This window comes from Leclercia pneumoniae, assembly GCF_017348915.1.
Lineage (GTDB): Bacteria > Pseudomonadota > Gammaproteobacteria > Enterobacterales > Enterobacteriaceae > Enterobacter > Enterobacter pneumoniae.
The window spans coordinates 3,843,515-3,900,154 of record NZ_CP071383.1; the positions used below are offsets into that span (position 1 = coordinate 3,843,515).

The window sequence follows — 56,640 nt, forward strand, 5'->3', positions numbered from 1 at the left end:
AAGTATAGCCACAAAAAAACCGACGCTTTGGGCGTCGGTTTTTGCGGGAGGATTAGCTGTCGGTAAGGGCATTTTGATACCGATGCAGCATGCTGACCAGCCGGTTTACCGGCTCGGTCACCTGCGGCGGCGCTTCCCAGATACGCAGTTTTTCCTGATAGACATCCAGCTCTTCCAGGAGTTGGCCAAAGTAGCGTCGGCGTTTGTCGTCGCTGGAGGCCGCAATCACGTGATCCGCAGTGCGACGCAGTTGGCGGTGAAACGCAGAGAGATCGTCATTCACCGGTACCGGCGCATTACGCAGTCGCTGATGGGCAATGATTAACGTCAGCGCCAGACGGAACTTGGCGATATCTCCCGGGAACTTCGTCAGCAGTAAAAAGAGCTGCTGATAGAGCGCAGGCAGATGGTTCTCTTTACGCCGGGCAGTGTTGGTGGTCATCGCCGAGACGGCGGCCGAAACAAATTGATTCAGCAAAACGCGCCCGGTGCGGGCCTGCGAGTTATCGCGCACCAGCAGAATCACCATCATCGCCAGGAAACAGCCCACAATCTGCCCCAGCGCACTATCCAGAAACTGGCTGAAGTGGAAGGTCATGGGGTTATCCAGCACGATGATGTTAATGGTACTGGCCAGCGCCCCCAGCGATCCCAGTCGACGCTTTTGCACCTCGATACCAATAAAGAAGGCCATCACTGCCAGACTGAGGCAGAGCAGGAACATGCTTTGTTGAGTCGAGGGGATCACCACCAGGAAATAGAATGCCCCCAGCGGCAGCGCCGCAATGGTGCCATACAGGAAATCCAGCGCCACCATGCGTGGATTGGGAAGTCGCATTGCCAGCGAAGTCACCACCGCAATCATTACCATCGCCCCGCTGCCGGAGGTCCAGCCGGTCCAGAGCCAGAACAAAGTACCGAGCATACAGGCAAGCGTTGTACGCCAGAAGTTGACCATGGCGTGGTGGCGTTCTGCCGATTCGGCTTTTACGACCACTTCGCCTGCCAGCACCTCTTCTTCCGTGGCGCTGATTTTGGTGTTACCGATGACGCCCCGCTTAAGAAGCAAATAGCGTGTCGCCGCGCCTACCCAGCTATAGATGGTGATGGGCGTATCACGTTCGCCAGTCCAGGCGATGACCCGACGCATGCGTTTTAACTGTCGGTGCACATCCTGCACAGTCTCTACCGGCTCTTCAAACAGTTCGCGGAAGGTGTCGGTGATGACTTCCGGGCGGCTATTTTGAATAAGATAGGTTTCGCAAGCCTGGGTGATCAGCGTTAAGGAGACGGTATTAAGCGCTTTCAGGCGTCGGTTAGCTCGCGACCAGCGAGAAGATTCCATATTGAGGTTGCTGCGCATCCCCTCCAGCGCGGTGGTACGGCGCACCAGCGCCGCCCAGGCATTATCCACCGCTTCGCTGTCGCCATGTTTGATACAGAGCTGCATCAGCTGATACTGAGCAACGATCAGCGCATCCAGCTCCCGGTCGACTTCCTGTTTGATGGATCGCGGCGAGAAGAGCAGATCCGCGACGATCGCACAGACAATACCAAGCACAATTTCACTACAGCGCTCAACCGCAAACTGCGGCGTGAGCAACGGCTCGGTCTGAATAGTGATAACAATGATTAGCGCCGTATAGCCAGAAAGCCCCCAGGCGTAGGAGTTTTCCACACGGATCAATGAGGAGACCCAGGTACAAAAACCGGCCCAGATGCAGCACACCATAATCATTAGCAGCGGGGTGCGGATCATCAGAATGATGATGGTCAGCGCGGCGATACAGCCAATGAAGGTACCGACAATACGTAACATCCCGCGATAGCGGATAGCGCCTGAATAGGGTTCGCCCCCGGCCGCGAACGCCGGGCCGGCCGCGACGATTGCCGCCGTCAATACCGCCCAGCGCGGGGTCTCCAGATTGAAGTGAAAGCCAACAAACAGCGCCAGCACAATGGCGCAGGCCAACTTAATGGCGAAGCGTAAATGCTGGTTGGCGATGGAGAAGATGCCCATAGTGATTAACCGAACTCACGCAGGCGATGCGCCATTTTACGGAACCATGAATCCTGGCTGGCATCACGATCTTTCTCGCCGGTGATCACCACCGTTGCCGTCGTGCCTGCCGGCCACAGGTTGCCTTGCTCTTCATCCAGACGGATACGTACCGGTACACGCTGGGCCAGACGCACCCACTCCAGATTAGAGTCAACGGTGGCCATCCCTTTGCTGTCACGGGTTGCGCTGGCGTTTGTCACGCCTGCCGCCACGCTATCTACCGTACCTTTCAGTACGCGGTTGCTGCCCAGAGGCGTAATCTCTGCCCGATAACCCGGGCGTACCCCATCCAGCTTGGTCTCTTCCATATAGGCCAGCACGTAGAAAGAGCGTTGCTTAACCAGCGCCACTGCGGTCGAGCCGCGGGTAATAAATTCGCCGGTATAAACGTTCAGGTTCGTCACCCAGCCATCGGCCGGGGCGCGAATCACGGTGCGTTCCAGATCCAGTTTCGCCAGATCGCGGGTCGCTTCAGCTTTTGCCTGCTGATGCAGGACGGTTTGCAGCACGTTGTTAGATTGGTCAATCTCTTCACGGGACATGGCCTGCACGCCTAACTTGTTACGGCGTCCGGCTTCACGACGTTTCTCCGCGGCCAGCGCTTTGTAGTAGGCAACATCTGCTTCAGCCTCTTCCAGCGCTTTCTGATAACGTGGCTGATCGATGGTAAACAGCACCTGGTCTTTCTTCACCAGCTGGTTGTCTTTAATATTCACTGAGGTAATCAGCCCTGCGACGTCAGGCGCAATCGCCACGATATCGGCGCTAAAACGCGCATCGCGCGTCCAGGGTGACTCGGTGTAGTAGACCCATGCACGGAAAATCGCGATGAACGCCAGTACGACCAGCGCCAGGGTGATAGCGGTACGAGAGATTTTTCTTGTTAGTGTTTTCACATCTACCTCAAACAAACAAACGCGATATCAGATAAAACAGGCAGCAGTACAGCGCGGTATTGAACAATGCAGGGTGCCAGACGAAATCATAAATGCCGGTCGGCGTCAGCACCTTACGCACCAGCCAAAAAATCGCCAGTGATAAAAGCAGTTCAAAAAATATCGGTGGGAACGACAAACCGAACACCACGATAACGGGAAACAGACTCATGTTGACCTTGGTTAGAGAGCGAGCAGGCGAAAGATTTATTGAGCTGCGCCACCGCATTAAGGTCAAGAAAAGCCGGGCGAGAGTGGCGTAGCTGCCGGGTTATTAATAGTATATTAGCGTAACTGTTATGCTGTTATCTATAATATGTGATCTAAATCACTTTTAAGCCAGAGTGAATAATGGAACGTTTAAAACGCATGTCCGTTTTTGCCAAAGTCGTTGAACTGGGCTCATTTACTTCCGCTGCCCGGCAACTACAGATGAGCGTCTCGTCGATCAGTCAGACCGTCTCTAAACTGGAAGATGACCTTCAGGTAAAACTTCTTAACCGCAGTACCCGCAGTATCGGCCTGACCGAAGCCGGTAAAATTTACTATCAGGGCTGCCGCCGTATGCTGCATGAAGCGCAGGAGGTGCACGAGCAACTCTACGCCTTTAATAACACCCCCATTGGTACCCTGCGTATCGGTTGCTCTTCCACTATGGCACAAAATGTCCTCGCCGGTATGACGGCAGAGATGTTGAAAGAGTACCCAGGCCTGTCAGTTGATCTGGTGACCGGCATTCCGGCACCGGACCTGATTGCCGACGGCCTGGACGTGGTGATCCGCGTAGGCGCGCTCCAGGATTCCAGCCTCTTCTCCCGGCGACTGGGTAGCATGCCGATGGTGGTTTGTGCCGCCAAAAAGTACCTTGTGCAGGCCGGGATACCGGATAAACCTGCCGATCTCAGTAACCACTCCTGGCTTGAGTACAGCGTGCGTCCGGACAACGCGTTTGAACTGGTGGCGCCAGAGGGGTTATCGACAAAGTTGATCCCGCAGGGACGGTTTGTGACCAACGATCCCATGACCTTAACGCGCTGGCTGGTGGCCGGCGCCGGGATCGCTTATGTACCGCTAATGTGGGTGATCAATGAGATCAACAGCGGCGAGCTGGAGATCCTCTTCCCGCGCTATCAATCCGATCCCCGTCCGGTCTATGCGCTTTATACTGAAAAGGATAAATTGCCGCTGAAGGTACAGGTCTGTATTAACTATCTGACAGATTACTTTGTGGACGTGGCGGAGCTGTATCGGGCAATGCGGGAAAAAAGGAAGGAGTAGCAGGCTCCTCTTCCCGCAGGAAGAGGAGCAGAGTTGGATCAGGCCGTGCCGCCCACCGTCAGGTTATCTACTTTCAGCGTCGGCTGGCCTACGCCAACCGGCAAGCTTTGCCCCTCTTTGCCGCACACGCCCACGCCGTTATCCAGCTTGAGATCGTTGCCGACCATAGAGATTTGCTGCATCGCTTCAATACCCGAACCAATCAGCGTCGCCCCTTTTACCGCTTTGGTGACTTTGCCTTTCTCAATCAGATAGGCTTCTGAAGTTGAGAAGACAAATTTACCGGAGGTGATGTCCACCTGGCCACCGCCAAAGTTCGGGGCATAGATACCGTAATCGACCGACTCGATGATCTCTTGCGGCGTGGATTTTCCACCCAGCATGTAGGTGTTCGTCATACGCGGCATCGGCAGATGGGCATAAGACTCACGACGACCGTTACCGGTAGGTGCCACGCCCATCAGACGCGCGTTGAGTTTGTCCTGCATGTAGCCTTTCAGCACACCATTTTCAATCAAGACGTTGTACTGGCCCGGCGTCCCTTCGTCATCGATTGAGATAGATCCACGGCGATCGGCCATGGTGCCATCATCGACAACGGTACAAAGTTCAGATGCCACCAGCTGACCCATCTGGCCGCTGAAGACTGAAGTACCGCGACGGTTGAAGTCACCTTCCAGACCGTGACCGACCGCTTCGTGCAGCAGCACGCCCGGCCAGCCAGCACCCAACACGACCGGCAGAGTGCCCGCGGGTGCTGCAACGGCGGAGAGGTTTACCAGCGCCATGCGCACAGCCTCTTTCGCCCACGCGTCGGCACGCACTTCGCCATCCGCATCGGCAAGGAACCACTCATAACCGAAACGACCGCCGCCGCCGCTTGAGCCGCGCTCTCGTTTCCCATCCTCTTCAACCTGTACGCTGACCGACAGACGCACCAGCGGACGAACATCGGCAGCCAGGGTGCCATCGGTGGCGGCCACCAGGATCAATTCATAAACACCGCTCAGGCTGGCGCTCACTTCCTGTACGCGCTTATCCGCCGCACGGGCGACTTTGTCTACGCGACGCAGGATGTCCAGTTTCTCTTCGCGGCTCATGCTCTGCAGCGGATCGATGCTGGTATAAAGCGCCGTATGCGACACTTCGCCAAGGGTTTTTGCTTGTCCGTTGCCCGTCTCACGCACGATAGTACGAGCGGCCTGTGCGCTCTGAGTCAGCGACGCCAGGCTAATCTGGTCAGCATAGGCAAAACCGGTTTTCTCACCGCTGACCGCGCGGACTCCCACACCCTGATCGATGTTCCAGGAACCATCTTTGATGATGCTGTCTTCTAACACCCAGGACTCGTGATAGCTCGACTGGAAATAGAGATCGCCGTAGTCGAGACGGCGTTCGGTCAGTTGACCAAGAATAGAGAACAGATCCTGATGATTCAGGCCGTTCGCTGCCAGCAAATGTTCACTTACCAGGTTCAGACTCATCGTTTTGCTACTCGTTGTTCGTTGCCGCCCACGAGGCGGTAATTAAGATCTTATCTATTGAGAGTGAGGCAATTAATTGCCCGCGTCAAATCATTGCTGTGCATCTTTGCGCGGCTGGCGCAGGACTTCATTGATCTGCGGTTTATCTACCGGGCCAGTGATGCGATAGCGCAGAATCGAGACCTTGTTCCACAGTGGTCCTAGCACCCTACTGGCAGCAAACACCGCAGCGCCCACAATCGGGTTAACCGCAAAGGCCGCCGCCACGCCGACGGTAGCGGAGATCTCCGGCGCGACAACCGCTTCCATATCCAGTTCGCGACGCACCAGGTTGACGGAGCCTTTCATAGCGATATCAGCTTCCAGCCCATCAACCAGGGTGTCGTCCGTATGCAGTACCCCGTCCTTGATCCAGGCGGTGCTACGAATGGCATCGTAGTAGAAGCCTTCATTAAAGGTATCGCTAAAGTCGAAGCGCAGCTTACGCAGCAGGGCATCAAAACTCAGCAGACGCAAAATTTGCCCGGCATGGCCGGTGCTTACGTCGGTAATATGGCCCTTTCCAAGCCGCGCTTTGATGATTCCGTTCAGCGAGGCCTCATCCGGCTGCCACGGCGGATTGCGCCAGTGCAGGTCATAATCGACATCAAAATTCGAATCGCGAACCGGTGTGGTGACCCCAAAGAAGCCTGCTGCGGCATCCAGCTTATTACCTTTCACCTGCCCTTTCAGCGAGGTACGTTGCTCGCTCGCACTGTTTACCCATTCACCGTTCACCGTCAAACGGCCAAAGCCAGTATCCAGCAGCCCGTCCGTCAGGGACAGGGTGTTGCCCTTAATGGCAAAATCGCCGTCGATGCGACCATATTTTTGTCCCCACAGCCAGCATTCAGCACAGCGCAGTTGAAGGTCAGGCAGGCCGGTAAAATCGATGCGTTTATTCGCCGCGAAGGGGATTGCGTTAGTGTCGTTACTGCCCGTCGGTGAGGCCGGGTTGAAATAGAGGTAGCGGATATCAGCCAGCCATGGGGCGGCATCTCGCATCGTTAGCGTCGCGTTGATTTCACGACCATGCGCCTCGACCGTCGATCCCGTCGCCGTCGGTCGGGAGACAATGCTCAGGTTGTTCCACTGCTGTCCGCCCAGCGCCAGCGAAGGGGTCCGAACGGTGATCTGCTCCGGGAATTGCGCGGCATCATCCACGTTTTTCCCTACCCCTTTTTGTAACAATCCAAGCCACTCGGCGCCATCCATCGCTGGCAAATTCAGTTCAACGCCCGGCTGATCCGGTAGCGGCGGGAGGGTGCGGCTATCGGAGGTCCAGATTGCCCGATCCAGCGTTAGCTTGCGATTCAGCAGCCAGCGGCTGTTGAAGTGGTTATTGGCACCGGCGTTGCCCGTCAGGGTAAAACTGTTAAGGTTGCCATCGACATTGATTTTAACCGGTAATGCTTCACCTGCGCTCTTGTTCAGCGGAGAAGGTAAGTGACTGCTTACATTCTTCAAATCGCTGGTGATATCTACCTTATATTTCGCGCTTCCACGGTACGGCAGATCAATTGCCACTTTCCCCTGCCACGGCAACGAGCCGTTCACCGCTTCACTAACCGGTTTTGGCAGCACATCCATACGGGCTGGCTGCCAGTTAGCATCCAGATTCACCGCGACCTGATACGCCTTTTCCCCCTCGGTGGTCGAAAAGTCGATAGTGACCGGCTGCTTAAACCAGCTTGCCGTCAGGGGTTCACTCTTTAGATTGCCATTCACAAAGCTGAACTGGCCACTCAGGTTATTGATGGTGCTATTGAGGGGTTTAATAAACAGATCGTTGTCGTGCAGATGCACGTCGCCTTCAGCGGTGGTCATTTCACCGTCGAGCGGAATATCCAGATGTAAGCGAGCATTCACATCACCATCAAGCTGGAGCTCATCCAGGGTCGTAGCCAGGGAATCCTTCAACGGAGTCTCTGCAAAATAGGGCCCAACGGCCTTACCCGGCCCGTTGATATCGGCATCAATCAGCAATTTTTCTTTTGAGTAATCGGGGATAACCGCCTTCAGGTTGCTGGCAGTCACGCCGCCCAGCGCCACGCTGTCGCTCTTCATCCACAGGCCGTCGTTGATGAAGTTGAGTTCGATATCGAGATTCTTTAGCGCCGGCCAGTCCGGCTGGAAGGCAAAGGTCGCGTTATGCAGCGGGACCAGCACCTGGAACTGGCCTTCATTATGTTTGTATGGGAACAGGTGCGGGTTACCGCCATAGACCAGGGTAGCGTTGTCCGCCTGGCCACCCTGAATCGCACCGCTCAGGTAATCCACCAGATCCTTGCCCATCAGGTTTTCAGGGAAATAGCGCCAGGCCTGCGCCCCATCATCCGTGCTAATACCCGCCAGAATGCCCAGCCAGGGTTCTTCGCCCTGAGGCTGCATATAACGGAAGTCGCCCCGGGCATGTACCGCTTTCGCTTTCACATCAATCTGGCGGCCATCCAGCTGGAACCCTTTTTCGTTCTTTAACCAGTTGAGCGTTGCGGTTCCTTTCTCAATCTCCAGCGGGGCGCGGAAGACCGTTTCATAAGGCATGACGGCATTATTCATCTGGCCGGTCAGACGGCCATCTTCAACGCTCCCTTCCAGGGTTCCGCTGAAATGTTCTGCCCCTGGCAGCAGCTTCCACTGTTTCCACGCGAGGTCGGTCCAGGCGATGTCGAAACGGGTTTTCTCGGTAGCCTGCAGAGGAATATCCAGCGCCAGCGAGTTAATGGCCCCGACCGGCTGTGTCGCCTGCCACACTTCCCCCAGAGCCGGTGAGAGTTTTGACGCCATTGAACGCAATCCTTCAAGCCCTTCCAGCTCGAGGTTACTGGCGCGAATACGCAACTCATCGCTGCGCTTGCTATTTTTGCCGCCGACTTCTTGTTCCGGGATCCACGCCAGCGCCAGCGCGCCACGCGGCCAGGGTTTATCATCCAGCGTGATGCGGGTATCAGGAATAGCAAACTGCCAGCCTTCGCCAGCGCGGGTAATATGCGCGGTGAGGTTATCCACCATAAGTCGATGCTGACGATCTTCACCCGGCCAGCTCGCGCCGCCCTGCTTCAGCCAGATGTCCCCACCGGCGATCTCGCCTTTACTGAGGGTCATCCAGCCTTCAATGCTGAACCGCGCCGTCTGCAACTGCATATCTTTCTGCAGCCATTCACCCAACCAGGGTTTAACATCTACGTCGTCAGCCTGCATCCACACTTTGCCATTGTTTAGCAGACCGCTGTCATCATCACGCAGGTCCATACGTACCTGCACGATCCCGTGCTGACCGTTCAGGCTGGAGAGGCTGACCTGTCCCTCGGCGCGATGGCGATCTTTACCGTTAAGCCAGGTCAGTTGCGGGATCGCCAGTTCGGCACGCTGGCCAGAGAGGGTAATAAAACTCACTTCACTGTCGCGCAGATCGAAATGATCGAACTGGCGTAAAAAGAGATCGCTAATACGGTTTGCTTCAAACCCACCGCTCTGTTTGTCATTACTTAACGGCGTATTGGTTACAAACTTCAGCTGATAAAAGGTGAGATCGCGAAACTGCCAGCGCAGGTGCAACAAGCTTTGCCAGACATCCAGAGCGAGGGTGACGCGGCTTATTTTCAGATAGCCGCCATCCTTCAGGCCGGCATTGATGTCATGAACGTCGAGGGTGGGGCCGAAGTTTTGCCAGCTGGCGTTGAGCTTACTGGCCTCAATCGGCATACCGGTCGCAGATCCCAGTTTAGCCAGCACCTGCGGGCGCCAGCTATCCAGATGCGGCAATACGAGACGCAGCCCGCTTACCAGCAGCGCGACAATCACAATCAGCGTTGCCCCTGTAAGCAATAAAATCCCCGGCAGTCGCCTCACGCGTCGCTCCTTGTCAGCCGTTCTCGTATCGCAGCAGCCTGCGTATTACATCATTACCACATCGAATTGCTCCGGGTTATAGAGCGGTTCGATTTGTACTTTCACCTGTTTGCCGACAAAAATTTCCACTTCTGCCAATGCGTGGGACTCTTCCCCTTTCAGGGCTTCTGCCACCGAAGGAGAAGCATAGACCAGGAAACGGTCGGAGTCGTAGGCATGATGCACGCGAACAATTTCACGCATGATTTCATAGCAGACCGTCTCGGTGGTCTTCACCGTGCCACGGCCGTGGCACGTCGGACACTCATTACAGAGCACGTGCTCCACGCTTTCGCGGGTGCGTTTGCGGGTCATCTCCACCAGCCCCAGCTGCGAGAAGCCGTTAATACTGGTTTTAACGCGATCTTTACTGAGCGCCTGCTCCAGTGAATGCAGCACGCGGCGACGGTGGTCTTCATTACTCATATCGATAAAATCGATGATGATAATGCCGCCAAGATTACGCAGACGCAGCTGACGGGCGATAGCCTGGGTTGCTTCTATATTGGTATTGAAGATGGTGTCATCAAGATTTCGGTGGCCTACAAAGGCACCGGTATTGATATCCACCGTCGTCATGGCTTCGGTCTGGTCAATAATCAAATAACCGCCGGACTTCAGTTCCACTTTACGCTCCAGCGCGCGCTGGATCTCGTTCTCCACGTCGAACAGATCGAAGATCGGCTGCTTGCCGACATAGTGTTCCAGCAGACCCGGCATTTCAGGAATGTACTCGCTGGTAAATTCCAGCAAGGCTTCATAGGTCAGACGGGAGTCGACGCGGATGCGGTCAAGCTGAGCGTCGGCGAAGTCGCGCAGAACGCGCTGAGCCAGCGCCAGCTCGCCATACAGTTGATAGCGCGTCTGGTTGCGTTTTTTACGCTCCATCACCTTGGTCCAGACGCGTTTCAGGTAGGCCGCGTCCGAGGCCAGATCGTCTTCGCTAATCCCTTCTGCGGCGGTACGAATGATAAAACCGCCCTGCTCGTCGCAATAGGCACTAACGACCTTTTTCAGGCGTTCGCGTTCGGTTTCGCTCTCAATGCGCTGGGAAACCCCAACGTGAGACGCACCGGGCATAAAGACCAGATAACGGGAAGGCAGCGTAATGTCGGTTGTTAAACGCGCACCTTTGGTACCGAGGGGATCTTTCACCACCTGCACCATCAGATCCTGCCCCTGACGAACCAGCTCCGAGATATCGCGTACGGTAAACTGTTTTTGCTCTTCACCCGCCACGCATTCGGTGTGCGGCATGATGTCAGAAGCATGAAGGAATGCGGCCTTATCCAGACCAATATCTACAAATGCCGCCTGCATACCCGGTAGCACACGACTCACACGACCTTTGTAGATATTGCCTACGATTCCGCGTCGCGCTTCACGCTCAATATGGATTTCCTGCAGAATGCCGCCATCAATATAAGCGACACGCGTTTCCGATGGCGTTACGTTTACCAACAATTCAGCCGTCATAATTATCTCTTCTCTCACGCAGTGAGTTAAAATTGCTCAGCAACTCATACGTTTCCACCAGCGGTAAGCCGACTACGGCGTGATAGCTGCCATTTATCTTCCTGACAAAACAGCTACCCAACCCTTGAATACCGTATGCACCTGCTTTATCCATAGGTTCACCGCTGTCGATGTAAGCGGTAATGTCTTCTTCGGTGAGCACTCTGAACGTAACATCGGTAACGACCAGGCAATCCAGTACGTGCTGGCTGTCAGCGATGGCAACGGCGGTCATGACCTGATGCGTATGCCCGGACAATTTGCGCAGCATGGTCGCCGCATGAGCGCCATCGCGCGGTTTCTCAAGGACTTCACCATTAAGGATAACGATGGTATCTGCGCCCAGTACGGGTAAATCATGCGGCGTTTGCGCCACGCCTGCCTGTGCCTTCTCTCGCGCCAGGCGGGAAACATACTGTTGAGCGCTTTCGCCACTGGCCCGGACTTCTTCAATGCCGGTGACGATGCGTTCAAACGTTACGCCCAACTGGGTCAGCAATTCCTGACGGCGAGGTGAGCCGGAAGCGAGATACAAAGACGTCATAGAAACCTTTTTATTGCACGGCAAACTGCTGGCGAATTTTACGCATCAGCAGGAATAACCATGGCCAGAGGACACCGTTTACTACACTACTCCAGAACACTTCAGGTCGGAAAGAGACGTTGATCACTAAAAACTCTGCCCAGAAAACAATGATATCCGCAGCAAGAGATAACAACATCACCACCAGCGCCTGTTGCCAGAGCGCCAGATTGCGAAAAAGCTGGAATTTTAGTGCGACCAGATAAGCAATGATGCTCATGGACAAAGCGCGCACGCCAAGCGTAGAGCCACTGATGAGATCCAGTATGGCACCCATCACGAATCCCGTGCCCACATTTACGCGGTGCGGGAGCGCCAGAATCCAGTACAACAGAATAAGCAGTACCCAATTTGGCCGGAAGACAAGAATGTCGTCCGGCCAGGGCATAACTTGCAGTAGCAGTGCGACTAAAAACGAGAGCCAGATAACCCAGCGTCCCTGGCTACGATAACTTGCCACTATTGCCCTCCCGGGGAGCGCTGCGGTGGCGGCGTAGCAGGCTGAGGCTGGGTTAGCCCCGTCGCTGGCGCCGGAACGGGCGCCGGTGGCCCCATCGCGTCAGGTGATGGTAACACCTGCGGCATCATCTGCATCAGACGTTCATTTGCTACACGGTGCACATCTTCCGGCGTCATTGGGTTACTGCCGTTGCGATCTGCGCCCCAGAGCAATAACAGATAACGCAGACGCTGCAGACCGGCCGTTGGACGAGCCTGAATCACGGTATAGGCGCGCTGAGTATCCAGCCTCACAGAGGAGACCACACCCACAGGATAACCTTCCGGGAAACGCCCCCCCAGACCCGATGTCACCAGTACATCACCCACCCGAATGTCGGTGTTAGCAGGCAGATGCTCCAGTTGCAGATCATCAGTACAACCGTTGCCGGCAGCAATCACGCGTATATCGTTACGTAATACCTGAATCGGCAATGCATGCGTTGCATCGCAAATCAATAAAACGCGGCTGGTCAGCTTAGCAACGGCGACCACCTGCCCTACAACGCCTTTATCGCTGATAACCGGCTGGCCTTCGTAAACACCGTTTACGCTGCCTTTGTCGATGACCACCTGATCGCTATAGGGATCGTTAACGGTCGAGATGACCTGGGTAACCATTTTCTGCTCATCCTGACGCAGCGGCGATCCTAACAGCTCACGCAGACGGGCATTTTCCTGACGATACTGGCCCAGCATCAGCAGTTCGCTGTTTTTCAGCAGCAACTCCTGGCGTAATGCACGGTTTTCAAGTTCGAGCTGGTCGCGCGATGACAACGTCTGGGAGACGCTATCCAGCAATTCACGGGGACCATTTGATATAAAGTAGAAAGGACTGACGGCGGTATCCATGTACGTTCGGATCTGGCTGAACGTACCGAGGCGGCTATCGGCGATAATGACGCCGAGCGCCACCAGCAACGCCAAAATCAGGCGAAACTGTAGCGACGGGCCACGGCTAAAAATTGGCTTCATAGGCTATGCGTACTCTCGCGTCAGAGAGAAAGGGTAGCATCCGCTACCCTTTCACTTCCGACTACTCTTCGCTGAACAAGTCGCCGCCGTGCATGTCGATCATCTCCAGCGCCTTGCCGCCGCCACGGGCTACGCAAGTCAGTGGATCTTCTGCAACTACGACAGGAATACCTGTCTCTTCCATCAACAGGCGGTCGAGGTTACGCAGCAGCGCACCACCACCAGTCAGAACCATACCGCGCTCGGAGATATCGGAAGCCAGTTCCGGCGGGCACTGTTCCAGGGCAACCATCACGGCGCTGACGATACCGGTCAATGGCTCCTGCAGCGCTTCGAGGATTTCGTTGGAGTTCAGGGTAAAGCCGCGTGGAACGCCTTCAGCCAGGTTACGTCCGCGAACTTCGATTTCACGCACTTCGTCGCCCGGATAGGCAGAACCGATTTCGTGCTTGATACGCTCTGCGGTCGCTTCACCGATCAGAGAGCCGTAGTTACGGCGCACATAATTAATGATGGCTTCGTCGAAACGGTCACCGCCGATACGTACGGAGGAGGAGTAGACCACGCCGTTCAGGGAGATAACGGCGACTTCAGTGGTACCACCACCGATATCTACAACCATGGAACCGGTGGCTTCGGAAACCGGCAGACCCGCGCCAATTGCGGCAGCCATCGGCTCTTCAATCAGGAAGACTTCACGCGCACCGGCGCCCTGAGCGGATTCACGAATAGCACGACGCTCTACCTGGGTAGCACCTACCGGCACGCACACCAGAACGCGCGGGCTTGGACGCATGAAGCTATTGCTATGCACCTGCTTAATGAAGTGCTGAAGCATTTTTTCGGTCACGAAGAAGTCAGCGATAACGCCGTCTTTCATCGGGCGAATAGCTGCGATGTTACCTGGGGTACGACCAAGCATCTGCTTAGCGTCATGACCAACGGCCGCCACGCTTTTCGGTGAACCAGCACGATCCTGACGAATGGCCACAACGGAAGGCTCATTCAGTACGATGCCTTGTCCTTTTACATAGATAAGGGTATTCGCGGTACCCAGGTCAATGGACAGGTCATTGGAAAACATGCCACGAAATTTTTTCAACATACTAAGGGATAATCCTGAAAGCTGGGGCGGAAAACAAAATCCGCTTACTTTACCAACCACGCGCAGCAGCGACAAGGCGCAAAAATCATCTGCTACGGTGAAAATTAGTGCAGTACGTTTCCTTTGTTACAAATCGACACCTGACTCCCTCAGGGCTGAATCAACAGCAGTGTTCCTCACACTTTCATTTGTAACCAGTCAAAGGTCGTTCACTGTCTTTTTTGCTCGTCATACTCAAGCTACAGGCGCGATATTCTACGTGAAAACAAATTAAACGGCAGGTTAAACAGAGTATCTTTGCGAATATTTTTTCACATTGCTGTCAAGCGGCTGAGAGGCAGCAAAAAAATCCCCCTGACCGCCTGACACGCCGCGCTCTGTCAACGTCTGCCATTCACTTCTGCTGCGCACGCCAGTGGCAAATACTTGCGTCTGTGTCCCTTTGCACGCTTCCACCAGACTCTGCACCAGCAGCTGGTTTTCCGTGCGCTTTTCAATGTTCCGAACCAGACCCGGATGGAGCTTTAACAGTGCCACTTCAAGGGTCTTGATCCAACTGGTACTGACCAACGTTAAACCCGCCTGGGTTACCGCCACGCGAGCGCCAAGCGCAGTGATCAAACGTACTATCGCTTGTAACCGGCTGATATGTTGACAGACATCTGCCTCTGCAAGTTCAAAAATAATCCGTTTTCGCTGTGATTTTTCACACTGCATCAAAACATCACGCAGCCAGCGCTGAAAACGCGGGCGAATCAGCGATTCAACGGTTATCTGGATCGCCAGATTTTCTTCCGGCCAGAAAGATAAAAAAGGCATCAGGCGCGTGATTTGCTGGCGGTCGTACTCTTCCGACAGCCCAAACTGGAGGATCATCGGCAGGTACTCCGCCGAGACCACCTCTTCGTTGCCATCAAAAATACGGCACAGCAGTTCACGATGATGGACCATGCCATCTTTTGTAACCGCCGGTTTCTGATAAATACGCGGCCCACCGCGGTTCAGAGTCTGCTCAATCAGGGTACGCCAGCGCACGTTGCCGCGCCCCTTCTCCGGCAGGGAGTCGTCGTACACGGCCCAACCGTTGGCGCCCTGCAGCACCGCGTTACGGGTAGCGGCTTCGGCGTGTTCCATTACTTGCTCCGTCGTCTGCCCGCCACGCCAGGCGCAGATGCCAATATGCACCATATCATCGCGATCGAGCATTTTCGTAGGCGGCAGGGCATCCACGGTTTTAAGCAGCAGGCTGGCAATACTTTCGGATTCTTTCAACGTGCGATGGGGAAGCAACACTGCATAATCACTGCGATGATAGCGGGCCAGTAACGCGCCCGGGTAACGCATAATAAATGTTGAGAGCAGATTAATAAGGGTAAACAGATGCTCTTCTGCGACCGTACGTCCCCAGTTATCTTTCATCAGATCAAAGTCTGGTAGGCGAACTAACATAACCACGCCGTGGGAGCCCACTTTCTCCTGGTCTTCCAGCAGCGTGGCCAACTGGTTATCAAAGAAGAGACGATTATTGAGACCGGTTTTGTTGTCCTGCGCGGCATAAGAGCGAATCAGGGTGTCCATGCGACTGCGCTGATCGCTGGCAAACTGGATTTCAGAGAGCAGGACATCGAGCGCGCTGCTGGTACGGGATGGCCATTCATAGACTGACCCGCGAACCTGTGCCCCCCGCTCTCCGTTCAGAATACGCGCCGAACGCGATTCAAGTAACTCCTGCCCGTTGAGCTGGCGGCGCAGCCAGCGCACGGCCAACAGGAGTAACAACGCGATAAAGGCAACGGCGAGGGTGAGTGGCGCGGTGGTCATCAGCGAGTGGAGGTAGTTGTTCATCGGATCCTGATATACCAGTCTGAGGGTCATACCCGGATTTTTCAGCGAATGGATATCCTGTTCGCGATACTGCATCTGTATGCCTGCAGAGTGGTATACCCCGGTGCGCTGATGGCGAAAGACCGTCTCTCTGCCCTGCTTTATCTCAATGCTGACGATGTCCGTTGGTGCCATCAGTTCGTCAAGCTGGCCGGAGAGCTGGGAAAACGACGTGCTGACAAGTCGTGTATCAATGACCGAGGCCACGGCCTGCACGCGGTTGACCAGTTTGTCCTGAACGGCGTTATAGAAGCTCAGTGAACAGCCAATCAGAATGACGAAAATGGTCATGCCGGTCAGCAAGGTGATAAAAGCGGAGAACTTCGTCGATAATCGCATCCTTGAGATTACTCCGTGAGTGAATGAGGATAGCGAGTGAGCGCTAACTCGCTTTAAACAGCGGCATACTACCAAACCTGGTGTTTCTGGCAATTTATTGCGTTAAATCGGCATCGCGTTTCACTGTGCGAGTATAGTCTTCAGAAATTATTCTCCCATCATCATGCTTAGTAAGGAACCTGTATGCAGGCTTTGATCTTAGAACAGCAGGACGGCAAAACGCTTGCCACAGTGCAAGCCATCGAAGAGAGCCGACTGCCTGAAGGCGACGTGACCGTTGATATTGACTGGTCGAGCCTGAACTACAAAGACGCGCTCGCCATTACTGGCGCGGGTAAAATTATCCGAAACTTCCCCATGGTTCCGGGTATCGACTTTGCGGGTCGCGTTCATACCAGTGAAGATCCTCGCTTCCATGCCGGGCAGCAGGTGCTGCTGACCGGCTGGGGCGTCGGCGAAAATCACTGGGGTGGCCTCGCCGCTCAGGCTCGCGTGAAGGGCGACTGGCTGGTTCCTATGCCGAAAGGCCTTGATGGCCGTAAAGCCATGATCATCGGCACCGCCGGCTTCACCGCCATGCTCTGCGTTATGGCGCTCGAAGAGGCGGGTGTTACGCCGCAATCGGGCGAAATCGTGGTGACCGGCGCCAGCGGCGGCGTAGGGAGCACCGCGGTCGCGCTGTTACATAAGCTCGGCTATCAGGTCGCGGCGGTCTCTGGTCGCGAAAGCACCCATGATTATCTGCGCAAGCTGGGGGCAAGCCGCATTCTGGGCCGCGACGAATTCGCTGAAACCCGTCCGCTGGAAAAACAGCTCTGGGCCGGTGCGGTGGATACCGTCGGCGATAAAGTGCTGGCGAAAGTGCTGGCTCAGATGAACTACGGCGGCTGCGTGGCGGCCTGCGGTCTGGCGGGCGGCTTTGCACTGCCCACCACGGTGATGCCATTTATTCTGCGCAACGTGCGTTTGCAGGGGGTAGATTCCGTTATGACGCCCGCCGCTCGCCGTACCGAAGCATGGACGCGGCTGGTTCGCGATTTGCCGGAAGCGTTCTTTGCCCAGAGTGCAACCCAGATTGGCCTCGAGCAGGCGGCAGAATATGCTGCGAAGATTATCGCCAACCAGGCCCAGGGTCGTACGCTGGTTAAAATCGCCTAATCTTCAATTTTTCGTGACATATTCGCATTAACCTCACTCCTCCGTCATGCTTACCTCATCGCATGACGGAGGATGCCATGAAAATGAAAAAACTGACGGAAGCCGATGTAACTGCTGAATCGGCTTTTATGCTCCAGCGCCGCCAGATCCTGAAAATGCTTGGCATCAGCGCCACTGCACTCACCCTTACCCCCTCGGCTCACGCCGATCTGCTCGACTGGTTCAAAGGCAATGATCGTCCGAAAGCCCCTGCCGGTAAGCCACTGACGTTCTCCAGACCCGATCAATGGCAGAGCAAACTGGCCCTGACGCCGGAAGATAAGGTCACCGGCTATAACAACTTCTATGAGTTTGGCCTGGATAAGGCCGATCCTGCGGCCAATGCCGGCAGTATGAAGACCGATCCCTGGACGTTAACTATCGACGGTGAAGTCGCGAAACCTTTAACGCTGGATCACCATGACCTCACCACCCGCTTTCCGCTGGAGGAGCGCATCTATCGTATGCGTTGCGTAGAAGCCTGGTCGATGGTGGTGCCGTGGATCGGTTTTCCGCTTCACAAACTGCTGGCGATGGTAGAGCCGACCAGCAATGCAAAATATGTCGCCTTCCAGACGCTTTACTCCCCTGAGCAGATGCCTGGCCAAAAAGATCGTTTTATCGGCGGCGGGCTGCAGTATCCCTATGTAGAGGGCCTGCGTCTTGACGAAGCGATGCATCCTCTCACGCTGTTGACCGTTGGGGTATATGGCAAAGCGCTGCCCCCGCAAAATGGTGCCCCTGTTCGCCTGACCGTGCCGTGGAAGTATGGATTTAAAGGGATTAAATCTATCGTCAGCATTAAGCTGACCCGTGAACGTCCGCCGACCACCTGGAACCTCGCCGCGTCCGATGAATATGGGTTTTATGCCAACGTGAACCCGCATGTGGACCACCCTCGCTGGTCGCAGGCTACTGAACGTTTTATCGGCTCCGGCGGTGCGCTGGATGTGAAACGCCAGCCTACGCTGCTTTTCAATGGCTATGCCGATCAGGTGGCATCGCTCTATCGCGGCCTCGATCTCCGGGAGAATTTCTAGTGCGGCTGACGGCAAAACAGATTACCTGGCTGAAGGTCGCCCTGCATCTTGCCGGAGCGCTTCCTTTTATATGGCTGTTCTGGGCAGTGAATGCTGGCGCGTTCAGCGCCGACCCGGCGAAAGATATCCAGCATTTTACGGGTAGGATGGCTCTGAAATTTTTACTGGCAACCTTGCTGGTCTCACCGCTGGCGCGTTACGCTAAACAGCCATTATTGATACGCACCCGTCGTCTGTTAGGGCTATGGTGTTTTGCCTGGGCGACAATCCATCTCACCAGCTATGCGCTGCTTGAGCTGGGGATTAACAATTTGTCGCTACTGGGCCGCGAACTGGTGACGCGCCCTTACCTGACGCTGGGCATTGTAAGCTGGCTGATTCTGCTGGCGCTGACGCTCACCTCGACGCAGTATGCCCAGCGAAAACTGGGCCGACGGTGGCAGTATCTGCACAACTTCGTCTATCTTGTTGCGATCCTCGCCCCCATTCATTACCTGTGGTCGGTGAAAATTCTCTCGCCGCAGCCAATCATCTATGCGTTGCTGGCGTTGGGCCTGCTGGCGTGGCGTTATAAGAAGTTCCGCCAGTGGTTGCGATAGTTCGCGAAACTGTGCGTTTTCCCGCAGAATACTTATCATCCGTGAATCTTTTTGGGTTTGCGGTTGATAATCTTCCCTGATAAGACCAGTATTTAGCTGCCAAATGCTACGAAATCGTTATAATGTGCGACTTTGGTTTTCCTGACAGAGGTTTTGGGCCTCTGAAAGGGTGACAATCGCGCATCGAAGGTATATTTTGTTTTTTACCCGAGATTCGCAGGAGATAGCGGCATAATGGCTGGTAAATTTCAAATCTTAGTTCTTAACGGACCGAACCTGAACATGCTCGGAACCCGTGAGCCAGAGAAGTATGGCACGCTAACATTGAGTGAAATTGTTAACCGTCTGGGTACGGAAGCAGCGTCATTAGATGTGGATTTGGACCATTTTCAGTCAAATGCGGAGTACGCAATCATCGACCGTATTCATCAGGCTAAAGACAATGTGGACTATATCCTGATCAATCCGGCCGCGTTTACGCACACCAGTGTTGCTATCCGCGACGCACTGCTTGCGGTGAGTATCCCGTTTATCGAGATCCATCTGAGTAACGTGCATGCCCGAGAACCGTTCCGCCACCATTCCTACCTGTCGGATATCGCCGCAGGCGTTATCTGTGGACTGGGTGCAGACGGTTATTCATACGCTTTACAGACAGCGGTAAAACGCCTGTCACAATCACACTAAACAAGAGTACGGAACCCACTCATGGATATTCGTAAGATTAAAAAACTGATCGAGCTGGTTGAAGAATCAGGCATCTCCGAACTGGAAATTTCTGAAGGCGAAGAGTCTGTACGCATCAGCCGTTCAGCCCCAGCCGCTAGCTTCCCGGTAATGCAGCAAGCTTATGCAGCACCAATGATGCAGCAGCAGCCTGCGCTTGCCTCAGCCGTTGCGCCAGCAGCAGAAGCTGCACCTGCCGCAGCCGCAGAAATCAGTGGTCACATCGTACGTTCCCCAATGGTTGGTACTTTCTACCGCACCCCGAGCCCGGACGCGAAAGCGTTCATCGAAGTGGGTCAGAAAGTCAATGCTGGCGATACCCTGTGCATCGTCGAAGCCATGAAAATGATGAACCAGATCGAAGCAGACAAGTCAGGTACTGTGAAAGCGATTCTGGTCGAAAGTGGTCAGCCGGTAGAATTTGACGAGCCGCTGGTCGTCATCGAGTAACGAGGCGAACATGCTGGATAAAATTGTTATCGCCAACCGTGGCGAGATTGCACTGCGTATTCTTCGTGCCTGTAAAGAACTGGGCATCAAGACCGTGGCCGTGCACTCAAGCGCGGATCGCGATTTAAAACACGTATTGCTGGCGGATGAGACGGTCTGTATTGGTCCGGCTCCGTCCGTAAAAAGCTATCTGAACATCCCGGCTATCATCAGCGCCGCTGAAATCACCGGCGCGGTGGCAATTCATCCGGGTTACGGCTTCCTCTCTGAGAACGCCAACTTTGCCGAGCAGGTTGAACGCTCTGGCTTTATCTTCATCGGCCCGAAAGCCGACACCATTCGTCTGATGGGCGACAAAGTGTCTGCGATTACCGCAATGAAGAAAGCCGGTGTTCCAACTGTACCAGGCTCCGACGGCCCTCTGGGCGACGATATGGATGTTAACCGTGCCCATGCAAAACGCATTGGCTACCCGGTAATCATCAAGGCGTCCGGCGGCGGCGGCGGTCGTGGTATGCGCGTTGTGCGCAGCGATGCAGAACTGGCCCAGTCCATTGCCATGACAAAAGCGGAAGCGAAAGCGGCTTTCAGCAATGACATGGTTTACATGGAAAAGTACCTGGAAAACCCACGCCACATCGAAATTCAGGTGTTGGCTGACGGTCAGGGTAACGCCATCTATCTGGCAGAACGCGACTGCTCCATGCAGCGTCGTCACCAGAAAGTGGTCGAAGAAGCACCAGCGCCGGGCATTACTCCGGAACTGCGTCGCTACATCGGCGAGCGTTGCTCCAAGGCCTGTGTGGATATCGGCTATCGCGGCGCGGGTACTTTCGAGTTCCTGTTCGAAAACGGCGAGTTCTACTTCATTGAGATGAACACCCGTATTCAGGTTGAACACCCGGTTACCGAAATGATCACCGGCGTTGACCTGATCAAAGAGCAGCTGCGTATCGCTGCCGGCCAGCCTCTGTCCATCAAACAGGACGAAGTTGTGGTCAAAGGCCATGCGGTAGAATGCCGTATCAACGCCGAAGACCCGAACACCTTCCTGCCAAGCCCGGGTAAAATCACGCGTTTCCACGCGCCGGGTGGCTTTGGTGTGCGCTGGGAGTCTCATATTTACGCCGGTTACACCGTACCGCCGTACTATGACTCAATGATCGGTAAACTCATCTGCTACGGCGAGAACCGTGACGTGGCGATTGCCCGCATGAAGAACGCCCTGCAGGAACTGATCATCGACGGTATCAAAACCAACGTTGATCTGCAGATGCGCATCATGAGCGACGAGCACTTCCAGAATGGTGGGACTAACATCCACTATCTGGAGAAGAAACTCGGTCTGAACGAGAAGTAAGTTTGCAGCAACGCGAAAAGGCCGGTTAATCCGGCCTTTTTTTATTTCTGGGGGGAGCCATGCCCCATCATGTACAATCCCCGCTTTCTTCATCCACAAGGGACAAAAAATGGACAAGCGCTTTGTTCAGGCCCATAAAGAAGCCCGTTGGGCATTGTGGCTAACCCTTCTCTATCTCGCCGCTTGGTTAGTAACTGCTTACCTACCTGATTCAGCCATTGGCATTACCGGCCTGCCTCACTGGTTTGAGATGGCGTGTCTTCTGGTGCCGCTGGTCTTTATCCTGCTGTGCTGGGCAATGGTGAAATTCATTTATCGCGATATTCCGCTGGAGGACGATGATGCAGCCTGAAGTCATTCTGCCGCTTATCGCTTACCTGTTAGTGGTGTTTGGTTTGTCCGTTTATGCGATGCGTAAAAGGACCACCGGCACCTTCCTGAATGAGTATTTTCTCGGTAGCCGCTCGATGGGCGGCGTTGTGCTGGCCATGACGCTTACCGCCACCTATATCAGCGCCAGCTCGTTTATCGGGGGTCCCGGTGCCGCCTATAAATACGGGTTAGGCTGGGTACTGTTGGCGATGATCCAGCTGCCTGCCGTCTGGCTCTCTTTGGGTATTCTCGGCAAAAAATTTGCCATTCTGGCTCGTCGCTATAACGCCGTGACGCTCAACGATATGCTGTTTGCGCGCTATCAGAGCCGTCTGCTGGTGTGGCTCGCAAGCCTGAGCCTGCTGGTCGCCTTTATTGGTGCGATGACGGTACAGTTTATCGGCGGCGCGCGTTTGCTGGAGACGGCAGCGGGGATCCCCTATGAGACGGGCCTTATCATCTTCGGGGTGAGTATTGCGCTGTACACCGCCTTTGGCGGGTTCCGTGCCAGCGTGCTGAACGATACGATGCAGGGGATGGTGATGCTTATTGGCACTATCGTTCTGCTGGTGGGCATTGTTCATGCGGCAGGCGGACTGAGCCATGCCGTGGAAACCCTGGAAGCGATCGACCCGAAACTGGTCTCGCCGCAGGGCGCGGACGATATCCTCTCCCCGACGTTTATGACCTCGTTCTGGGTGCTGGTGTGCTTTGGGGTGATTGGCCTGCCGCATACCGCGGTGCGATGCATCTCTTATAAAGACAGCAAAGCGGTGCACAGAGGCATCATCATCGGCACTATCGTTGTGGCGATCCTGATGTTTGGTATGCACCTGGCAGGCGCGTTAGGCCGCGCAGTGATCCCGGACCTGACGGTCCCCGATTTGGTGATCCCAACGCTGATGGTCAAAGTGCTTCCACCTTTTGCCGCCGGGATATTCCTCGCCGCGCCTATGGCCGCCATTATGTCGACGATCAATGCTCAGCTCCTGCAAAGTTCCGCTACGATCATTAAAGACCTCTATCTGAACCTGCGCCCGGAGCAGGTCGAAAACGAGCGACGCCTGAAGCGTATGTCAGCCGTGATTACGCTACTGTTAGGGGCATTGCTGCTGCTGGCCGCCTGGCGTCCGCCGGAGATGATCATCTGGCTCAACCTGCTCGCGTTCGGTGGGCTTGAGGCGGTCTTCCTGTGGCCGCTGGTGCTGGGGCTTTACTGGGAGCGGGCCAATGCCGCAGGCGCGCTGAGCGCTATGATTGTCGGCGGCGTGCTGTACGCCGTTCTTGCGACGTTTAATCTTCAGTACCTGGGCTTCCATCCGATTGTGCCTTCGTTACTGTTAAGCTTACTGGCGTTTGTGGTGGGGAACCGTTTTGGTCAACCCGTCCCGCAGCCCGCTATGATTTCTACTGATAAATAAAGAGTTTTGCCATGCCGTGGATCCAACTGAAACTGAATACAACCGGCGCGAATGCCGAAGAGCTGAGCGATGCGCTGATGGAGGCCGGCTCGGTTTCCATCACCTTCCAGGACACGCATGATACGCCGGTTTTCGAGCCGCTTCCGGGTGAAACCCGCCTGTGGGGCGACACCGACGTTATCGGCCTGTTCGATGCCGAAACCGACATGAACGAGGTTGTCGCGATTCTGGAAAACCATCCGCTTCTGGGTGCTGGTTTTGTGCATAAGATCGAGCAGATCGAAGACAAAGACTGGGAACGCGAGTGGATGGATAACTTCCATCCAATGCAGTTCGGTAAACGCCTGTGGATCTGCCCGAGCTGGCGTGACGTTCCCGATGAAAACGCGGTAAACGTGATGCTTGATCCGGGTCTGGCATTTGGTACAGGCACGCACCCTACCACGTCGCTGTGCCTGCAGTGGCTGGACGGGCTGGATCTGGAAGGCAAGACCGTGATCGACTTTGGCTGCGGCTCGGGGATCCTCGCGATTGCCGCGCTGAAGCTGGGTGCAGCCAAAGCGATCGGGATCGACATCGATCCCCAGGCTATCCAGGCCAGCCGCGATAACGCTGAACGTAACGGCGTCTCCGATCGCCTTGAGCTCTATCTGCCGCAAGACCAGCCAGCTTCCATGAAAGCCGATGTCGTGGTGGCTAACATCCTGGCGGGCCCGTTACGCGAGCTGGCTCCGTTAATCAGCGTGCTGCCGGTTGAGGGCGGTCTGCTGGGACTTTCAGGTATCCTTGCCAGCCAGGCGGAGAGTGTTTGCGAAGCCTACACCGAGCTGTTCGCGCTTGATCCTGTGGTCGAGAAAGAAGAGTGGTGTCGTATCACGGGTCGCAAAAAGTAAAAACGATGCGAGCGCCTGTTTTTCAAACTGTTAGGTCGGTCAAAAAACAGGCAACCCCCCCGACTGCGATCATGTTCTAAAATGCGACTCAGATCGCAAAGAACTGGAAAAATCTGCTGCTAAAAACAGCAGATTATTCGGTTTTCGGTTTCATTGATTAAGAAAAAACGAGAAGTTTTGGGAAATTGTAAGCGGCTATAAAATCACCTTATTCTGTTAAGCTAATGATTTATATCGCATATAATTCTCTTCGTTATGCTTCGCTCCGGATTCCATGATCTGCAACAGGTGATTGTTCAAAGTTTGGCCTTTCATCTCGTGCAAAAAATGCGTAATATACGCCGCCTTGCAGTCACAGTATGGTCATTTCTTAACTCATGCGCATCGGACACCACCAGCTCAGAAATCGCCTGATTGCAGCCCCTATGGCAGGTATTACCGACCGGCCGTTCAGGACGCTGTGTTACGAGATGGGAGCCGGTTTAACCGTATCCGAGATGATGTCGTCTAACCCGCAGGTTTGGGAAAGCGATAAGTCTCGTCTTCGGATGGTGCACATTGATGAACCAGGTATCCGCACCGTGCAAATTGCCGGAAGCGTGCCTGAAGAGATGGCAGATGCCGCGCGTATCAACGTGGAAAGTGGCGCCCAGATTATTGATATCAATATGGGTTGCCCGGCCAAGAAAGTGAATCGCAAGCTTGCAGGTTCAGCCCTTCTGCAATACCCCGACCAGGTGAAGTCCATCCTGACGGCGGTTGTCAGCGCGGTGGACGTTCCTGTTACGTTGAAGATTCGCACGGGTTGGTCGCCGGAACACCGTAACTGTGTAGAGATTGCCCAACTGGCCGAAGACTGTGGCATTCAGGCCCTGACAATTCATGGACGCACACGCGCCTGTTTGTTCAATGGTGAAGCTGAATACAGCAGTATTCGGGCAGTCAAGCAGAAGGTTTCCATTCCGATTATCGCGAATGGCGACATTACTGACCCGCTTAAAGCCAGAGCTGTGCTCGACTATACGGGAGCTGATGCTCTGATGATAGGACGTGCCGCTCAGGGAAGACCCTGGATCTTTCGGGAAATCCAGCATTATCTGGACACTGGGGAGCTGCTTGCCCCGCTGCCTCTGGCAGAGGTTAAGCGCTTGCTTTGTTCGCACATTCGGGAACTGCACGACCATTATGGTCAGGCAAAAGGGTACCGAATTGCGCGTAAACACGTCTCCTGGTATCTCCAGGAGCACGCTCCAGATGACCAGTTTCGGCGCACATTCAACGCCATAGAGGATGCCAGCGAACAGCTGGAGGCGTTGGAGGCATACTTCGAAAATCTTGCGTAATGAAATAAAGAGCTGACAGAACTATGTTCGAACAACGCGTAAATTCTGACGTACTGACCGTTTCTACCGTTAACTCTCAGGACCAGGTAACCCAAAAGCCCCTGCGTGACTCGGTTAAACAGGCACTGAAGAACTATTTTGCTCAACTGAACGGTCAGGATGTTAATGACCTGTATGAGCTGGTACTGGCTGAAGTTGAACAGCCACTGTTGGACATGGTGATGCAATACACCCGCGGTAACCAAACCCGCGCTGCGCTGATGATGGGTATCAACCGTGGTACTCTGCGTAAGAAACTGAAAAAATACGGCATGAACTAATTTCGATTAGCTAAATGCTTGTTTAAAAAGGCGCTACTCGGCATGGGGAAGCGCCTTTTTTATGCCTCGCGCAGGCAAAATGTGATGGACAATCCCCCTCTTCTCTGCAGAAACGTAAAGCCTGACTTCCCCTCTTCTCAGCCGCTATTTTTCGTGTATATTTCCTGCACTCTTGTCAATTATTCCCGGAAAAATCCGCATGATCCGTAAGTATGGGTGGCTCGTTGTCTTCGCAATCACCATTTTTCTTTTTGATGCACTTTTAATGCAGTGGATCGAGATGATGTCTACGGAAACTGACAAGTGCCGCAATATGGATTCCGTTAATCCACTTAAATTGATTAACTGTTCAGATTTGGAATAATCATCCAAATGCAGTGAAAAGAGACGAACTAACGGCATTCCCGCTAAAAAAGTACGGACTTAAAACCCTTTCAGGCGTATCCATTGGATGATAATGTCTCCCCCCTTCTTACCCGGTATAACCGAATACCTCACTATGTATGAGTAGAAGTGATCATGCTGGTTAGTCATTACGACCAAGTCCTTGTGGTTATGTCTTTTGTTGTTGCCATCCTCGCATCTTACACTGCGCTGAACATGGCCGGCCGGGTGGCTGGCAGTACCGGAACCGCAGCCCGCGTCTGGCTGACCGGTGGCGGCGTTGCTATGGGCATTGGGATCTGGGCCATGCACTTTATCGGCATGCTGGCGATGGATGTCTCGATGCGCATGAACTATGACCTGCTCGTGACGCTGGTTTCAATGCTGATTGCTATCGGCGCATCGATCTTTGCCCTTTGGTTCGTCAGCCAACAGCAACTGCGCTTACGTCGACTGTTCCTGGGGGCGCTCATTCTGGGTACCGGGATTGTGGCAATGCACTATACCGGTATGGCGGCGCTTCAGGTCGAACCGGCAATCGTCTGGAATGTACGCTGGGTGGTGCTCTCAGTCGCGATTGCAATGCTCGCTTCGCTGGCGGCGTTGTGGCTCACTTTCCGTTTACGTCATGATGCCGCACAGGTTGCGCTCATGCGCGCTGGCGCGGCGATCCTGATGGGACTCGCCATCGCCGGCATGCACTTTACTGGCATGATGGCCGCGCAGTTCCCTGTTCAGATGCATATGCAGCACCAGGGGGTGAACGGCAGCTGGCTGGCCGTGCTGGTGAGCGTCGTGGCGCTTTCTATTCTCGGTATTACTCTGCTGGTATCGATGTTCGATGCCAGATTACAGGCTCGCACCGCTCTGTTGGCGTCATCGCTGGCGGAGGCTAACCGTGAGCTGGCCCAGCTGGCGTTACACGATACCCTGACCCGTTTACCTAATCGCGTATTACTTGAAGACCGTCTCGATCAGGCAATCAGCAAAGCCGATCGCGAAGGGCGGACATTTGCCCTGCTGTTTATGGATCTGGATGGCTTTAAAGCCGTCAACGATGCCTGGGGACATGATGCCGGGGATAAACTGCTGATCGCGGCCACTGAGCGGATGAAGCAACCGCTGAAAGGGCAATATACTCTGGCGCGTATTGGTGGCGATGAGTTTGTCCTGCTCGCGGAGATCGAAGCCCCGGACGATGCCGCGACGCTGGCCAGCTCGCTGGTTCATGTTATCGATAAACCCTTTAGCCTGGATCTTCATGAGCTGAATGTGACCCTCAGTATCGGGATTGCCCTTTACCCTCACGATGGTAAAAACCCCCGTGAATTGATGTTCAATGCCGATGCCGCGATGTATCACACCAAGCATATGGGTCGTAACGGCTATCACTTCTTCCAGCCATCGATGAATACCCTGGCGCAAAAACAGCTCCAGCTGATGAACGATCTCTGGATGGCGCTGGAACGTGACGAGTTAAAACTGGTATATCAGCCTAAGTTCAAGGCTCCAGTGGGGCCCGTGGTCGGCTTTGAAGCCCTGCTGCGCTGGCATCATCCTGTAGACGGGCTGCTCTCACCTGACCTGTTCCTGCCGCTCGCCGAAAAGAGCGGGCTTATCATTCCTATCGGCAACTGGGTTATCGATGAGGCCTGCCGCCAGCTCCGTGAGTGGCATTTGCAAGGCCACGAGACGTGGTCGGTGGCCGTTAATCTTTCTACGCTGCAATTTGAACAACCACAACTGGTAGAGACGGTGATGAACAGCCTTGCGCGCCATCATATTCCACCGCATACCCTGATTCTGGAAGTGACAGAAACCACGGCGATGAATAATCCGGAGGAGAGCGTAAGGGTACTCACCGAGCTGACGCAGGCGGGGGTAAAAGCCTCGATTGACGATTTTGGCACCGGCTACTCCAGCCTGCTTTATTTAAAACGGTTGCCCGCCTGTGAACTCAAAATCGACCGCGCCTTTGTAAAAGAGCTCAGCGGTGAGAGTAATGATGCAACTATCGTTTCGGCCATCGTTGCGTTGGCCAAAACGCTTAATCTGAAGGTGGTGGCAGAAGGCGTAGAGACTCCGCAGCAGCAAGAGTTCTTAACCGAACTGGGGTGCAATACATTGCAGGGTTATCTGCTTGGACGGCCTGTCTCGCCGCAGACCATTGCCTCGCTATGCCACGATCCCCAAGCCCTGCTTTCTAGGTAGCATTAAACGACAGGCGCCACGCTAAGGCGCCTTAATGCGACCCGTATTTAACGCAGCCCCGGTGATAGTGTGCTTTGCGACAGATTACTGACACGTCAAAATTTACCTTTGCCAGCATGTCGCGGACCTCGTTAATGTCACAGAACATTGTTTAGATTAATTAATAGATTAGCCAGTTAATAAATCAGGCTCGCCCCGAGCAGATATTGTGTCTCCCTAATCTCTCCATTATTAAGCCCCCGCGGTCCCTTTTTCTCCACTAAGTTTACAATCCAAATAATTTGAGATTAATCATCCTGTATAACCCCTTTAAACCGATGGTAAAATGGCCTCCTGCTTTGCGGAATACTTGCTGATGGCATCGTAAAGCAAGAATTAATTTTGAGGTAAGATCATGAAAAGATTCATTTCAGTTGCCCTGCTTACTGCACTCCTCGCGGGTTGTGCACATGATTCACCCTGCGTTCCGGTCTATGACGACCAGGGCAGATTGGTTCACACCAACACCTGCATGAAAGGAACCACTCAGGATAACTGGGAAACGGCTGGCGCGATCGCAGGTGGTGCCGCGGCTCTCGCCGGGCTGACGCTGGGTATCGTTGCTCTGACGAAATAATCCTGAAGCGCGGACAGCTGTCCGCGCTTTAGCTTTTTCCGTCTAATTTCCGCTACGCATTTGCGTTAATTAATATTTAGTTCTTGCTCACATCTTTTTTGCCTTATTTATCTTTTATCAGAATAACCGCGTGATGCTATTCACAAGTTATTTAAATTAACTCGCCTGCCAATATTCACCTTAGAAATCACTTTATTTCCTCATCACGTTTTATTCAAACTTTTGCTCTAAATTGTGGCGCAGGTTGTCATTTCGCACCATTTCAGGGCGCTCGAAATATTTATTGCTGTCTACACTCAGCATTACGCATCGCGTATTCGTTAATTGCGTTGAATGCGAAAACTGGCATTGCGTTTGCTTAGAAAACGTTGGCCATAGCCACAGACAGGTTAAAGCGTATATAAGCGCTTCACTATAACGATAATTCTCGCCACACAGGATGCAATATGAAAAAAACGATGATAGCCAGTCTGGCCGCCGTTGCGGTCATGCTCGTAGTCGCTAACCAGGCTCACGCGGGGGCAACTCTGGATGCCGTGAAGAAAAAAGGGTTCGTTCAGTGTGGGATCAGTGACGGGTTACCTGGCTTCTCTTATGCCGATGCCAGCGGTAAATTCTCGGGTATTGATGTGGATGTTTGCCGTGGGGTCGCCGCGGCTGTGTTTGGCGATGATACAAAAGTGAAATATACCCCGCTGACGGCGAAAGAACGTTTTACCGCATTGCAATCTGGCGAAGTGGATCTGCTTTCACGTAATACCACCTGGACCTCTTCCCGTGATGCCGGAATGGGTATGACATTTACTGGCGTAACCTATTACGACGGTATCGGCTTTCTGACTCACAATAAAGCGGGGCTGAAGAGCGCGAAAGAGCTGGATGGTGCCACAGTCTGTATTCAGGCAGGTACAGATACTGAGCTGAACGTGGCCGATTACTTCAAGTCTAATAAGATGAACTACACCCCCGTCACGTTTGACCGCTCCGACGAATCTGCTAAAGCGCTCGAGTCTGGCCGTTGCGATACCTTGGCCTCTGACCAATCTCAGCTGTATGCCCTGCGTATTAAACTGAGCAACCCGGCAGAATGGATTGTTCTGCCGGAGGTGATCTCAAAAGAGCCGCTGGGTCCGGTCGTACGTCGAGGTGATGATGAGTGGAACGCTATTGTCCGCTGGACACTGTTTGCCATGCTCAATGCAGAAGAGATGGGCATTAACTCGAAAAACGTTGATGAAAAAGCCGCGAATCCTTCCACTCCCGATATGGCTCACCTGCTGGGTAAAGAGGGTGATTACGGCAAAGATTTGAAGCTTGATAACAAGTGGGCCTACAACATCATTAAAAAAGTGGGCAACTACTCGGAGATTTTCGAGCGCAACGTGGGCTCGGAGAGCGCGCTTAAGATCAAGCGTGGCCAGAACAACCTCTGGAACAATGGCGGCATTCAGTACGCACCGCCAGTACGTTAAGCATTTTGCTGTAACGGGCACTGCTGCGGCAGTGCCCAGCCCAGAGTCATGGCTACCGAGGTTTCTATGTTTCATCGCCGCTCAGCCGTCAAAGGCGCGCTCTCTTTTTCGCATCCTGCAGTTCGTGCATGGCTGTTTCAAATCCTAGCCATTCTTGCTGTACTGGCCGTTGCGATCTATCTGATTCATAACACCGTTACTAACCTGAGCAATCGGGGTATTACTTCGGGCTTCGCCTTTCTGGATCGTGGTGCGGGGTTCGGTATTGTCCAACATTTAATTGATTACGAGGAAGGCGACACTTACGGCCGCGTTTTCCTGGTAGGCCTGCTCAATACGCTGCTGGTCTCAGCGCTTTGTATTGTGTTTGCTTCCATCCTGGGTTTTTTTCTGGGCCTGGCGCGTCTGTCCGATAACTGGCTCCTGCGTAAAATCTCGACGATCTATATTGAGACATTCCGTAATATTCCCCCTCTGTTGCAGATCTTTTTCTGGTACTTTGCTGTACTACGTAATCTGCCCGGCCCCCGGCAGGCTGTTAATGCGTTCGAGCTCGCCTTCTTAAGCAACCGCGGGTTGTATATCCCCTCACCGCAGATGGCCGAAGGTTTACTGCCATTTATCGCCGCGCTGGTTATTGTGGCTGCCATTTCCATTGGGTTGTTTCGCTATAACCGCGCGTATCAGATAAAAACCGGTCAGTTACGACGCACCTGGCCTGTCACTCTGGGACTGCTTATTGTTCTGCCGCTTCTGACGCACTGGATATTTGGCCCAGCGTTACACTGGGACGTCCCAGCACTACGTGGGTTCAATTTCCGCGGCGGAATGGTGTTAATTCCTGAACTGGCGGCACTGACGCTGGCATTATCCATTTATACCTCTGCCTTTATTGCCGAGATTATTCGCGCCGGAATTCAGGCCGTTCCTTATGGTCAGCACGAAGCCGCCCGATCTCTGGGCATACCTAACCCGGTAACGCTACGCCAGGTCATCATCCCCCAGGCGATGCGAGTGATTATTCCCCCGCTGACTAGCCAGTATCTCAACATTGTTAAAAACTCCTCGCTGGCTGCCGCTATCGGCTATCCCGATATGGTGTCGCTGTTCGCCGGAACCGTGTTGAACCAGACCGGCCAGGCTATCGAGACTATCGCCATCACCATGTCTGTCTATCTGATTATCAGTCTGACAATTTCACTGTTGATGAACCTCTATAACCGCCGCATCGCGCTGGTTGAGCGCTAAGGAGCCATGATGACTAAAGCCGTACTGTCTCACGCCCCGCGTTCGTCCAGCATCGGAAGCTGGCGTTTTATCGCCTGGGCACGAAAGAATCTGTTCTCCTCCTGGAGTAACAGCCTGCTCACTCTCTTCTGTTTATGGCTAATGTGGACGTTGATCCCCCCCTTGCTGAACTGGGCTTTCTTACAGGCTAACTGGCTGGGCACCACTCGCGCAGATTGCACAAAAGAGGGAGCCTGTTGGGTATTTATTCATCAACGTTTCGGCCAGTTTATGTACGGGCTCTATCCGCACGACCAGCGCTGGCGGATCAACATCGCCTTAATCATTGGGCTGTGTTCCATTGTGCCGATGTTCATGAAACAGCTCCCCCGTCGGGGGCGGTACATCGCATGCTGGGCAGTGGTATATCCCATTTTAGTCTGGTGGTTGCTGTATGGCGGATGGCTGGGGCTGGAGCGCGTGGAAACACGTCAGTGGGGCGGGCTGACGTTAACATTGATCATCGCCTCTGTCGGGATCGCCGGCGCGCTACCGCTCGGTATTTTACTGGCGCTGGGCCGTCGTTCAACCATGCCAGTGGTGCGTATCCTCTCCGTGATCTTCATCGAGTTTTGGCGTGGTGTACCGCTCATTACCGTTTTGTTTATGTCTTCGGTCATGTTGCCGCTGTTTATGGCAGAAGGAACGACCATCGACAAATTGATCCGCGCCCTGGTGGGGGTCGTTCTGTTCCAGTCAGCCTATGTTGCCGAAGTGGTCCGCGGTGGGTTGCAGGCACTACCAAAAGGCCAGTATGAAGCAGCGGAGTCACTTGCCCTGGGGTACTGGAAAACACAGGGCTTAGTCATTCTGCCCCAGGCGCTCAAACTGGTAATACCTGGACTGGTTAACACCATCATCGCGCTTTTCAAAGATACGAGCCTGGTGATCATCATCGGGTTATTCGATCTTTTCAGCAGCGTGCAGCAGGCTACGGTTGACCCCGCATGGCTGGGGATGTCGACCGAAGGCTATGTTTTCGCAGCACTTATATATTGGATCTTCTGTTTTAGCATGTCGCGCTATAGCCAGCATCTGGAAAAGCGCTTTAACACCGGGCGTACACCGCACTGAGGAAATTATGAACCCGATTACTATGTCACCCGCTGACGCGATGATTACGCTGGAAAATGTGAACAAATGGTATGGGCAGTTTCACGTGCTAAAGGATATTAACCTGAAGGTTAAACAGGGGGAACGTATTGTACTTTGCGGGCCATCCGGCTCTGGTAAATCAACAACGATTCGCTGCATTAATCACCTGGAGGAGCATCAACAGGGCCGGATTGTGGTGGATGGAATTGAGCTGAATGAAGATATTCGCAATGTCGAACGTGTCCGTCAGGAAGTAGGCATGGTGTTTCAGCACTTTAACCTTTTCCCCCATTTGACTGTCCTGCAGAACTGCACGCTGGCCCCGATTTGGGTACGCAAAATGCCGAAAAAAGAGGCCGAGGCATTGGCGATGCACTATCTGGAACGTGTACGTATCGCCGAGCATGCCCACAAATTTCCGGGCCAGATCTCCGGCGGACAGCAGCAGCGCGTGGCAATTGCGCGCTCGCTCTGTATGAAACCGAAAATCATGCTTTTTGATGAACCCACATCTGCTCTGGACCCGGAGATGGTTAAAGAGGTGCTGGACACCATGATTGGCCTGGCGCAATCCGGCATGACGATGTTATGCGTTACACATGAGATGGGTTTTGCCAGAACGGTAGCAGACCGAGTAATTTTTATGGATCGTGGTGAAATTGTTGAGCAGGCGCCACCGGATGAGTTCTTTGCGCATCCTAAATCAGAACGTACCCGCGCCTTCTTGTCGCAAGTAATCCATTAACGCCTTATACCAATATAAAAGGCCATCCGTCAGGATGGCCTTTCTTATTAATGCTAATTCAATAATGCATAAACAAAAGGCCCCGTCGTCAGACGGGGCCTTTTGTTTTATTTGATGTCTGGCAGTTCCCTACTCTCGCATGGGGAGACCCCACACTACCATCGGCGCTACGGCGTTTCACTTCTGAGTTCGGCATGGGGTCAGGTGGGACCACCGCGCTAAAGCCGCCAGGCAAATTCTGTTAAATCTGTATCACAGCTGAAAATTGTCTCTGTCTCTTCGCCGAAACAGCTTCGGCGTTGTAAGGTTAAGCCTCACGGTTCATTAGTATCGGTTAGCTCAACGTATCGCTACGCTTACACACCCGACCTATCAACGTCGTAGTCTTCAACGTTCCTTCAGGACTCTCAGGGAGTCAGGGAGAACTCATCTCGGGGCAAGTTTCGTGCTTAGATGCTTTCAGCACTTATCTCTTCCGCATTTAGCTACCGGGCAGTGCCATTGGCATGACAACCCGAACACCAGTGATGCGTCCACTCCGGTCCTCTCGTACTAGGAGCAGCCCCCCTCAATTCTCCAGCGCCCACGGCAGATAGGGACCGAACTGTCTCACGACGTTCTAAACCCAGCTCGCGTACCACTTTAAATGGCGAACAGCCATACCCTTGGGACCTACTTCAGCCCCAGGATGTGATGAGCCGACATCGAGGTGCCAAACACCGCCGTCGATATGAACTCTTGGGCGGTATCAGCCTGTTATCCCCGGAGTACCTTTTATCCGTTGAGCGATGGCCCTTCCATTCAGAACCACCGGATCACTATGACCTGCTTTCGCACCTGCTCGAGCCGTCACTCTCGCAGTCAAGCTAGCTTATGCCATTGCACTAACCTCCTGATGTCCGACCAGGATTAGCTAACCTTCGTGCTCCTCCGTTACTCTTTAGGAGGAGACCGCCCCAGTCAAACTACCCACCAGACACTGTCCGCAACCCGGATTACGGGTCTACGTTAGAACACCAGCCATTAAAGGGTGGTATTTCAAGGATGGCTCCACGCAGACTGGCGTCCACGCTTCAAAGCCTCCCACCTATCCTACACATCAAGGACCAGTGTTCAGTGTCAAGCTATAGTAAAGGTTCACGGGGTCTTTCCGTCTTGCCGCGGGTACACTGCATCTTCACAGCGAGTTCAATTTCACTGAGTCTCGGGTGGAGACAGCCTGGCCATCATTACGCCATTCGTGCAGGTCGGAACTTACCCGACAAGGAATTTCGCTACCTTAGGACCGTTATAGTTACGGCCGCCGTTTACCGGGGCTTCGATCAAGAGCTTCGCGTTGCCGCTAACCCCATCAATTAACCTTCCGGCACCGGGCAGGCGTCACACCGTATACGTCCACTTTCGTGTTTGCACAGTGCTGTGTTTTTAATAAACAGTTGCAGCCAGCTGGTATCTTCGACTGATTTCAGCTCCACCCGCAGGGGCTTCACCTACACATCAGCGTGCCTTCTCCCGAAGTTACGGCACCATTTTGCCTAGTTCCTTCACCCGAGTTCTCTCAAGCGCCTTGGTATTCTCTACCTGACCACCTGTGTCGGTTTGGGGTACGATTTCGTGTTACCTGATGCTTAGAGGCTTTTCCTGGAAGCAGGGCATTTGTTACTTCAGCACCGTAGTGCCTCGTCATCACACCTCAGCGTTAAAAAGGAACCGGATTTACCTGGAACCTCCGCCTACATGCTTAAACCGGGACAACCGTCGCCCGGCTAACATAGCCTTCTCCGTCCCCCCTTCGCAGTAACACCAAGTACAGGAATATTAACCTGTTTCCCATCGACTACGCCTTTCGGCCTCGCCTTAGGGGTCGACTCACCCTGCCCCGATTAACGTTGGACAGGAACCCTTGGTCTTCCGGCGAGCGGGCTTTTCACCCGCTTTATCGTTACTTATGTCAGCATTCGCACTTCTGATACCTCCAGCATGCCTCACAGCACACCTTCAACGGCTTACAGAACGCTCCCCTACCCAACAACACCTAAGTGTCGCTGCCGCAGCTTCGGTGCATGGTTTAGCCCCGTTACATCTTCCGCGCAGGCCGACTCGACCAGTGAGCTATTACGCTTTCTTTAAATGATGGCTGCTTCTAAGCCAACATCCTGGCTGTCTGTGCCTTCCCACATCGTTTCCCACTTAACCATGACTTTGGGACCTTAGCTGGCGGTCTGGGTTGTTTCCCTCTTCACGACGGACGTTAGCACCCGCCGTGTGTCTCCCGTGATAACATTCTTCGGTATTCGTAGTTTGCATCGGGTTGGTAAGCCGGGATGGCCCCCTAGCCGAAACAGTGCTCTACCCCCGAAGATGAGTTCACGAGGCGCTACCTAAATAGCTTTCGGGGAGAACCAGCTATCTCCCGGTTTGATTGGCCTTTCACCCCCAGCCACAGGTCATCCGCTAATTTTTCAACATTAGTCGGTTCGGTCCTCCAGTTAGTGTTACCCAACCTTCAACCTGCCCATGGCTAGATCACCGGGTTTCGGGTCTATACCCTGCAACTTAACGCCCAGTTAAGACTCGGTTTCCCTTCGGCTCCCCTATACGGTTAACCTTGCTACAGAATATAAGTCGCTGACCCATTATACAAAAGGTACGCAGTCACACCACTAGGGTGCTCCCACTGCTTGTACGTACACGGTTTCAGGTTCTTTTTCACTCCCCTCGCCGGGGTTCTTTTCGCCTTTCCCTCACGGTACTGGTTCACTATCGGTCAGTCAGGAGTATTTAGCCTTGGAGGATGGTCCCCCCATATTCAGACAGGATACCACGTGTCCCGCCCTACTCTTCGAGTTCACAGCAAGTGTGTTTTCGTGTACGGGACTTTCACCCTGTACCGTGCGACTTTCCAGACGCTTCCACTAACACACAAGCTGATTCAGACTCTGGGCTGCTCCCCGTTCGCTCGCCGCTACTGGGGGAATCTCGGTTGATTTCTTTTCCTCGGGGTACTTAGATGTTTCAGTTCCCCCGGTTCGCCTCGTTAACCTATGTATTCAGTTAACGATAGTGCAACGAGTTGCACTGGGTTTCCCCATTCGGACATCGCCGGGTCAAAGGTTCATATCACCTCGCCGGCGCTTTTCGCAGATTAGCACGTCCTTCATCGCCTCTGACTGCCAGGGCATCCACCGTGTACGCTTAGTCGCTTAACCTCACAACCCGAAGATGTTTCACTTCTGATTGCGAAAATTTGAGAGACTCGAACACACATAACATGTGTGTCGTTTCAATTTTCAGCTTGATCCAGATTTTTAAAGAGCAAATATCTCAAACATAACTCACTGAGTTAGTTTTGAGATACTGATTGGTTGTGCCTTTCACTCACACCCAGCAAGTGGCGTCCCCTAGGGGATTCGAACCCCTGTTGCCGCCGTGAAAGGGCGGAGTCCTAACCGCTAGACGAAGGGGACACGGAGTGTCGCGACTTCGCAGCCGTCTTGCTCGTTACTTTTCATCAGACAATCTGTGTGGACACTACAAAGGCAGGTTCTTTAAGGTAAGGAGGTGATCCAACCGCAGGTTCCCCTACGGTTACCTTGTTACGACTTCACCCCAGTCATGAATCACAAAGTGGTAAGCGCCCTCCCGAAGGTTAAGCTACCTACTTCTTTTGCAACCCACTCCCATGGTGTGACGGGCGGTGTGTACAAGGCCCGGGAACGTATTCACCGTAGCATTCTGATCTACGATTACTAGCGATTCCGACTTCATGGAGTCGAGTTGCAGACTCCAATCCGGACTACGACGCACTTTATGAGGTCCGCTTGCTCTCGCGAGGTCGCTTCTCTTTGTATGCGCCATTGTAGCACGTGTGTAGCCCTACTCGTAAGGGCCATGATGACTTGACGTCATCCCCACCTTCCTCCAGTTTATCACTGGCAGTCTCCTTTGAGTTCCCGGCCGGACCGCTGGCAACAAAGGATAAGGGTTGCGCTCGTTGCGGGACTTAACCCAACATTTCACAACACGAGCTGACGACAGCCATGCAGCACCTGTCTCACGGTTCCCGAAGGCACCAAAGCATCTCTGCTAAGTTCCGTGGATGTCAAGAGTAGGTAAGGTTCTTCGCGTTGCATCGAATTAAACCACATGCTCCACCGCTTGTGCGGGCCCCCGTCAATTCATTTGAGTTTTAACCTTGCGGCCGTACTCCCCAGGCGGTCGACTTAACGCGTTAGCTCCGGAAGCCACTCCTCAAGGGAACAGCCTCCAAGTCGACATCGTTTACGGCGTGGACTACCAGGGTATCTAATCCTGTTTGCTCCCCACGCTTTCGCACCTGAGCGTCAGTCTTTGTCCAGGGGGCCGCCTTCGCCACCGGTATTCCTCCAGATCTCTACGCATTTCACCGCTACACCTGGAATTCTACCCCCCTCTACAAGACTCTAGCCTGCCAGTTTCGAATGCAGTTCCCAGGTTGAGCCCGGGGATTTCACATCCGACTTGACAGACCGCCTGCGTGCGCTTTACGCCCAGTAATTCCGATTAACGCTTGCACCCTCCGTATTACCGCGGCTGCTGGCACGGAGTTAGCCGGTGCTTCTTCTGCGAGTAACGTCAATCACCAAGGTTATTAACCTTAATGCCTTCCTCCTCGCTGAAAGTACTTTACAACCCGAAGGCCTTCTTCATACACGCGGCATGGCTGCATCAGGCTTGCGCCCATTGTGCAATATTCCCCACTGCTGCCTCCCGTAGGAGTCTGGACCGTGTCTCAGTTCCAGTGTGGCTGGTCATCCTCTCAGACCAGCTAGGGATCGTCGCCTAGGTGAGCCATTACCCCACCTACTAGCTAATCCCATCTGGGCACATCTGATGGCAAGAGGCCCGAAGGTCCCCCTCTTTGGTCTTGCGACGTTATGCGGTATTAGCTACCGTTTCCAGTAGTTATCCCCCTCCATCAGGCAGTTTCCCAGACATTACTCACCCGTCCGCCGCTCGTCACCCAGGAGCAAGCTCCCTGTGTTACCGCCCGACTTGCATGTGTTAGGCCTGCCGCCAGCGTTCAATCTGAGCCATGATCAAACTCTTCAATTTAAGTTTGATGCTCGTGAATTAAACTTCGTAATGAATTACGTGTTCACTCAGAGACTTGGTATTCATTTATTGTCCGAAGACATTAAGAATCCATGTCACTTTGAGTGCCCACACAGATTGTCTGATAAATTGTTAAAGAGCAGTGCAACGCGGCTTTCAGCTCACCGTTGCGAGGTGGCGTATATTACGCTTTCCTCTTTCAGAGTCAACCCTGAATTTCAGGATTTTTTCTCTTCAACCGAACCGGCTGTTTGTGTGAAGTGATTCACATCCGCCGTGTCGATGGAGGCGCATTATAGGGATCCCAGTTTTTAGCACAAGCATTTTTTAGATCTTTTTTCCCGACTGCTGATTTTCCGTTCTTTTCGCTGAAATCCCGTCCGATTTGCTTAAATACTGACGAATTTTCCCTTGTTTCGATCCTCAAACACGATCAAAGTCAGCTTCAGCTCTTATAAGTCGAGGTGTATATGTCTGCGGTATTACGTTCCTATAAAGATCTCTTCCCCAAAACAGGGGAGCGCGTGATGATCGATAGCAGCAGTGTCGTGATCGGTGATGTGCGGCTGGGCGACGATGTCAGTATTTGGCCACTGGTTGCTATACGTGGAGATGTTAACTACGTCAGTATTGGTGCGCGCAGCAATATTCAGGATGGCAGCGTTCTGCATGTTACCCACAAATCCTCTTACAACCCTGAGGGAAACCCTCTGGTAATAGGGGAGGATGTCACGGTTGGCCATAAGGTCATGCTGCACGGATGCACGATCGGCAACCGGGTTTTAGTCGGGATGGGTTCGATTTTGCTGGATGGTGTAATAGTAGAGGATGATGTCATGATCGGGGCCGGCAGCTTAGTTCCCCAAAATAAACGCCTCGAAAGCGGTTACCTCTATCTGGGAAGCCCGGTAAAACAGATACGGCCTCTTAAAGAGACCGAAATCGAAGGATTAAAGTATTCCGCAAACAACTATGTGAAATGGAAAGATGAGTATCTGGCTCAGGATAGCCAGACCCAGCCGTAATCATCTTCCTGTTGCTCGCGTATTAAATCGCTGGCCTCTTCTTCAAGATCCCAGCGATTCTCACGAAAGATCTCCAGCGGCGCAGATCCACCGAACCGTTTACGCAGGGTCTCACCGCTTATTGCACAGCTTAACTGCATACCATGCACTAATGCGGGAAAGCAAACAGCCTGTTTGCTTTCATCCCATTCCTCACGATCGGGAAACTGGATCGCTTGATTCATGCCTGAAGCTCCTGCTTAAGTCGTTCAATGACAGGCTCCACGGCAGGAAGAACACCGTGCCAGAGCAGAACTGCATGAGCGGCCTGCCCTACCAGCATTCCCAAACCATCTGCGACATGTTTTGCACCCTGCTGTTCGCACCAGTTCAGAAACGGGGTTTTCCCCTTTTGATAAAACATGTCGTAGATAAAGGTATGCGGATTCACTATCGACGCTGCAATAGCGGGAACCTCGCCACCGATACCACTGGATGTGGCATTAATAATGAGATCAAATTCATGTCCGGCCAGATCATCGAGGGCGACTGCACTCACGCTGCCAGTATGGGCGAATAACGCGGCAAGCTCTTTCGCACGCGAATACGTACGATTAGTTATGGTTACTGCGCAATCCAACGACAATAGCGGTAGCAACACGCCGCGTGATGCGCCACCAGCACCAATCAACAAAATTCGGAAACCCGGTTTGATAAACGAAAGCCGTTCCAGATCGCTCAGTAAACCGATACCGTCAGTGTTATCACCCAATAAGCGCCCATCCTCCAGGCGCTTAAGAGTGTTGACCGCACCGGCAAGGGAAGCCCGCTCGGTAAGCTCGTCTGCACGGGCAAAAGCCTCTTCTTTAAAGGGTACGGTGATATTCGCTCCTTGCCCTCCCGCCGCGAAAAAGCTATTCAGTGTCGCGATAAAATCATCGACCGGCGCCAGCACGCGACCATACGGATGATCAATTTCTAACTGCCGCGCAAATTGCTGATGAATAAATGGCGACTTGCTGTGTGCAATCGGGTTTCCAAAAACGGCGTAGGTTTCCATCGTATTATCCCTGGCGAAAGCTTTCGCCGGTTAAAGCATCCCGGATCTCAGAAGGATTGGTGCGTCCGCCGGTTTCACCGATCAGCACAGGGAAATCGTCACCGAACTGTGCCAGCACTTCTTGTGACGTACGACATGGCGGAAGCCCGGTCAGATTGGCACTGGTTGAAACCAGAGGTTTACCGAAAGCTTCACATAACTCAACCACCAGCGGATGATTCGTCACGCGCACGGCCAGCGAATCAAAGCGCCCTGTTAACCAGCGCGGCGTTGAGGGTTTTGCCGGGAAGACAAATGTTACCGGGCCTGGCCAGGCAGCAAACACCGTGTCGCGCTGCTCTGGCGTCAAGGCAGAATCATCAATATAAGGCTTAAGCTGTTCGTAGCTGGCGGCGATTAAAATCAGCCCTTTTTCGACAGGCCTCTGCTTAAGTGCCAGCAGACGATTAACCGCTGCTTCGCTATCAGGATCGCACCCGACACCAAATACCGCTTCTGTTGGATAGGCGATGACTTCTTCTTTTTTTAATACTTCCACCGCATGGGAGACGGAAGTAGATGGCAGGCTATTCTTCACTTTTTTGATCCGCCGGTATCGGCTTTCCACATTGTTTATTGGCACAGAAATGTTTTACACCCTGGGCCGTTTTTTTCTCAATAAGTAGTGGGTAGTGACACTCAGGGCAGGTTCCCGCTACCGGTTTAAAGTTAATAACGAACTGGCAGTCTGGATAGCGATCGCAGGAGTGAAAGGTTTTACCATAACGCGAACGCCGCTGTACCAGATGACCGCTATGGCATTGCGGGCAAACGACAGTCGTTTCATCCGGTTTATCGATTTGCTCGGTATGCGTGCATTCAGGATAACGGCAACATCCGATAAACATGCCAAAGCGCCCTTGACGCAGGGCCAGATCGCTGCCACACGCAGGACATGACTGCCCCTCCAGAATTTTAACGATATGCCCGTCCGCCTGACTCTTCAGGGGACGGACGTAATCACATTCTGGATAGTGTGAACAACCGAGAAACGGACCGTGTTTCCCGGACCGAATGACTAACTCAGCCCCGCACTGTGGGCAGGGCTCATTATTACGCACTGTAAAAAGTGCTGATTTGGCCATAACAACTCTTGGTGCTGCATAGTGAATTAATGCAGCATACCTTCATTCACTTCAAAGAGTAATTCTTCCATTTGCTGATAGGCGTTTTCACAGCCGGGAATGTTAAACAGAACCATCAAGATGACCCACTTCAGGTCTTCGAGTTCAAATTCTGCTGTATCCAGCGCCATGACGCGCTCTATCACCATCTCTCGTGTTTCGAGGTTTAGCACCTGAATCTGTTCCAGGAATAAGATAAATCCCCGGCAACTGGCATCCAGCCTTTCACACTCTTCAGCCGTATAGATGCGTACTGATAACGGATCGGACGCGAGCTGCATCGGCTCGGCAAGTCCTTCCTGATAATCAGCCAGTTTTTCAAGCCACAGTAAGGCGTTATAGATATCTTCCCGCTCAAAACCAGCATCGGTAAGATCCCGCGTCAGACGATCCTGATCTACGCGCGTTTCAGCTTCGTTATGGATGTAAGTCTCAAACAAATACATCAGTACGTCGAACATGGCATGCCCTCCTTAATCGGACATAGCCGCCGGGTACAGCTGCGATCCACCCTGCTAACTCCAGTTCAAGTAGCTGTGCTACCGTTACTGGCACAGGTTGGCCGGCACGTTCAGCGACAACGTCAACAGGTGTTACCTCATCTCCTACGTTAGCCAGGAGCTCAGGAAATGGCAATGCCACGTCCTCCTGATCTGATGAATAAAGTGCCATTTCCGGCTGATTCGACAACCAGGTTAGCCCATATCGCAAACTTTCTACTATTTCTTCGGCGGCTGTCACCGGTGTCGCTCCCTGCTTTATCAACCAGTGTGTGCCTTCGCTACCAGGGCTTCCTACCGCGCCCGGTAAGGCAAAGACGTCTCGCCCCTGTTCAAGTGCGCATTTGGCAGTGACCAGGGACCCGCTCCGCAGCATGGCCTCAACCACGAAAACGCCCCGACTCAGGCCGCTAATAATGCGGTTTCGTTGCGGAAAATTACCAGGCCAGGGTCGTGTTGCAAGTGAAAACTCCGATATCACTGCCCCGCCGTTGCTCACGATATTTGCTGCCAGCGACGCATGCCTGCGAGGATAAATACTGGACAAACCATTGCCCAGTACCGCTACAGTTTTCCCCTGCGCCGCCAGTGCCGCACGATGGGCGATGCCATCGATGCCACACGCCAAACCGCTGGTAATGGTCAGCCCCGCCCGTACCAGCACTTCGCAGAAGAGCGAGCCCCAGCGCTGCCCGTACCAGGAGTGCGCACGACTGCCCACCACAGCAAGCTGATCAGAGCTTAGTATGGCGGGCTCGCCCATAACAAACAGCGCCCCGGGGAAGTCGCTTATTGCACGCAGCTGCACAGGATAAAGCGGACTATCAGCACAAACTAAATGATGGTCTGGTTCGTCAAGCCAGCGCAGGCTGCTTTCGATAACGTGTGGTGCACAGGCAAAGAATTTTTCCGTTTGCTTTTGAGTCAGACCCAACGTGAGAAGCATTGCAGTATCAATGTGACCTTCCTGCTGCAATCGCTGCGCTAACAGCACCATCCTTTCGCCGTAAAGTTCGCCGATATCGATCAGGCGTAACCATATCTCTGTAGAAGTCATCCTTTCCCTTGCCATAAGCCGCCTCAGCAATCTTTGCGATTGGTCAGTGATGCTGTCAATCGGAGGGGGATTTGTCTAGAATAGAGCTATTAATCTCTATCAACTCCTGAACACGACTCTGGAAATTTATGGCAGTCTTGCAAGTGTTACATATCCCGGACGAGCGCCTTCGCAAAGTCGCCGAGCCGGTCAAAGAAGTGAATGCAGAAACGCAACGTATCATTGATGATATGTTCGATACGATGTATGCCGAAGAAGGTATCGGCCTCGCGGCCACGCAGGTCGATATTCATCAGCGTATTATCGTTATCGATGTGTCCGAAAATCGCGAAGAGCGCCTGGTATTGATCAACCCGGAATTGCTGGAAAAAAGCGGCGAAACCGGTATTGAAGAGGGTTGCCTCTCAATTCCAGAACAGCGCGCTCTGGTACCACGTGCGGAAAAAGTCAAAATCCGCGCCCTCGATCGCGACGGCAAGTCGTTCGAACTGGAAGCCGATGGTCTGCTGGCCATCTGCATTCAGCATGAAATGGATCACCTGGTCGGTAAACTCTTTATCGATTATCTGTCTCCGTTGAAGCAGCAGCGCATTCGTCAGAAAGTAGAAAAACTGGATCGTCTGCGCACTCGCGCTTAAAGCATTTCTGGATACAAGGAATAACGTGTCTACATCACTACGTATCATATTCGCGGGTACTCCTGACTTCGCAGCGCGTCATCTGGACGCGCTGTTGTCTTCTGACCATCAGGTTGTTGGGGTGTTCACCCAACCCGATCGTCCGGCGGGCCGTGGCAAAAAATTGACGCCTGGTCCGGTGAAGGTTCTGGCTGAAGAGCATAATATTCCAGTATTTCAACCCGTCTCATTACGTCCGCAGGAAAACCAGCAGCTGGTTGCCGATCTCAACGCAGATGTGATGGTGGTAGTCGCCTACGGCCTTATTCTGCCGAAAGCGGTACTGGATATGCCTCGCCTGGGCTGTATCAACGTGCACGGCTCGCTGCTTCCGCGCTGGCGGGGTGCGGCGCCTATTCAGCGTGCGCTTTGGGCGGGTGATGTTGAAACGGGTGTCACCATCATGCAGATGGACGTTGGTCTGGATACCGGAGACATGCTGTATAAGCTCGCTTGCCCCATTACTGCGGAAGATACTAGCGCCACGCTGTATGACAAGCTGGCTGAGCTTGGCCCGCAGGGACTTATCGATACGCTGAAACAGCTGGCCGATAACAGTGCGATACCGGAAGTTCAGGATGAAGCGCTGGTCACCTATGCCGAAAAGCTCAGCAAAGAGGAGGCGCGTATCGACTGGTCTCTCTCTGCAGCTCAGCTTGAACGCTGTATCCGTTCGTTTAATCCGTGGCCGATGAGCTGGCTGGAGATCGATGGTCAGCCTGTTAAAGTCTGGCGAGCGTCGGTCATTGCCAGTGAGGCTAATGCCCAACCCGGTACCATTTTAAGTGCCAGTAAACAGGGTATTCAGGTCGCGACGGCTGAGGGGATCCTTAACCTGGAATCCCTACAACCTGCCGGTAAAAAAGCCATGAGCGCGCAGGATATTCTTAACTCCCGCCGCGAATGGTTTATTCCTGGCTCGCATCTCGCCTGAACATATCTCTATTAAAGCCCGGAGTTTCCGGGCATTTTTATTTTGTACATATGAAAAAACAAAACTTACGTAGCCTGGCAGCCCAGGCCATTGAACAGGTGGTCGAAAAAGGTCAGTCACTGAGCAATGTGCTGCCACCACTTCAACAAAAAGTTTCCGACAAAGACAAAGCCCTGCTTCAGGAGCTCTGTTTTGGCGTACTTCGCACCCTGCCGCAGCTGGAATGGCTTATCACTAAGCTTATGGCTCGTCCTATGGCGGGGAAACAGCGCACCATCCACTACTTGATTATGGTTGGCTTCTATCAGTTGCTTCATACCCGTATTCCGCCACACGCCGCGCTGGCAGAAACGGTGGAAGGGGCTGTCGCAATCAAGCGCCCACAGCTTAAAGGATTGATCAATGGCGTGCTGCGTCAATTCCAGCGCCAGCAAGATGAACTCCTGACAGAATTTTCCCGCACTGAGAAACGCTTTTTGCATCCAGACTGGCTTCTTAAACGCCTGCAAAAAACCTGGCCTCAGCAATGGGAAGCCATTGTTGAAGCGAACAATCAGCGCCCGCCTATGTGGCTGCGTGTCAATCGCAACCATCACTCCCGTGATGAATGGCTGAAGTTGCTTGAAGAGGCCGGAATGAGCGCATACACCCATCCCGATTATCCCGATGCTGTCCGTCTGGCCTCGCCTGCGCCGGTACATGCCCTTCCGGGATTTGAAGAGGGATGGGTAACCGTGCAGGATGCCTCAGCACAAGGCTGTATGACCTGGCTTGCCCCGCAGAACGGAGAACGTATTCTGGATCTGTGTGCAGCTCCTGGCGGTAAAACAACCCATATTCTGGAAGTTGCGCCACAGGCAAGCGTACTGGCCGTCGATGTTGACGAGCAACGCCTTTCCCGCGTTTACGATAATCTTAAACGCTTGGGTATGAAGGCCGAAGTTAAACAGGGCGACGGGCGCACGCCTGCGCAATGGTGTGGGGATGCGCAATTTGACCGCATTCTGCTGGACGCCCCTTGCTCTGCTACTGGTGTGATCCGACGTCATCCTGATATCAAATGGCTGCGCCGCGATCGCGATATCAAAGAGCTGGCACAATTGCAGGCAGAAATTCTGGATGCTATCTGGCCTCATTTAAAAGCCGGCGGTACGCTGGTTTACGCAACTTGCTCAGTGTTGCCTGAAGAGAATAGCCTGCAGGTTTCCTCCTTCCTGAAGCGCACGCCAAACGCCCGTCTGGCGTTAACTGGCACGCCCGAGCAGCCAGGGAAGCAAAACTTCCCTGGCGCTGAAGAAGGCGACGGCTTCTTTTACGCTAAGCTAATCAAAGAGTGATGTTGAAAACGGGTCGAGAGATATGAAAATAATCATTCTGGGCGCGGGACAGGTTGGCGGCACGCTGGCTGAGAACCTGGTGGGTGAGAATAACGACATCACTATTGTCGATACCAATGGCGATCGCCTGCGCGGACTTCAGGATAAGTTTGACCTGCGTGTTGTACAGGGTCATGGATCTCATCCCCGTGTACTGCGTGAAGCAGGTGCCGATGACGCGGATATGCTGGTTGCCGTGACCAGCTCTGACGAAACCAATATGGTCGCCTGCCAGGTCGCTTATTCCCTCTTCAATACGCCAAATCGTATCGCACGTATCCGCTCACCAGATTATGTACGGGACGCGGATAAGCTTTTCAGCTCCGATGCCGTGCCCATCGATCACCTTATCGCACCTGAACAGTTGGTTATCGACAGCATATACCGCCTGATTGAGTATCCCGGCGCACTGCAGGTGGTTAACTTTGCTGAGGGCAAAGTGAGTCTTGCGGTGGTGAAAGCTTATTACGGCGGGCCGCTCATTGGTAACGCACTGTCCACCATGCGCGAACATATGCCGCACATTGATACGCGCGTTGCCGCTATTTTCCGCCATGACCGCCCTATTCGTCCGCAGGGCTCCACGATCGTTGAGGCGGGTGATGAGGTATTCTTTATTGCCGCATCTCAACATATTCGTGCGGTAATGAGTGAACTGCAGCGACTGGAAAAACCGTACAAGCGCATCATGCTGGTAGGTGGCGGTAACATTGGTGCCGGTCTGGCGCGTCAACTCGAGAAAGATTACAGCGTCAAACTGATCGAGCGCGATCAACAACGCGCTTCAGAGCTGGCGGAGAAACTGCAAAACACTATCGTTTTTTACGGTGATGCCTCGGATCAAGAGCTGCTGGCAGAAGAGCATATTGATCAGGTTGATCTCTTTATTGCTGTAACAAATGACGACGAAGCCAACATCATGTCGGCGATGTTAGCGAAACGGATGGGCGCCAAAAAGGTAATGGTGTTGATTCAACGTCGCGCTTATGTCGACCTGGTACAGGGCAGTGTCATCGACATTGCTATCTCTCCGCAACAGGCAACCATCTCAGCCTTACTCAGCCATGTGCGTAAGGCGGATATAGTTGGTGTGTCGTCCTTGCGACGTGGGGTTGCAGAAGCGATCGAAGCCGTGGCACACGGTGACGAGACAACTTCACGCGTGGTTGGACGTACTATCGACGAAATTAAGCTTCCTCCGGGTACCATCATCGGCGCGGTGGTCCGCGGGAATGATGTCATGATTGCCAATGATAATTTACGTATTGAGCAAGGCGACCATGTCATTATGTTCCTGACGGATAAAAAGTTTATTACCGACGTCGAAAGATTATTCCAGCCAAGTCCCTTCTTCCTGTAATCCCAGAAAGGTGCTGTTATTTGCACCTTTTTTATTTAACCCGTTAATATGTATGGCTTATATTTCTGTGAAGCGTCTCTCTCTTAAATGGCAATTCGCTAATGATTTGTTAAACTTAAATCCGTCAGCTGGCACAAGGAGAAGATAATGAGTTTTATTAAAGAATTTCGCGAATTTGCGATGCGCGGGAATGTAGTGGATTTGGCTGTGGGTGTGATCATTGGTGCAGCGTTCGGTAAGATCGTTTCGTCTCTGGTTGCCGATATTATCATGCCCCCGCTGGGGCTGCTAATTGGTGGAATCGACTTTAAACAATTCGCAATAACATTGCGCGAAGCCCAGGGCGATATTCCAGCAGTGGTGATGCACTACGGCGTCTTCATTCAGAATGTTTTTGATTTTGTGATTGTTGCATTCGCCATTTTCATGGCCATCAAGCTTATTAACAGGCTGAATCGCAAGAAGAAAGAAGAACCGGCTGCACCGCCAGCGCCGACAAAAGAAGAAGTATTGCTTACTGAGATTCGTGATTTACTGAAACAGCAGAATAATCGCCCCTGATTAAGCCAGAAGGCCAGTGGTAAACAAGCTATCTGCTTGCTTGCCACTGGCCTCCCAGTTACCTCGTTTTGCATGTTTGGCTTTCCGTAAAAAACTTCCCTTCCCTTTTTTATTCTTCTCAACGCGCTGCCTAAACAGGGGATCATGCAGTAGTGCCTCGATCGCGTTATTATTAATTTGCCCTTTCGTATGCTGATAACGGCTCATAATGACTCCAGTTGATATGTATTTCGGCGCGAGTGTCGATCCAGCCGCTGGTAAAATCAACAGCCTTTCGGATCGCCGCTTGATCCCTGTTCCAGGGTTTCAAGGATAGAACAATATACGCTGCTGTGTGAGGTGCCGCAACATGCGTCGTTCAGACGCTGTAGCGATAAGCGCATCGTTTGCAGCTCCTGAATGCGGGCTTCGACCTCATTCAGCCTCGCCTGAACAATACTTTTTGACTCCTGGCACGTATGGTGTTGTGGATCAATACGGATCGAGAGTAGTTCGCGGATCGACTCCAGAGAAAAATCGAGTTGTCGTGCATGGCGGATAAACTTCAGACGCTGAAGGTCATCTTCAGTATATAAACGAAAGCCGCCTTCCGTTCGCAGACCGTGGTCCATCATCTTCTGCTTTTCATAATAGCGAATGGTATCTGGGGTCACCTCTGCCAGTTTGGCAATTTCACCGATGCGATACATGATCATCTCTCTTTGAATTTCTGTTGGAACCTGGCGCCATATTCGCCATGTAGAAAATCCGTGTTTATCCCCGCCTGCTGTAATTTCATCTCAAGTAATGCAAGACGTTTAGCCAGACTGTGATAGTTGGGATCATCTTCCCTGACAGCGTGAATGAGGTTAAGCAGTTCGACGGCCTCTTTTCGTTGCTCCAGCTCGGGGGGAAGACAGCCGGCGTTCTTTAACAACCGGTAGGCGGACCGAAGTTCAGGTGGAACATGAGAATTATCATCCATAACGAGCGCAGCACCGCTGCCGGGAAGATTGTCGAACTCACCCTTACGTTGGGCTTCAAGAATGTGTCGTTCTGCCCACTGGTCGAGTAACCACATAGCAAAACTCCGGAGAGCGCAAAAAAGATACGTCTATTGTAGGTAAGACGAGATTAGCAGGATATAAAAAAACCCGCCGAGGCGGGTTTTTTTACGTTACTGCAGATTACTCTGCAGCAGCTTCTGCTTTCTCTGAACGATCAACCAGCTCGATGTAAGCCATCGGCGCGTTGTCGCCTGCACGGAAACCACACTTCAGAATGCGAGTGTAACCACCGGCACGGCTCGCGAAACGCGGGCCCAGTTCGTTAAACAGTTTTGCCACGATCTCGTTATCACGAGTACGGGCGAATGCCAGACGACGATTAGCAACGCTGTCAGTCTTGGCAAGAGTAATCAGCGGCTCAACTACGCGACGCAGCTCTTTCGCTTTAGGCAGGGTCGTCTTGATGATCTCATGACGAACCAGTGAACCTGCCATGTTGCGGAACATAGCCTGGCGATGGCTGCTGTTGCGGTTCAGTTGACGACCACTCTTACGATGGCGCATGACCTTATCCTTCTCAGTAAAACCTTAACCTGTGATCCGGTTACTCGTCAGCAATGCTTGCCGGTGGCCAGTTTTCCAGGCGCATGCCCAGAGACAGTCCACGGGAGGCCAGCACGTCTTTAATCTCGGTAAGAGATTTTTTACCCAGGTTCGGCGTTTTCAGCAACTCAACCTCGGTACGCTGTACCAGATCACCGATATAGTGGATAGCTTCTGCCTTGAGGCAGTTAGCAGAGCGGACAGTCAACTCGAGATCGTCAACAGGGCGCAGCAGGATCGGATCGAATTCTGGTTTCTCTTCTTTCACTTCCGGCTGACGTACATCACGTAAGTCAACGAAAGCTTCCAGTTGTTCTGCCAGGATGGTTGCCGCACGACGAATCGCCTCTTCAGGATCGATTGTGCCGTTGGTTTCCATTTCGATGACCAGCTTGTCCAGGTCGGTACGCTGTTCTACACGCGCTGCTTCAACATTGTAGGCAATACGCTCTACAGGGCTGTAGCATGCGTCGACCAGCAGACGGCCGATTGGGCGCTCATCTTCTTCCGAATGAATTCGGGCAGAAGCCGGCACATAACCACGACCGCGCTGAACTTTGATACGCATGCTAATAGCCGCGTTCTCATCGGTCAGGTGGCAGATCACGTGCTGCGGCTTGACGATTTCAACATCACCGTCATGGGTGATGTCGGCTGCAGTCACAGGGCCAATGCCAGATTTATTCAGAGTAAGAATAACTTCATCTTTACCCTGAACTCTCACCGCCAGCCCTTTCAGGTTGAGCAGGATTTCAAGGATATCTTCCTGAACGCCTTCTTTGGTGCTGTACTCATGAAGTACACCATCAATCTCAACCTCGGTCACCGCGCAACCCGGCATCGATGAGAGCAGAATACGGCGCAGTGCGTTACCCAAAGTGTGGCCAAAGCCACGCTCTAAAGGCTCAAGGGTCACCTTGGCGTGCGTCGAACTCACTTGCTCGATATCTACCAGGCGCGGTTTTAGAAACTCTGTCACAGAACCCTGCATTGTGTCCTCTCTTTGGTACTAAGCTTTACTTGGAGTAAAGCTCGACGATCAGGTGTTCGTTAATGTCCGCAGACAGATCAGAACGTTCCGGCTGACGCTTGAACGTACCTTCCATCTTGCCAGCATCAACTTCCAGCCAGGTTGGCTTTTCACGCTGCTCAGCCAGCTCCAGAGCGGCTTTCACGCGAGATTGCTTTTTCGCTTTCTCACGAATGCTAACAACGTCATTCGCTTTAACCTGATAAGAAGCGATGTTAACAACACGACCGTTTACCATGATTGCTTTATGGCTAACCAGCTGGCGTGATTCAGCGCGAGTAGCACCGAAGCCCATACGGTATACAACGTTGTCCAGACGACCTTCCAGCAGAGCCAACAGGTTTTCACCGGTGTTGCCTTTCAGACGTGCTGCTTCTTTATAGTAGTTACGGAACTGACGCTCCAGCACACCGTACATACGGCGAACTTTTTGCTTTTCACGCAACTGCACACCATAGTCAGACAGACGCGGTTTACGCGCACCGTGCTGGCCAGGAGCTTGTTCAATTTTACACTTGGTATCGATCGCGCGAACGCCAGACTTAAGGAATAAGTCGGTGCCCTCACGACGGCTCAGCTTGAGCTTAGGACCCAAATATCTTGCCATTTTCTATCTCCAACTAACCTAAAAAACGAGCGTTATACGCGACGTTTTTTCGGCGGACGACAACCGTTATGAGGGATCGGAGTCACATCAGTAATATTCGTGATGCGGAAACCAGCGGCGTTCAGAGCGCGAACAGTAGATTCACGACCCGGACCCGGACCTTTAACCATAACTTCCAGATTCTTGATGCCGTATTCTTTTACGGCTTCTGCACAACGCTCTGCTGCAACCTGAGCTGCGAACGGAGTGGATTTGCGAGAACCACGGAAACCGGAACCACCGGCTGTTGCCCAACCCAATGCGTTACCCTGACGATCAGTAATAGTAACGATGGTGTTGTTGAAAGAAGCATGGATATGAGCCACGCCGTCAGAGACTTGTTTTCTTACACGTTTACGTGCACGAACTGGTGCCTTTGCCATTATTCAATCACCCCGATTATTTCTTGATCGGTTTGCGCGGACCCTTACGGGTACGTGCGTTGGTCTTAGTACGCTGACCGCGCACTGGCAGACCACGACGATGACGCAAACCGCGATAGCAACCAAGATCCATCAGGCGCTTGATGCTCATGCTAATTTCACGGCGCAGATCACCTTCAACGACAAATTTGGCAACTTCGTCACGCAGCGTGTCGATTTGTTCTTCAGACAGCTCACTGATCTTAACATCTTCAGCGATACCCGCTGCAGCCAGAATGGCTTTGGAACGGGTCTTGCCGACGCCGTAGATCGAAGTTAATGCGATCACAGCATGTTTCTGATCAGGAATGTTAATGCCTGCTATACGGGCCACTATGCACTCCTACTATTTAATATGTACGCACCATGCTGAAAAGCCCGTTTTCAGGATACTCAAATGGAAACGTACAGACATACAAAAGATTGGCTGGCTAATCTAGCCAGCTCAACCCAACTTTGCAAGAAAAATATGCGAAATAATCAGCCTTGGCGCTGTTTATGCTTCGGCTCGGCACTGCAAATCACACGGATGACACCATCACGCTTAACGATTTTGCAGTTACGGCATAATTTCTTGACGGAAGCACGAACTTTCATTTTTACTCTCCGTAACTTCTCAGGCGACCATTTAGCGGCCGTAGCCTTTCAGGTTCGCCTTCTTCAATGCAGACTCGTACTGACTCGACATCATCAGAGTTTGCACTTGAGCCATAAAGTCCATAATCACGACAACAACGATAAGCAGTGAGGTCCCACCGAAGTAGAACGGTACTTTCATTGCATCACGCATGAACTCCGGGATCAGGCAGATAAAAGTAATATAAAGCGCACCAACCAAAGTCAGGCGAGTCATTACTTTATCGATATACTTCGCCGTTTGCTCTCCCGGACGAATTCCTGGTACAAATGCACCGGACTTCTTCAGGTTATCTGCTGTTTCACGCGGGTTGAAGACCAACGCCGTGTAGAAGAAACAGAAGAAGATGATCGCAGACGCATAGAGTAACACATAAAGCGGTTGCCCAGGCTGCAAATACAGCGAAATTGTTGTCAGCCAGTTCCAACCAGTACCGCCCCCGAACCATGACGTGATGGTAGCCGGGAACAGAATAATACTGGAAGCGAAGATCGCCGGGATAACCCCTGCCATATTCACTTTCAGCGGTAAATGTGTGCTCTGTGCAGCATAGACACGACGACCTTGCTGACGTTTTGCGTAGTTTACCACAATGCGGCGTTGACCACGTTCAACGAATACAACAAAGAACGTCACTGCAAATACTAATACTGCAACCAACAGCAACAAGAGGAAGTGCAGGTCGCCTTGACGCGCTTGCTCGATAGTATGGGCAATGGCTGGCGGGAGTCCCGCAACGATACCAGCGAAGATAATGATTGAGATACCGTTTCCGATACCACGCTCAGTAATCTGTTCGCCGAGCCACATCAGGAACATAGTTCCTGAGACCAGACTAACAACAGCGGTGAAATAGAATGCAAAGCCTGGGTTAATAACCAGGCCCTGCATACCAGGCATATTCGGTAAACCGGTAGCAATACCGATTGACTGGAATATTGCCAGCACCAGAGTGCCGTAACGGGTGTACTGGCTGATCTTACGACGACCAGACTCCCCTTCTTTCTTCAGTTCTGCCAGGGTCGGATGAACGACCGTCAGCAGCTGGATAATAATCGATGCCGAAATATACGGCATGATACCCAGAGCGAAGATAGAAGCTCGGCTGAGAGCACCACCAGAGAACATGTTAAACATTTCAATGATGGTGCCTCGCTGTTGCTCAAGCAGTTTGGCAAGTACAGCGGCATCAATACCAGGGATCGGAATAAAAGAGCCAATACGGAAAACGATCAGCGCACCTACAACAAACAAAAGTCTGCGTTTCAGCTCGCCAAGCCCACCTTTGGCACTTTGAAAATCTAATCCCGGTTGTTTAGCCATCTGCTACTTATTCCTCGATTTTACCGCCAGCAGCTTCGATAGCAGCACGAGCGCCTTTAGTAACACGCAGGCCACGAACAGTTACCGGAGTAGAAACTTCACCAGCCAGGATCACTTTCGCGAACTCGATCTGGATACCGATAATGTTTGCTGCTTTCAGCGTGTTCAGGTCAACGACGCCGCCTTCAACTTTCGCCAGGTCAGACAGACGGATTTCCGCTGTGATCGCTGCTTTGCGAGAAGTGAAGCCGAATTTCGGCAGACGACGGTACAGTGGCATCTGGCCACCCTCGAAACCGCGACGTACGCCACCGCCAGAACGAGAGTTCTGACCTTTGTGACCACGACCACCGGTTTTGCCGAGGCCAGAACCGATACCACGACCCAGGCGTTTACCCGCCTTTTTAGAGCCTTCGGCTGGAGACAGAGTATTTAAACGCATCTCTTACTCCTCAACTTTAACCATGAAGTAAACCGCGTTGACCATACCACGTACAGCAGGAGTATCCTCGCGCTCAACGGTATGACCAATACGACGCAGACCCAGGCCAAGCAGCGTTGCCTTGTGTTTCGGCAGACGTCCGATTGCACTGCGGGTTTGAGTGATTTTAATAGTCTTTGCCATGGTCAATTACCCCAGAATTTCTTCAACGGATTTACCACGCTTGGCAGCGACCATTTCTGGAGATTTCATATTTTCCAGGCCATCAATAGTTGCACGAACCACGTTGATCGGGTTGGTGGAACCATATGCTTTAGCCAGAACGTTATGAACCCCAGCGACTTCCAGAACGGCACGCATTGCACCACCGGCGATGATACCGGTACCTTCTGAAGCCGGCTGCATGAAGACACGAGAACCCGTGTGAGTACCCTTAACTGGGTGCTGCAGGGTGCCGTGGTTCAGCGCGACGTTAATCATATTGCGACGGGCTTTTTCCATCGCTTTCTGGATCGCTGCTGGAACTTCACGCGCTTTACCGTAACCAAAACCAACGCGACCATTACCATCACCAACTACAGTCAGAGCTGTGAAGGAGAAAATACGGCCACCTTTTACGGTTTTGGATACGCGGTTAACCGCGATCAGCTTTTCCTGCAGTTCGCCAGCCTGTTTTTCGATGTGAGCCATCTTACACCTCTACCTTAGAACTGAAGGCCAGCTTCACGGGCAGCATCTGCCAGTGCCTGGACACGACCATGATATTGGAACCCGGAACGGTCAAAGGACACGTTAGTGATACCTTTTTCCAGAGCGCGTTCAGCAACAGCTTTACCTACAGCTGCAGCAGCGTCTTTGTTACCGGTGTACTTCAATTGTTCAGTAATAGCTTTTTCTACAGTAGAAGCAGCTACCAGAACTTCAGAACCGTTCGGTGCAATTACCTGTGCGTAAATATGACGCGGGGTACGATGTACCACCAGGCGAGTTGCACCCAGCTCTTTGAGCTTGCGGCGTGCGCGGGTCGCACGACGGATACGAGCAGATTTCTTATCCATAGTGTTACCTTACTTCTTCTTAGCCTCTTTGGTACGCACGACTTCGTCGGCGTAACGAACACCCTTGCCTTTATAAGGCTCAGGACGACGGTAGGCGCGCAGATCTGCTGCAACCTGGCCAATCAGCTGTTTATCAGCGCCTTTCAGCACGATTTCAGTCTGAGTCGGACATTCTGCAGTGATACCTGCCGGCAGCTGATGTTCAACAGGGTGTGAGAAGCCCAGAGACAGGCCTACTGCATTCCCTTTGATCGCTGCACGGTAACCTACACCAACCAGCTGAAGCTTTTTAGTGAAGCCTTCGGTAACACCAACAACCATTGAGTTCAGCAGGGCACGCGCGGTACCAGCCTGAGCCCAGCCATCAACGTAACCAGTACGTGGGCCGAAAGTCAGAGCGTTGTCTGCATGATTAACTTCAACAGCATCGTTGAGGGTACGAGTCAGCTCGCCATTTTTACCTTTGATCGTAATAACCTGACCGTTGATTTTTACATCAACGCCGGCAGGAATAACGACCGGTGCTTTAGCAACACGAGACATTTTTTCCTCCGATTAGGCTACGTAGCAGATAATTTCGCCACCAAG

At 53.0% G+C, this 56,640-nt stretch carries 58 protein-coding genes, 1 tRNA gene and 3 rRNA genes (1 of these 62 running past the window's edge); 25 read left to right on the plus strand and 37 right to left on the minus strand.

Annotation, left to right across the window (positions count from 1 at the left end):
• Positions 1-52 precede the first annotated feature (52 nt).
• The 3 genes from aaeB to aaeX are packed head-to-tail and all read right to left on the minus strand — an operon-like array spanning position 53 to position 3,169.
• A complete protein-coding gene (gene aaeB, locus JZ655_RS18640) occupies positions 53-2,020 on the minus strand; it encodes a p-hydroxybenzoic acid efflux pump subunit AaeB (RefSeq protein ID WP_207292485.1) in 1,968 nt (655 codons plus the stop codon).
• Between the two features lie 5 nt (positions 2,021-2,025).
• Positions 2,026-2,958 carry a p-hydroxybenzoic acid efflux pump subunit AaeA gene (aaeA, locus tag JZ655_RS18645; RefSeq protein WP_207292486.1) on the minus strand — a complete coding sequence of 311 codons (933 nt, stop codon included), beginning with the start codon at positions 2,956-2,958 and terminating at the stop codon, positions 2,026-2,028.
• Positions 2,959-2,965: 7 nt separating this feature from the next.
• Entirely contained in the window at positions 2,966-3,169 is a 204-nt protein-coding gene (gene aaeX / locus JZ655_RS18650; RefSeq protein WP_040073835.1) for a p-hydroxybenzoic acid efflux pump operon protein AaeX, read from the minus strand.
• Between the two features lie 179 nt (positions 3,170-3,348).
• On the opposite strand from aaeX, the gene aaeR reads away from it, so the two are divergent.
• Positions 3,349-4,275 carry an HTH-type transcriptional activator AaeR gene (gene aaeR / locus JZ655_RS18655; RefSeq protein WP_040073834.1) on the plus strand — a complete coding sequence of 309 codons (927 nt, stop codon included), beginning with the start codon at positions 3,349-3,351 and terminating at the stop codon, positions 4,273-4,275.
• A 38-nt stretch (positions 4,276-4,313) separates the two neighbouring features.
• On the opposite strand, the gene tldD is transcribed toward aaeR, so the two are convergent.
• The 8 genes from tldD to csrD form a co-directional block, all read right to left on the minus strand.
• On the minus strand, positions 4,314-5,759 hold the full coding sequence (gene tldD, locus JZ655_RS18660) for a metalloprotease TldD (RefSeq protein WP_046885756.1): 1,446 nt from the start codon (positions 5,757-5,759) through the stop codon (positions 4,314-4,316).
• 90 nt (positions 5,760-5,849) lie between these two features.
• Positions 5,850-9,650 (minus strand): AsmA2 domain-containing protein YhdP, encoded by a 3,801-nt coding sequence (yhdP, locus tag JZ655_RS18665; protein WP_207292487.1) that lies wholly within the window; start codon positions 9,648-9,650, stop codon positions 5,850-5,852.
• A gap of 45 nt (positions 9,651-9,695) precedes the next feature.
• Complete coding sequence (gene rng / locus JZ655_RS18670) at positions 9,696-11,165, minus strand: ribonuclease G (RefSeq protein WP_040073831.1); 1,470 nt, start codon at positions 11,163-11,165, stop codon at positions 9,696-9,698.
• Positions 11,155-11,748, minus strand: a complete 594-nt coding sequence (locus JZ655_RS18675) for a Maf family protein (RefSeq protein WP_207292488.1) — start codon at positions 11,746-11,748, stop codon at positions 11,155-11,157. Before JZ655_RS18675 ends, rng begins: the two co-directional genes overlap by 11 nt.
• A 10-nt stretch (positions 11,749-11,758) precedes the next feature.
• Positions 11,759-12,247, minus strand: a complete 489-nt coding sequence (gene mreD / locus JZ655_RS18680; protein ID WP_040073829.1) for a rod shape-determining protein MreD — start codon at positions 12,245-12,247, stop codon at positions 11,759-11,761.
• Positions 12,247-13,260, minus strand: a complete 1,014-nt coding sequence (gene mreC / locus JZ655_RS18685) for a rod shape-determining protein MreC (protein WP_040073828.1) — start codon at positions 13,258-13,260, stop codon at positions 12,247-12,249. Before mreC ends, mreD begins: the two co-directional genes overlap by 1 nt.
• Positions 13,261-13,321: 61 nt before the next feature.
• Complete coding sequence (gene mreB, locus JZ655_RS18690; protein WP_000913396.1) at positions 13,322-14,365, minus strand: rod shape-determining protein MreB; 1,044 nt, start codon at positions 14,363-14,365, stop codon at positions 13,322-13,324.
• Between the two features lie 282 nt (positions 14,366-14,647).
• Entirely contained in the window at positions 14,648-16,588 is a 1,941-nt protein-coding gene (csrD, locus tag JZ655_RS18695; protein WP_046885753.1) for an RNase E specificity factor CsrD, read from the minus strand.
• A gap of 183 nt (positions 16,589-16,771) precedes the next feature.
• On the opposite strand from csrD, the gene acuI reads away from it, so the two are divergent.
• From acuI to JZ655_RS18785, 18 genes are all read left to right on the plus strand, one after another.
• Positions 16,772-17,746: an acrylyl-CoA reductase (NADPH) gene (acuI, locus tag JZ655_RS18700; RefSeq protein WP_207292489.1), complete on the plus strand. Its 975-nt coding sequence runs from the start codon at positions 16,772-16,774 to the stop codon at positions 17,744-17,746.
• A gap of 77 nt (positions 17,747-17,823) precedes the next feature.
• Complete coding sequence (gene msrP / locus JZ655_RS18705) at positions 17,824-18,825, plus strand: protein-methionine-sulfoxide reductase catalytic subunit MsrP (protein WP_040073825.1); 1,002 nt, start codon at positions 17,824-17,826, stop codon at positions 18,823-18,825.
• The gene (gene msrQ, locus JZ655_RS18710) at positions 18,825-19,424 is read left to right on the plus strand and encodes a protein-methionine-sulfoxide reductase heme-binding subunit MsrQ (protein WP_046885751.1); all 600 of its coding nucleotides are present in this window, start codon (positions 18,825-18,827) and stop codon (positions 19,422-19,424) included. Before msrP ends, msrQ begins: the two co-directional genes overlap by 1 nt.
• Before the next feature lie 234 nt (positions 19,425-19,658).
• A complete protein-coding gene (gene aroQ, locus JZ655_RS18715) occupies positions 19,659-20,111 on the plus strand; it encodes a type II 3-dehydroquinate dehydratase (RefSeq protein ID WP_006178857.1) in 453 nt (150 codons plus the stop codon).
• Between the two features lie 21 nt (positions 20,112-20,132).
• Positions 20,133-20,600, plus strand: coding sequence for an acetyl-CoA carboxylase biotin carboxyl carrier protein (gene accB, locus JZ655_RS18720; RefSeq protein WP_207292490.1), 468 nt, complete (start codon positions 20,133-20,135; stop codon positions 20,598-20,600).
• 10 nt (positions 20,601-20,610) lie between these two features.
• Complete coding sequence (gene accC, locus JZ655_RS18725) at positions 20,611-21,960, plus strand: acetyl-CoA carboxylase biotin carboxylase subunit (RefSeq protein WP_006178859.1); 1,350 nt, start codon at positions 20,611-20,613, stop codon at positions 21,958-21,960.
• Positions 21,961-22,069: 109 nt separating this feature from the next.
• Positions 22,070-22,312: a YhdT family protein gene (locus JZ655_RS18730; protein ID WP_006178860.1), complete on the plus strand. Its 243-nt coding sequence runs from the start codon at positions 22,070-22,072 to the stop codon at positions 22,310-22,312.
• Positions 22,302-23,753 carry a sodium/pantothenate symporter gene (gene panF, locus JZ655_RS18735; protein WP_207293881.1) on the plus strand — a complete coding sequence of 484 codons (1,452 nt, stop codon included), beginning with the start codon at positions 22,302-22,304 and terminating at the stop codon, positions 23,751-23,753. The genes JZ655_RS18730 and panF overlap by 11 nt, the downstream gene beginning before the upstream one ends.
• 11 nt (positions 23,754-23,764) lie before the next feature.
• Positions 23,765-24,646 (plus strand): 50S ribosomal protein L11 methyltransferase, encoded by an 882-nt coding sequence (gene prmA, locus JZ655_RS18740; protein WP_207292491.1) that lies wholly within the window; start codon positions 23,765-23,767, stop codon positions 24,644-24,646.
• Positions 24,647-25,023: 377 nt separating this feature from the next.
• Positions 25,024-25,989 carry a tRNA dihydrouridine synthase DusB gene (gene dusB, locus JZ655_RS18745; protein ID WP_040073817.1) on the plus strand — a complete coding sequence of 322 codons (966 nt, stop codon included), beginning with the start codon at positions 25,024-25,026 and terminating at the stop codon, positions 25,987-25,989.
• 23 nt (positions 25,990-26,012) lie between these two features.
• Complete coding sequence (fis, locus tag JZ655_RS18750; protein WP_000462905.1) at positions 26,013-26,309, plus strand: DNA-binding transcriptional regulator Fis; 297 nt, start codon at positions 26,013-26,015, stop codon at positions 26,307-26,309.
• A 199-nt stretch (positions 26,310-26,508) separates the two neighbouring features.
• Positions 26,509-26,673, plus strand: coding sequence for a DUF2556 family protein (locus tag JZ655_RS18755; protein ID WP_040073816.1), 165 nt, complete (start codon positions 26,509-26,511; stop codon positions 26,671-26,673).
• 155 nt (positions 26,674-26,828) lie between these two features.
• Positions 26,829-28,904 carry a putative bifunctional diguanylate cyclase/phosphodiesterase gene (locus JZ655_RS18760; RefSeq protein WP_207292492.1) on the plus strand — a complete coding sequence of 692 codons (2,076 nt, stop codon included), beginning with the start codon at positions 26,829-26,831 and terminating at the stop codon, positions 28,902-28,904.
• 394 nt (positions 28,905-29,298) lie between these two features.
• A complete protein-coding gene (locus JZ655_RS18765; protein ID WP_040073814.1) occupies positions 29,299-29,520 on the plus strand; it encodes a lipoprotein in 222 nt (73 codons plus the stop codon).
• 446 nt (positions 29,521-29,966) lie between these two features.
• Positions 29,967-30,992: an amino acid ABC transporter substrate-binding protein gene (locus JZ655_RS18770; RefSeq protein ID WP_207292493.1), complete on the plus strand. Its 1,026-nt coding sequence runs from the start codon at positions 29,967-29,969 to the stop codon at positions 30,990-30,992.
• 66 nt (positions 30,993-31,058) lie between these two features.
• Positions 31,059-32,240, plus strand: coding sequence for an amino acid ABC transporter permease (locus JZ655_RS18775; RefSeq protein WP_207292494.1), 1,182 nt, complete (start codon positions 31,059-31,061; stop codon positions 32,238-32,240).
• Positions 32,241-32,249: 9 nt separating this feature from the next.
• Positions 32,250-33,353 (plus strand): amino acid ABC transporter permease, encoded by a 1,104-nt coding sequence (locus JZ655_RS18780; RefSeq protein WP_046885742.1) that lies wholly within the window; start codon positions 32,250-32,252, stop codon positions 33,351-33,353.
• Between the two features lie 7 nt (positions 33,354-33,360).
• Positions 33,361-34,119, plus strand: a complete 759-nt coding sequence (locus JZ655_RS18785; protein WP_040073810.1) for an amino acid ABC transporter ATP-binding protein — start codon at positions 33,361-33,363, stop codon at positions 34,117-34,119.
• Positions 34,120-34,235: 116 nt separating this feature from the next.
• Here the strand turns inward: JZ655_RS18785 and rrf are convergent.
• The 4 genes from rrf to JZ655_RS18805 all read right to left on the minus strand — a co-directional run bounded on the left by rrf (position 34,236) and on the right by JZ655_RS18805 (position 39,213).
• A 5S ribosomal RNA gene (rrf, locus tag JZ655_RS18790) occupies positions 34,236-34,351 on the minus strand.
• Between the two features lie 71 nt (positions 34,352-34,422).
• Positions 34,423-37,328 (minus strand): 23S ribosomal RNA (locus tag JZ655_RS18795).
• Between the two features lie 183 nt (positions 37,329-37,511).
• Positions 37,512-37,586 (minus strand) — tRNA-Glu (locus JZ655_RS18800).
• 87 nt (positions 37,587-37,673) lie between these two features.
• Positions 37,674-39,213: ribosomal RNA gene (locus tag JZ655_RS18805) — 16S ribosomal RNA — on the minus strand.
• Together the 16S, 23S and 5S rRNA genes with 1 tRNA gene alongside form the textbook arrangement of a ribosomal RNA operon.
• 470 nt (positions 39,214-39,683) lie before the next feature.
• Here JZ655_RS18805 and JZ655_RS18810 point away from each other — a divergent pair.
• On the plus strand, positions 39,684-40,238 hold the full coding sequence (locus JZ655_RS18810) for a gamma carbonic anhydrase family protein (RefSeq protein ID WP_207292495.1): 555 nt from the start codon (positions 39,684-39,686) through the stop codon (positions 40,236-40,238).
• Here the strand turns inward: JZ655_RS18810 and JZ655_RS18815 are convergent.
• From JZ655_RS18815 to dprA, 6 genes are read right to left on the minus strand one after another with little or no spacing between them, the layout of a single operon-like run.
• Positions 40,214-40,462 carry a DUF1488 family protein gene (locus JZ655_RS18815; protein ID WP_046886561.1) on the minus strand — a complete coding sequence of 83 codons (249 nt, stop codon included), beginning with the start codon at positions 40,460-40,462 and terminating at the stop codon, positions 40,214-40,216. The genes JZ655_RS18810 and JZ655_RS18815 overlap by 25 nt on opposite strands.
• Positions 40,459-41,277, minus strand: coding sequence for a shikimate dehydrogenase (gene aroE, locus JZ655_RS18820; RefSeq protein WP_207292496.1), 819 nt, complete (start codon positions 41,275-41,277; stop codon positions 40,459-40,461). Before aroE ends, JZ655_RS18815 begins: the two co-directional genes overlap by 4 nt.
• A gap of 4 nt (positions 41,278-41,281) precedes the next feature.
• Positions 41,282-41,854: an L-threonylcarbamoyladenylate synthase type 1 TsaC gene (gene tsaC, locus JZ655_RS18825; protein WP_046886563.1), complete on the minus strand. Its 573-nt coding sequence runs from the start codon at positions 41,852-41,854 to the stop codon at positions 41,282-41,284.
• Complete coding sequence (locus JZ655_RS18830; RefSeq protein ID WP_207292497.1) at positions 41,844-42,401, minus strand: DNA topoisomerase family protein; 558 nt, start codon at positions 42,399-42,401, stop codon at positions 41,844-41,846. Before JZ655_RS18830 ends, tsaC begins: the two co-directional genes overlap by 11 nt.
• Before the next feature lie 26 nt (positions 42,402-42,427).
• Positions 42,428-42,901: a DUF494 family protein Smg gene (smg, locus tag JZ655_RS18835; RefSeq protein ID WP_040078374.1), complete on the minus strand. Its 474-nt coding sequence runs from the start codon at positions 42,899-42,901 to the stop codon at positions 42,428-42,430.
• On the minus strand, positions 42,873-43,997 hold the full coding sequence (gene dprA, locus JZ655_RS18840; RefSeq protein ID WP_207292498.1) for a DNA-protecting protein DprA: 1,125 nt from the start codon (positions 43,995-43,997) through the stop codon (positions 42,873-42,875). The genes smg and dprA overlap by 29 nt, the downstream gene beginning before the upstream one ends.
• A 128-nt stretch (positions 43,998-44,125) precedes the next feature.
• Here dprA and def point away from each other — a divergent pair, with 128 nt between their 5' ends.
• From def to mscL, 5 genes are all read left to right on the plus strand, one after another.
• Entirely contained in the window at positions 44,126-44,635 is a 510-nt protein-coding gene (gene def, locus JZ655_RS18845) for a peptide deformylase (protein WP_040078373.1), read from the plus strand.
• Positions 44,636-44,660: 25 nt separating this feature from the next.
• Positions 44,661-45,608, plus strand: coding sequence for a methionyl-tRNA formyltransferase (gene fmt / locus JZ655_RS18850; protein ID WP_207292499.1), 948 nt, complete (start codon positions 44,661-44,663; stop codon positions 45,606-45,608).
• 50 nt (positions 45,609-45,658) lie between these two features.
• On the plus strand, positions 45,659-46,945 hold the full coding sequence (rsmB, locus tag JZ655_RS18855) for a 16S rRNA (cytosine(967)-C(5))-methyltransferase RsmB (protein WP_207292500.1): 1,287 nt from the start codon (positions 45,659-45,661) through the stop codon (positions 46,943-46,945).
• 22 nt (positions 46,946-46,967) lie between these two features.
• Complete coding sequence (gene trkA, locus JZ655_RS18860) at positions 46,968-48,344, plus strand: Trk system potassium transporter TrkA (protein WP_040078369.1); 1,377 nt, start codon at positions 46,968-46,970, stop codon at positions 48,342-48,344.
• A 147-nt stretch (positions 48,345-48,491) separates the two neighbouring features.
• Positions 48,492-48,905: a large-conductance mechanosensitive channel protein MscL gene (gene mscL, locus JZ655_RS18865; protein ID WP_046886568.1), complete on the plus strand. Its 414-nt coding sequence runs from the start codon at positions 48,492-48,494 to the stop codon at positions 48,903-48,905.
• Here mscL and JZ655_RS18870 read toward each other — a convergent pair whose 3' ends face one another.
• The 16 genes from JZ655_RS18870 to rpsH all read right to left on the minus strand — a co-directional run.
• The gene (locus JZ655_RS18870; protein WP_046886569.1) at positions 48,906-49,112 is read right to left on the minus strand and encodes an alternative ribosome-rescue factor A; all 207 of its coding nucleotides are present in this window, start codon (positions 49,110-49,112) and stop codon (positions 48,906-48,908) included. It lies immediately after the preceding gene.
• Between the two features lie 56 nt (positions 49,113-49,168).
• The gene (gene zntR, locus JZ655_RS18875) at positions 49,169-49,594 is read right to left on the minus strand and encodes a Zn(2+)-responsive transcriptional regulator (protein WP_046886571.1); all 426 of its coding nucleotides are present in this window, start codon (positions 49,592-49,594) and stop codon (positions 49,169-49,171) included.
• A 2-nt stretch (positions 49,595-49,596) separates the two neighbouring features.
• Positions 49,597-49,965 (minus strand): DnaJ family domain-containing protein, encoded by a 369-nt coding sequence (locus JZ655_RS18880; protein ID WP_207292501.1) that lies wholly within the window; start codon positions 49,963-49,965, stop codon positions 49,597-49,599.
• Between the two features lie 106 nt (positions 49,966-50,071).
• Complete coding sequence (rplQ, locus tag JZ655_RS18885; protein WP_001216368.1) at positions 50,072-50,455, minus strand: 50S ribosomal protein L17; 384 nt, start codon at positions 50,453-50,455, stop codon at positions 50,072-50,074.
• A 40-nt stretch (positions 50,456-50,495) separates the two neighbouring features.
• Positions 50,496-51,485, minus strand: a complete 990-nt coding sequence (locus JZ655_RS18890; RefSeq protein ID WP_002919219.1) for a DNA-directed RNA polymerase subunit alpha — start codon at positions 51,483-51,485, stop codon at positions 50,496-50,498.
• Between the two features lie 25 nt (positions 51,486-51,510).
• Positions 51,511-52,131 (minus strand): 30S ribosomal protein S4, encoded by a 621-nt coding sequence (rpsD, locus tag JZ655_RS18895; RefSeq protein ID WP_004868345.1) that lies wholly within the window; start codon positions 52,129-52,131, stop codon positions 51,511-51,513.
• Positions 52,132-52,163: 32 nt separating this feature from the next.
• A complete protein-coding gene (gene rpsK, locus JZ655_RS18900) occupies positions 52,164-52,553 on the minus strand; it encodes a 30S ribosomal protein S11 (RefSeq protein WP_003863312.1) in 390 nt (129 codons plus the stop codon).
• Between the two features lie 16 nt (positions 52,554-52,569).
• Positions 52,570-52,926, minus strand: coding sequence for a 30S ribosomal protein S13 (gene rpsM / locus JZ655_RS18905; protein WP_003863308.1), 357 nt, complete (start codon positions 52,924-52,926; stop codon positions 52,570-52,572).
• Positions 52,927-53,072: 146 nt separating this feature from the next.
• On the minus strand, positions 53,073-53,189 hold the full coding sequence (gene rpmJ, locus JZ655_RS18910; RefSeq protein WP_000868187.1) for a 50S ribosomal protein L36: 117 nt from the start codon (positions 53,187-53,189) through the stop codon (positions 53,073-53,075).
• A 31-nt stretch (positions 53,190-53,220) separates the two neighbouring features.
• The gene (gene secY / locus JZ655_RS18915; protein WP_040078361.1) at positions 53,221-54,552 is read right to left on the minus strand and encodes a preprotein translocase subunit SecY; all 1,332 of its coding nucleotides are present in this window, start codon (positions 54,550-54,552) and stop codon (positions 53,221-53,223) included.
• Between the two features lie 7 nt (positions 54,553-54,559).
• The gene (gene rplO / locus JZ655_RS18920) at positions 54,560-54,994 is read right to left on the minus strand and encodes a 50S ribosomal protein L15 (RefSeq protein ID WP_003863304.1); all 435 of its coding nucleotides are present in this window, start codon (positions 54,992-54,994) and stop codon (positions 54,560-54,562) included.
• 3 nt (positions 54,995-54,997) lie between these two features.
• Entirely contained in the window at positions 54,998-55,177 is a 180-nt protein-coding gene (gene rpmD / locus JZ655_RS18925; protein ID WP_003863301.1) for a 50S ribosomal protein L30, read from the minus strand.
• A 6-nt stretch (positions 55,178-55,183) separates the two neighbouring features.
• The gene (gene rpsE, locus JZ655_RS18930) at positions 55,184-55,684 is read right to left on the minus strand and encodes a 30S ribosomal protein S5 (protein ID WP_007369821.1); all 501 of its coding nucleotides are present in this window, start codon (positions 55,682-55,684) and stop codon (positions 55,184-55,186) included.
• 14 nt (positions 55,685-55,698) lie between these two features.
• A complete protein-coding gene (gene rplR / locus JZ655_RS18935; RefSeq protein ID WP_040078359.1) occupies positions 55,699-56,052 on the minus strand; it encodes a 50S ribosomal protein L18 in 354 nt (117 codons plus the stop codon).
• 9 nt (positions 56,053-56,061) lie between these two features.
• Positions 56,062-56,595, minus strand: coding sequence for a 50S ribosomal protein L6 (rplF, locus tag JZ655_RS18940; protein WP_040078358.1), 534 nt, complete (start codon positions 56,593-56,595; stop codon positions 56,062-56,064).
• Between the two features lie 12 nt (positions 56,596-56,607).
• A protein-coding gene (gene rpsH, locus JZ655_RS18945; protein ID WP_032614699.1) for a 30S ribosomal protein S8 crosses the window boundary here: on the minus strand, positions 56,608-56,640 show its 3' end. It continues 360 nt past the right edge of the window; only the last 33 of its 393 coding nucleotides appear in the window; its start codon lies beyond the right edge, outside the window; it ends in the stop codon at positions 56,608-56,610.

Excerpts from the sequence above, each read along its gene's own strand:
- aaeB (WP_207292485.1), bottom strand. The coding sequence starts at position 2,020 with ATGGGCATCTTCTCCATCGCCAACCAGCATTTACGCTTCGCCATTAAG.
- aaeX (WP_040073835.1), bottom strand. The coding sequence starts at position 3,169 with ATGAGTCTGTTTCCCGTTATCGTGGTGTTCGGTTTGTCGTTCCCACCG.
- aaeR (WP_040073834.1), top strand. The coding sequence starts at position 3,349 with ATGGAACGTTTAAAACGCATGTCCGTTTTTGCCAAAGTCGTTGAACTG.
- tldD (WP_046885756.1), bottom strand. The coding sequence starts at position 5,759 with ATGAGTCTGAACCTGGTAAGTGAACATTTGCTGGCAGCGAACGGCCTG.
- rng (WP_040073831.1), bottom strand. The coding sequence starts at position 11,165 with ATGACGGCTGAATTGTTGGTAAACGTAACGCCATCGGAAACGCGTGTC.
- JZ655_RS18675 (WP_207292488.1), bottom strand. The coding sequence starts at position 11,748 with ATGACGTCTTTGTATCTCGCTTCCGGCTCACCTCGCCGTCAGGAATTG.
- mreC (WP_040073828.1), bottom strand. The coding sequence starts at position 13,260 with ATGAAGCCAATTTTTAGCCGTGGCCCGTCGCTACAGTTTCGCCTGATT.
- mreB (WP_000913396.1), bottom strand. The coding sequence starts at position 14,365 with ATGTTGAAAAAATTTCGTGGCATGTTTTCCAATGACCTGTCCATTGAC.
- csrD (WP_046885753.1), bottom strand. The coding sequence starts at position 16,588 with ATGCGATTATCGACGAAGTTCTCCGCTTTTATCACCTTGCTGACCGGC.
- acuI (WP_207292489.1), top strand. The coding sequence starts at position 16,772 with ATGCAGGCTTTGATCTTAGAACAGCAGGACGGCAAAACGCTTGCCACA.
- msrP (WP_040073825.1), top strand. The coding sequence starts at position 17,824 with ATGAAAATGAAAAAACTGACGGAAGCCGATGTAACTGCTGAATCGGCT.
- aroQ (WP_006178857.1), top strand. The coding sequence starts at position 19,659 with ATGGCTGGTAAATTTCAAATCTTAGTTCTTAACGGACCGAACCTGAAC.
- accB (WP_207292490.1), top strand. The coding sequence starts at position 20,133 with ATGGATATTCGTAAGATTAAAAAACTGATCGAGCTGGTTGAAGAATCA.
- accC (WP_006178859.1), top strand. The coding sequence starts at position 20,611 with ATGCTGGATAAAATTGTTATCGCCAACCGTGGCGAGATTGCACTGCGT.
- JZ655_RS18730 (WP_006178860.1), top strand. The coding sequence starts at position 22,070 with ATGGACAAGCGCTTTGTTCAGGCCCATAAAGAAGCCCGTTGGGCATTG.
- panF (WP_207293881.1), top strand. The coding sequence starts at position 22,302 with ATGCAGCCTGAAGTCATTCTGCCGCTTATCGCTTACCTGTTAGTGGTG.
- prmA (WP_207292491.1), top strand. The coding sequence starts at position 23,765 with ATGCCGTGGATCCAACTGAAACTGAATACAACCGGCGCGAATGCCGAA.
- dusB (WP_040073817.1), top strand. The coding sequence starts at position 25,024 with ATGCGCATCGGACACCACCAGCTCAGAAATCGCCTGATTGCAGCCCCT.
- fis (WP_000462905.1), top strand. The coding sequence starts at position 26,013 with ATGTTCGAACAACGCGTAAATTCTGACGTACTGACCGTTTCTACCGTT.
- JZ655_RS18755 (WP_040073816.1), top strand. The coding sequence starts at position 26,509 with ATGATCCGTAAGTATGGGTGGCTCGTTGTCTTCGCAATCACCATTTTT.
- JZ655_RS18760 (WP_207292492.1), top strand. The coding sequence starts at position 26,829 with ATGCTGGTTAGTCATTACGACCAAGTCCTTGTGGTTATGTCTTTTGTT.
- JZ655_RS18765 (WP_040073814.1), top strand. The coding sequence starts at position 29,299 with ATGAAAAGATTCATTTCAGTTGCCCTGCTTACTGCACTCCTCGCGGGT.
- JZ655_RS18770 (WP_207292493.1), top strand. The coding sequence starts at position 29,967 with ATGAAAAAAACGATGATAGCCAGTCTGGCCGCCGTTGCGGTCATGCTC.
- JZ655_RS18775 (WP_207292494.1), top strand. The coding sequence starts at position 31,059 with ATGTTTCATCGCCGCTCAGCCGTCAAAGGCGCGCTCTCTTTTTCGCAT.
- JZ655_RS18780 (WP_046885742.1), top strand. The coding sequence starts at position 32,250 with ATGACTAAAGCCGTACTGTCTCACGCCCCGCGTTCGTCCAGCATCGGA.
- JZ655_RS18785 (WP_040073810.1), top strand. The coding sequence starts at position 33,361 with ATGAACCCGATTACTATGTCACCCGCTGACGCGATGATTACGCTGGAA.
- JZ655_RS18810 (WP_207292495.1), top strand. The coding sequence starts at position 39,684 with ATGTCTGCGGTATTACGTTCCTATAAAGATCTCTTCCCCAAAACAGGG.
- JZ655_RS18815 (WP_046886561.1), bottom strand. The coding sequence starts at position 40,462 with ATGAATCAAGCGATCCAGTTTCCCGATCGTGAGGAATGGGATGAAAGC.
- aroE (WP_207292496.1), bottom strand. The coding sequence starts at position 41,277 with ATGGAAACCTACGCCGTTTTTGGAAACCCGATTGCACACAGCAAGTCG.
- JZ655_RS18830 (WP_207292497.1), bottom strand. The coding sequence starts at position 42,401 with ATGGCCAAATCAGCACTTTTTACAGTGCGTAATAATGAGCCCTGCCCA.
- smg (WP_040078374.1), bottom strand. The coding sequence starts at position 42,901 with ATGTTCGACGTACTGATGTATTTGTTTGAGACTTACATCCATAACGAA.
- dprA (WP_207292498.1), bottom strand. The coding sequence starts at position 43,997 with ATGACTTCTACAGAGATATGGTTACGCCTGATCGATATCGGCGAACTT.
- def (WP_040078373.1), top strand. The coding sequence starts at position 44,126 with ATGGCAGTCTTGCAAGTGTTACATATCCCGGACGAGCGCCTTCGCAAA.
- rsmB (WP_207292500.1), top strand. The coding sequence starts at position 45,659 with ATGAAAAAACAAAACTTACGTAGCCTGGCAGCCCAGGCCATTGAACAG.
- trkA (WP_040078369.1), top strand. The coding sequence starts at position 46,968 with ATGAAAATAATCATTCTGGGCGCGGGACAGGTTGGCGGCACGCTGGCT.
- mscL (WP_046886568.1), top strand. The coding sequence starts at position 48,492 with ATGAGTTTTATTAAAGAATTTCGCGAATTTGCGATGCGCGGGAATGTA.
- JZ655_RS18870 (WP_046886569.1), bottom strand. The coding sequence starts at position 49,112 with ATGAGCCGTTATCAGCATACGAAAGGGCAAATTAATAATAACGCGATC.
- zntR (WP_046886571.1), bottom strand. The coding sequence starts at position 49,594 with ATGTATCGCATCGGTGAAATTGCCAAACTGGCAGAGGTGACCCCAGAT.
- JZ655_RS18880 (WP_207292501.1), bottom strand. The coding sequence starts at position 49,965 with ATGTGGTTACTCGACCAGTGGGCAGAACGACACATTCTTGAAGCCCAA.
- rplQ (WP_001216368.1), bottom strand. The coding sequence starts at position 50,455 with ATGCGCCATCGTAAGAGTGGTCGTCAACTGAACCGCAACAGCAGCCAT.
- JZ655_RS18890 (WP_002919219.1), bottom strand. The coding sequence starts at position 51,485 with ATGCAGGGTTCTGTGACAGAGTTTCTAAAACCGCGCCTGGTAGATATC.
- rpsD (WP_004868345.1), bottom strand. The coding sequence starts at position 52,131 with ATGGCAAGATATTTGGGTCCTAAGCTCAAGCTGAGCCGTCGTGAGGGC.
- rpsK (WP_003863312.1), bottom strand. The coding sequence starts at position 52,553 with ATGGCAAAGGCACCAGTTCGTGCACGTAAACGTGTAAGAAAACAAGTC.
- rpmJ (WP_000868187.1), bottom strand. The coding sequence starts at position 53,189 with ATGAAAGTTCGTGCTTCCGTCAAGAAATTATGCCGTAACTGCAAAATC.
- secY (WP_040078361.1), bottom strand. The coding sequence starts at position 54,552 with ATGGCTAAACAACCGGGATTAGATTTTCAAAGTGCCAAAGGTGGGCTT.
- rplO (WP_003863304.1), bottom strand. The coding sequence starts at position 54,994 with ATGCGTTTAAATACTCTGTCTCCAGCCGAAGGCTCTAAAAAGGCGGGT.
- rpmD (WP_003863301.1), bottom strand. The coding sequence starts at position 55,177 with ATGGCAAAGACTATTAAAATCACTCAAACCCGCAGTGCAATCGGACGT.
- rpsE (WP_007369821.1), bottom strand. The coding sequence starts at position 55,684 with ATGGCTCACATCGAAAAACAGGCTGGCGAACTGCAGGAAAAGCTGATC.
- rplR (WP_040078359.1), bottom strand. The coding sequence starts at position 56,052 with ATGGATAAGAAATCTGCTCGTATCCGTCGTGCGACCCGCGCACGCCGC.
- rplF (WP_040078358.1), bottom strand. The coding sequence starts at position 56,595 with ATGTCTCGTGTTGCTAAAGCACCGGTCGTTATTCCTGCCGGCGTTGAT.